This window comes from Bradyrhizobium iriomotense (genome assembly GCF_030160715.1).
GTDB classification, from domain to species: Bacteria; Pseudomonadota; Alphaproteobacteria; order Rhizobiales; family Xanthobacteraceae; genus Bradyrhizobium; species Bradyrhizobium iriomotense.
On sequence record NZ_BSOW01000006.1, the window covers coordinates 229,799 to 286,650 of the forward strand.

At 64.5% G+C, this 56,852-nt stretch carries 51 protein-coding genes (1 of these 51 cut by a window edge); 35 read left to right on the forward strand and 16 right to left on the reverse strand.

The window, feature by feature from the left end:
- Positions 1-15: 15 nt before the first annotated feature.
- From metK to QQL28_RS11205, 3 genes are all read left to right on the forward strand, one after another.
- A complete protein-coding gene (gene metK, locus QQL28_RS11195; RefSeq protein WP_284264789.1) occupies positions 16-1,212 on the forward strand; it encodes a methionine adenosyltransferase in 1,197 nt (398 codons plus the stop codon).
- A gap of 123 nt (positions 1,213-1,335) precedes the next feature.
- Positions 1,336-2,757, forward strand: a complete 1,422-nt coding sequence (gene ahcY / locus QQL28_RS11200) for an adenosylhomocysteinase (protein WP_284264791.1) — start codon at positions 1,336-1,338, stop codon at positions 2,755-2,757.
- A gap of 161 nt (positions 2,758-2,918) precedes the next feature.
- Positions 2,919-4,379 carry a flavin-containing monooxygenase gene (locus tag QQL28_RS11205; RefSeq protein WP_284264792.1) on the forward strand — a complete coding sequence of 487 codons (1,461 nt, stop codon included), beginning with the start codon at positions 2,919-2,921 and terminating at the stop codon, positions 4,377-4,379.
- Positions 4,380-4,397: 18 nt separating this feature from the next.
- Here the strand turns inward: QQL28_RS11205 and QQL28_RS11210 are convergent, their stop codons facing one another.
- The 3 genes from QQL28_RS11210 to QQL28_RS11220 are packed head-to-tail and all read right to left on the reverse strand — an operon-like array spanning position 4,398 to position 6,638.
- A complete protein-coding gene (locus tag QQL28_RS11210; RefSeq protein ID WP_284264793.1) occupies positions 4,398-5,639 on the reverse strand; it encodes a YbfB/YjiJ family MFS transporter in 1,242 nt (413 codons plus the stop codon).
- A 32-nt stretch (positions 5,640-5,671) separates the two neighbouring features.
- Positions 5,672-5,908 (reverse strand): tautomerase family protein, encoded by a 237-nt coding sequence (locus QQL28_RS11215; RefSeq protein WP_284264794.1) that lies wholly within the window; start codon positions 5,906-5,908, stop codon positions 5,672-5,674.
- 19 nt (positions 5,909-5,927) lie between these two features.
- Complete coding sequence (locus QQL28_RS11220) at positions 5,928-6,638, reverse strand: SDR family NAD(P)-dependent oxidoreductase (RefSeq protein ID WP_284264796.1); 711 nt, start codon at positions 6,636-6,638, stop codon at positions 5,928-5,930.
- A gap of 209 nt (positions 6,639-6,847) precedes the next feature.
- Between QQL28_RS11220 and QQL28_RS11225 the strand changes: the two genes are divergently transcribed.
- The 6 genes from QQL28_RS11225 to QQL28_RS11250 all read left to right on the forward strand — a co-directional run bounded on the left by QQL28_RS11225 (position 6,848) and on the right by QQL28_RS11250 (position 12,841).
- Positions 6,848-7,771: a LysR family transcriptional regulator gene (locus tag QQL28_RS11225; protein WP_284264798.1), complete on the forward strand. Its 924-nt coding sequence runs from the start codon at positions 6,848-6,850 to the stop codon at positions 7,769-7,771.
- Positions 7,772-7,908: 137 nt separating this feature from the next.
- Positions 7,909-8,958, forward strand: coding sequence for an alpha/beta fold hydrolase (locus tag QQL28_RS11230; RefSeq protein WP_284264805.1), 1,050 nt, complete (start codon positions 7,909-7,911; stop codon positions 8,956-8,958).
- 159 nt (positions 8,959-9,117) lie between these two features.
- Positions 9,118-9,273, forward strand: coding sequence for a hypothetical protein (locus tag QQL28_RS11235; protein ID WP_284264807.1), 156 nt, complete (start codon positions 9,118-9,120; stop codon positions 9,271-9,273).
- A 123-nt stretch (positions 9,274-9,396) separates the two neighbouring features.
- Positions 9,397-10,326: an aspartyl/asparaginyl beta-hydroxylase domain-containing protein gene (locus QQL28_RS11240; RefSeq protein WP_284264809.1), complete on the forward strand. Its 930-nt coding sequence runs from the start codon at positions 9,397-9,399 to the stop codon at positions 10,324-10,326.
- 32 nt (positions 10,327-10,358) lie between these two features.
- Entirely contained in the window at positions 10,359-10,817 is a 459-nt protein-coding gene (locus tag QQL28_RS11245; protein WP_284264811.1) for a YybH family protein, read from the forward strand.
- 317 nt (positions 10,818-11,134) lie between these two features.
- Positions 11,135-12,841, forward strand: coding sequence for a methyl-accepting chemotaxis protein (locus QQL28_RS11250; protein ID WP_284264813.1), 1,707 nt, complete (start codon positions 11,135-11,137; stop codon positions 12,839-12,841).
- Positions 12,842-12,904: 63 nt separating this feature from the next.
- Here QQL28_RS11250 and QQL28_RS11255 read toward each other — a convergent pair whose 3' ends face one another.
- The 5 genes from QQL28_RS11255 to galE all read right to left on the reverse strand — a co-directional run bounded on the left by QQL28_RS11255 (position 12,905) and on the right by galE (position 18,369).
- Positions 12,905-13,732 (reverse strand): amino acid kinase family protein, encoded by an 828-nt coding sequence (locus QQL28_RS11255; RefSeq protein WP_284264815.1) that lies wholly within the window; start codon positions 13,730-13,732, stop codon positions 12,905-12,907.
- A 13-nt stretch (positions 13,733-13,745) separates the two neighbouring features.
- Positions 13,746-14,558: an amino acid kinase family protein gene (locus QQL28_RS11260; RefSeq protein WP_284264817.1), complete on the reverse strand. Its 813-nt coding sequence runs from the start codon at positions 14,556-14,558 to the stop codon at positions 13,746-13,748.
- Positions 14,559-14,693: 135 nt separating this feature from the next.
- Entirely contained in the window at positions 14,694-15,395 is a 702-nt protein-coding gene (locus tag QQL28_RS11265; protein ID WP_284264818.1) for a fumarylacetoacetate hydrolase family protein, read from the reverse strand.
- 32 nt (positions 15,396-15,427) lie between these two features.
- Entirely contained in the window at positions 15,428-17,236 is a 1,809-nt protein-coding gene (locus QQL28_RS11270) for an ABC transporter ATP-binding protein (RefSeq protein ID WP_284264820.1), read from the reverse strand.
- A gap of 119 nt (positions 17,237-17,355) precedes the next feature.
- Positions 17,356-18,369 (reverse strand): UDP-glucose 4-epimerase GalE, encoded by a 1,014-nt coding sequence (galE, locus tag QQL28_RS11275; RefSeq protein ID WP_284264823.1) that lies wholly within the window; start codon positions 18,367-18,369, stop codon positions 17,356-17,358.
- Positions 18,370-18,495: 126 nt separating this feature from the next.
- Here galE and QQL28_RS11280 point away from each other — a divergent pair, with 126 nt between their 5' ends.
- The gene (locus QQL28_RS11280; RefSeq protein WP_284264825.1) at positions 18,496-19,533 is read left to right on the forward strand and encodes a glycosyltransferase family 4 protein; all 1,038 of its coding nucleotides are present in this window, start codon (positions 18,496-18,498) and stop codon (positions 19,531-19,533) included.
- Between the two features lie 454 nt (positions 19,534-19,987).
- Here QQL28_RS11280 and waaF read toward each other — a convergent pair whose 3' ends face one another.
- Positions 19,988-21,058, reverse strand: coding sequence for a lipopolysaccharide heptosyltransferase II (gene waaF, locus QQL28_RS11285; RefSeq protein WP_284264827.1), 1,071 nt, complete (start codon positions 21,056-21,058; stop codon positions 19,988-19,990).
- Positions 21,059-21,284: 226 nt separating this feature from the next.
- Between waaF and rfaD the strand changes: the two genes are divergently transcribed.
- The 6 genes from rfaD (at position 21,285) to QQL28_RS11315 (ending at position 29,207) form a co-directional block, all read left to right on the forward strand.
- The gene (gene rfaD / locus QQL28_RS11290; protein ID WP_284264829.1) at positions 21,285-22,265 is read left to right on the forward strand and encodes an ADP-glyceromanno-heptose 6-epimerase; all 981 of its coding nucleotides are present in this window, start codon (positions 21,285-21,287) and stop codon (positions 22,263-22,265) included.
- Positions 22,266-22,278: 13 nt separating this feature from the next.
- Positions 22,279-23,763 carry a D-glycero-beta-D-manno-heptose-7-phosphate kinase gene (gene rfaE1, locus QQL28_RS11295; RefSeq protein WP_284264831.1) on the forward strand — a complete coding sequence of 495 codons (1,485 nt, stop codon included), beginning with the start codon at positions 22,279-22,281 and terminating at the stop codon, positions 23,761-23,763.
- Positions 23,760-25,046, forward strand: a complete 1,287-nt coding sequence (locus QQL28_RS11300) for an O-antigen ligase family protein (protein ID WP_284264833.1) — start codon at positions 23,760-23,762, stop codon at positions 25,044-25,046. The genes rfaE1 and QQL28_RS11300 overlap by 4 nt, the downstream gene beginning before the upstream one ends.
- Before the next feature lie 83 nt (positions 25,047-25,129).
- On the forward strand, positions 25,130-27,040 hold the full coding sequence (locus QQL28_RS11305) for an SDR family NAD(P)-dependent oxidoreductase (RefSeq protein ID WP_284264835.1): 1,911 nt from the start codon (positions 25,130-25,132) through the stop codon (positions 27,038-27,040).
- 2 nt (positions 27,041-27,042) lie between these two features.
- Positions 27,043-28,263, forward strand: a complete 1,221-nt coding sequence (locus QQL28_RS11310) for a glycosyltransferase family 4 protein (RefSeq protein WP_284264837.1) — start codon at positions 27,043-27,045, stop codon at positions 28,261-28,263.
- Positions 28,260-29,207 (forward strand): NAD-dependent epimerase/dehydratase family protein, encoded by a 948-nt coding sequence (locus QQL28_RS11315; protein WP_284264838.1) that lies wholly within the window; start codon positions 28,260-28,262, stop codon positions 29,205-29,207. The genes QQL28_RS11310 and QQL28_RS11315 overlap by 4 nt, the downstream gene beginning before the upstream one ends.
- 18 nt (positions 29,208-29,225) lie before the next feature.
- On the opposite strand, the gene QQL28_RS11320 is transcribed toward QQL28_RS11315, so the two are convergent.
- The gene (locus QQL28_RS11320; protein ID WP_284264839.1) at positions 29,226-30,221 is read right to left on the reverse strand and encodes an MraY family glycosyltransferase; all 996 of its coding nucleotides are present in this window, start codon (positions 30,219-30,221) and stop codon (positions 29,226-29,228) included.
- A 35-nt stretch (positions 30,222-30,256) separates the two neighbouring features.
- Entirely contained in the window at positions 30,257-31,216 is a 960-nt protein-coding gene (locus QQL28_RS11325) for a lysylphosphatidylglycerol synthase transmembrane domain-containing protein (RefSeq protein ID WP_284264841.1), read from the reverse strand.
- Positions 31,217-31,435: 219 nt separating this feature from the next.
- On the opposite strand from QQL28_RS11325, the gene QQL28_RS11330 reads away from it, so the two are divergent.
- The 6 genes from QQL28_RS11330 (at position 31,436) to QQL28_RS11355 (ending at position 38,564) form a co-directional block, all read left to right on the forward strand.
- On the forward strand, positions 31,436-32,425 hold the full coding sequence (locus tag QQL28_RS11330; protein WP_284264985.1) for an NAD-dependent epimerase: 990 nt from the start codon (positions 31,436-31,438) through the stop codon (positions 32,423-32,425).
- A 7-nt stretch (positions 32,426-32,432) separates the two neighbouring features.
- Positions 32,433-33,845: a mannose-1-phosphate guanylyltransferase/mannose-6-phosphate isomerase gene (locus tag QQL28_RS11335; protein ID WP_284264843.1), complete on the forward strand. Its 1,413-nt coding sequence runs from the start codon at positions 32,433-32,435 to the stop codon at positions 33,843-33,845.
- Positions 33,846-34,015: 170 nt separating this feature from the next.
- Positions 34,016-35,020: a Gfo/Idh/MocA family protein gene (locus QQL28_RS11340; protein WP_284264844.1), complete on the forward strand. Its 1,005-nt coding sequence runs from the start codon at positions 34,016-34,018 to the stop codon at positions 35,018-35,020.
- 63 nt (positions 35,021-35,083) lie between these two features.
- Positions 35,084-36,235, forward strand: coding sequence for a DegT/DnrJ/EryC1/StrS family aminotransferase (locus QQL28_RS11345; RefSeq protein WP_284264987.1), 1,152 nt, complete (start codon positions 35,084-35,086; stop codon positions 36,233-36,235).
- Positions 36,236-36,432: 197 nt separating this feature from the next.
- A complete protein-coding gene (murJ, locus tag QQL28_RS11350; RefSeq protein WP_284264845.1) occupies positions 36,433-37,959 on the forward strand; it encodes a murein biosynthesis integral membrane protein MurJ in 1,527 nt (508 codons plus the stop codon).
- Between the two features lie 308 nt (positions 37,960-38,267).
- Entirely contained in the window at positions 38,268-38,564 is a 297-nt protein-coding gene (locus QQL28_RS11355; RefSeq protein WP_284264847.1) for a DUF1127 domain-containing protein, read from the forward strand.
- Here QQL28_RS11355 and QQL28_RS11360 read toward each other — a convergent pair whose 3' ends face one another.
- Positions 38,565-39,002, reverse strand: coding sequence for a hypothetical protein (locus QQL28_RS11360; protein WP_284264849.1), 438 nt, complete (start codon positions 39,000-39,002; stop codon positions 38,565-38,567).
- On the opposite strand from QQL28_RS11360, the gene QQL28_RS46110 reads away from it, so the two are divergent.
- The 6 genes from QQL28_RS46110 (at position 38,904) to QQL28_RS11385 (ending at position 48,117) form a co-directional block, all read left to right on the forward strand.
- On the forward strand, positions 38,904-39,182 hold the full coding sequence (locus tag QQL28_RS46110; protein ID WP_488798568.1) for a GNAT family N-acetyltransferase: 279 nt from the start codon (positions 38,904-38,906) through the stop codon (positions 39,180-39,182). The genes QQL28_RS11360 and QQL28_RS46110 overlap by 99 nt on opposite strands.
- Positions 39,183-39,434: 252 nt before the next feature.
- Entirely contained in the window at positions 39,435-41,744 is a 2,310-nt protein-coding gene (locus tag QQL28_RS11365) for a xanthine dehydrogenase family protein molybdopterin-binding subunit (protein ID WP_284264851.1), read from the forward strand.
- 243 nt (positions 41,745-41,987) lie between these two features.
- A complete protein-coding gene (locus QQL28_RS11370; RefSeq protein WP_284264853.1) occupies positions 41,988-42,437 on the forward strand; it encodes a c-type cytochrome in 450 nt (149 codons plus the stop codon).
- A gap of 327 nt (positions 42,438-42,764) precedes the next feature.
- Positions 42,765-44,048, forward strand: a complete 1,284-nt coding sequence (locus tag QQL28_RS11375) for a cystathionine gamma-synthase family protein (protein ID WP_284264856.1) — start codon at positions 42,765-42,767, stop codon at positions 44,046-44,048.
- A 212-nt stretch (positions 44,049-44,260) separates the two neighbouring features.
- On the forward strand, positions 44,261-46,111 hold the full coding sequence (locus tag QQL28_RS11380; RefSeq protein ID WP_348522488.1) for a caspase family protein: 1,851 nt from the start codon (positions 44,261-44,263) through the stop codon (positions 46,109-46,111).
- 98 nt (positions 46,112-46,209) lie between these two features.
- Entirely contained in the window at positions 46,210-48,117 is a 1,908-nt protein-coding gene (locus QQL28_RS11385; RefSeq protein WP_284264860.1) for a caspase family protein, read from the forward strand.
- A 130-nt stretch (positions 48,118-48,247) separates the two neighbouring features.
- Here QQL28_RS11385 and QQL28_RS11390 read toward each other — a convergent pair whose 3' ends face one another.
- The gene (locus tag QQL28_RS11390; RefSeq protein ID WP_284264862.1) at positions 48,248-48,583 is read right to left on the reverse strand and encodes a VF_A0006 family four-cysteine protein; all 336 of its coding nucleotides are present in this window, start codon (positions 48,581-48,583) and stop codon (positions 48,248-48,250) included.
- A 212-nt stretch (positions 48,584-48,795) separates the two neighbouring features.
- Here QQL28_RS11390 and QQL28_RS11395 point away from each other — a divergent pair, with 212 nt between their 5' ends.
- On the forward strand, positions 48,796-49,269 hold the full coding sequence (locus QQL28_RS11395) for a VOC family protein (protein ID WP_284264864.1): 474 nt from the start codon (positions 48,796-48,798) through the stop codon (positions 49,267-49,269).
- A gap of 119 nt (positions 49,270-49,388) precedes the next feature.
- Complete coding sequence (locus QQL28_RS11400; protein ID WP_284264866.1) at positions 49,389-49,856, forward strand: hypothetical protein; 468 nt, start codon at positions 49,389-49,391, stop codon at positions 49,854-49,856.
- A gap of 67 nt (positions 49,857-49,923) precedes the next feature.
- Here QQL28_RS11400 and QQL28_RS11405 read toward each other — a convergent pair whose 3' ends face one another.
- A complete protein-coding gene (locus QQL28_RS11405) occupies positions 49,924-50,343 on the reverse strand; it encodes a CHRD domain-containing protein (RefSeq protein ID WP_284264867.1) in 420 nt (139 codons plus the stop codon).
- Between the two features lie 154 nt (positions 50,344-50,497).
- Between QQL28_RS11405 and QQL28_RS11410 the strand changes: the two genes are divergently transcribed.
- Positions 50,498-51,424, forward strand: coding sequence for a c-type cytochrome (locus QQL28_RS11410; RefSeq protein WP_284264869.1), 927 nt, complete (start codon positions 50,498-50,500; stop codon positions 51,422-51,424).
- Here the strand turns inward: QQL28_RS11410 and QQL28_RS11415 are convergent.
- Positions 51,421-51,666, reverse strand: a complete 246-nt coding sequence (locus tag QQL28_RS11415; RefSeq protein WP_027528612.1) for an Lrp/AsnC ligand binding domain-containing protein — start codon at positions 51,664-51,666, stop codon at positions 51,421-51,423. The two genes, QQL28_RS11410 and QQL28_RS11415, sit on opposite strands and share 4 nt — an antisense overlap.
- Positions 51,667-51,821: 155 nt before the next feature.
- On the opposite strand from QQL28_RS11415, the gene thiD reads away from it, so the two are divergent.
- The 4 genes from thiD (at position 51,822) to QQL28_RS11435 (ending at position 55,718) form a co-directional block, all read left to right on the forward strand.
- Entirely contained in the window at positions 51,822-52,622 is an 801-nt protein-coding gene (gene thiD / locus QQL28_RS11420; protein ID WP_284264872.1) for a bifunctional hydroxymethylpyrimidine kinase/phosphomethylpyrimidine kinase, read from the forward strand.
- Between the two features lie 192 nt (positions 52,623-52,814).
- Positions 52,815-53,627 carry a UDP-2,3-diacylglucosamine diphosphatase gene (locus tag QQL28_RS11425; protein WP_284264874.1) on the forward strand — a complete coding sequence of 271 codons (813 nt, stop codon included), beginning with the start codon at positions 52,815-52,817 and terminating at the stop codon, positions 53,625-53,627.
- Complete coding sequence (locus tag QQL28_RS11430; protein ID WP_284264876.1) at positions 53,627-54,670, forward strand: glycosyltransferase family 4 protein; 1,044 nt, start codon at positions 53,627-53,629, stop codon at positions 54,668-54,670. The genes QQL28_RS11425 and QQL28_RS11430 overlap by 1 nt, the downstream gene beginning before the upstream one ends.
- 64 nt (positions 54,671-54,734) lie before the next feature.
- Complete coding sequence (locus tag QQL28_RS11435; protein ID WP_284264878.1) at positions 54,735-55,718, forward strand: threonine/serine dehydratase family protein; 984 nt, start codon at positions 54,735-54,737, stop codon at positions 55,716-55,718.
- Positions 55,719-56,139: 421 nt separating this feature from the next.
- On the opposite strand, the gene QQL28_RS11440 is transcribed toward QQL28_RS11435, so the two are convergent.
- On the reverse strand, positions 56,140-56,852 hold the end of the coding sequence (locus QQL28_RS11440; RefSeq protein ID WP_284264880.1) for a caspase family protein. Its footprint extends 1,297 nt past the window's final position; only the last 713 of its 2,010 coding nucleotides appear in the window; the start codon falls outside the window, past its right edge — the gene reads right to left on this strand; its stop codon occupies positions 56,140-56,142.

The window sequence follows — 56,852 nt, forward strand, 5'->3', positions numbered from 1 at the left end:
GACAAGGGGTTACTGATGCGAGCGTCCTATCTCTTCACCAGCGAGTCCGTGTCTGAGGGCCATCCCGACAAGGTCTGCGACCGGATCTCCGATGAGATCGTCGATCTGTTCTACCGCGAAGGGCCGAAAGCCGGCATTGACCCCTGGCAGATCCGCGCGGCCTGCGAAACGCTTGCGACCACCAACAAGGTCGTGATCGCGGGCGAGACCCGTGGTCCCGCGTCGGTCACCAACGAGCAGATCGAGAGCGTCGTGCGCGGCGCGATCAAGGACATCGGCTACGAGCAGGAGGGTTTTCACTGGAAGACCGCGGATATCGAGATCCTCCTGCATCCGCAGTCGGCCGACATCGCGCAGGGCGTCGATGCGCTGCAGCCGGGCGAGGTCAAGGAAGAGGGCGCAGGCGACCAGGGCATCATGTTCGGCTACGCCACCAACGAGACGCCAGATCTCATGCCGGCGCCGATCTTCTACGCCCACAAGATCCTGCGGCTGATCTCCGAAGCGCGCCATTCCGGCCGCGAGAAGGTCCTGGGTCCGGACTCCAAGAGCCAGGTCACCGTGCAGTACGAGAACGGCAAGCCGGTCGGCGTGCGCGAGATCGTGGTCTCGCACCAGCATCTGGTCGAGGACATCTCGTCCAAGCAGATTCGCGACATCGTCGAACCCTATGTGCGCGAGGCGCTGCCGAAGGACTGGATCAACGGCAAGACCATCTGGCACATCAACCCGACCGGCAAGTTCTACATCGGCGGTCCCGACGGCGACACTGGCCTCACCGGCCGCAAGATCATCGTCGATACCTACGGTGGCGCAGCCCCGCATGGCGGCGGCGCGTTCTCCGGCAAGGATCCGACCAAGGTCGACCGTTCGGCCGCTTACGCCGCTCGCTATCTCGCCAAGAACATCGTGGCCGCGGGCCTTGCCGACCGTTGCACGCTGCAGCTCGCCTACGCCATCGGCGTGGCGCGGCCGCTGTCGATCTACATCGACACGCACGGCACCGGTAAGGTCTCCGAGGACAAGCTCGAGAAGGCGGCGTCCGAAGTGATGGATCTGACGCCGCGCGGCATCCGCAGCCATCTCGACCTCAACCGTCCGATCTACGCGCGCACCTCGTCCTACGGCCATTTCGGCCGTACGCCCGACAATGAAGGCGGCTTCTCCTGGGAGAAGACCGACCTCGTCGAGCCGTTCAAGCGCGCGGTCTGATCAATTCCGTAATTCCGGGGCGCCGCGCCAGCGGCGAACCCGGAATCTCGAACCTCTCGATTCCGGGTTCGCTCGTTTCACGAGCGCCCCGGAATGACTTTTTCAAACAACAGGAAGCTCGACATGAACGCGAAGCCCGGCTTCACCGATTACATCGTCAAGGACATTTCGCTGGCCGATTTCGGCCGCAAGGAACTCTCGCTGGCCGAGACCGAGATGCCCGGCCTGATGGCCACCCGCGAGGAGTTCGGCCCTAAGCAGCCGCTGAAGGGCGCGCGTATTGCCGGCTCGCTGCACATGACGATCCAGACCGGCGTGCTGATCGAGACGCTGGCAGCACTCGGCGCCGACATTCGCTGGGTCTCCTGCAACATCTATTCGACGCAGGATCACGCCGCCGCCGCGATCGCGTCCGCCGGCATTCCGGTCTTCGCAGTCAAGGGCGAAACGCTGAAAGATTACTGGGACTACACCGCCAAGCTGTTCGACTGGCACGGCGGCGGTCACCCGAACATGATCCTCGATGACGGCGGCGACGCCACCATGTACGTCCATCTCGGTCTGCGCGCCGAGAAGGGCGACACCGCCTTCCTCGACAAGCCCGGCTCCGAGGAAGAGGAAGTCTTCTTCGCGCTTCTGAAGAAGCAGCTCAAGGAAAAGCCGAAGGGCTACTTCGCCGAGATCGCCAAGAGCATCAAGGGCGTTTCCGAAGAGACGACCACGGGCGTGCATCGTCTCTACGACATGCAGAAGGCAGGCACGCTGCTTTGGCCGGCCATCAACGTCAACGACAGCGTCACCAAGTCGAAGTTCGACAACCTCTATGGCTGCCGTGAATCGCTGGTCGACGGCATCCGCCGCGGCACCGACGTGATGATGTCGGGCAAGATCGCGATGGTCGCTGGCTTCGGCGACGTCGGCAAGGGCTCGGCGGCCTCGCTGCGCCAGGCCGGCTGCCGTGTCATGGTCTCCGAGGTCGACCCGATCTGCGCGCTGCAGGCGTCGATGGAGGGCTATGAGGTCGTAACGATGGAAGACGCCGCGCCGCGCGCCGACATCTTCGTCACGGCGACCGGCAACAAGGACATCATCACCATCGAGCACATGCGTGCGATGAAGGATCGCGCCATCGTCTGCAACATCGGCCACTTCGACAACGAGATCCAGATCGCGGCGCTCCGCAACCTGAAGTGGACCAACATCAAGCCGCAGGTCGACGAGATCGAATTCCCCGACAAGCATCGCATCATCATGCTGTCGGAAGGCCGCCTCGTGAACCTCGGCAATGCGATGGGCCATCCGTCCTTCGTGATGTCGGCGTCCTTCACCAACCAGACACTAGCGCAGATCGAGCTCTGGGCGAACAACAAGGACGGCAAGTACGAGAAGAAGGTCTACGTGCTGCCGAAGACGCTCGACGAGAAGGTCGCCCGCCTGCACCTCGCCAAGCTCGGCGTCAAGCTGACCGAGTTGCGCAAGGACCAGGCCGACTACATCGGCGTCAAGCAGGAAGGTCCCTACAAGTCGGACCACTATCGCTACTGAGCTCCCATCGCCTCAGAACATGCAGAAGCCCCGGAGCAATCCGGGGCTTCTTTGCTTTGCGGCCGGAAACAACGGGATTCTCTTTCCGGTTGCACTGGGAGCCGAATAGCGATTGACGCGCGGCGGTGATGGTCGGACAATCCTCGGCGGCGGAGGAAACCATGCAACAAGAACATGTCGACGTGCTCATCGTCGGCGCCGGCCTGTCCGGCATCGGCGCGGGCTATCATTTGCAGACCAAATGCCCCGGCAAGAGCTACGTCATCCTCGAAGGGCGCGACTGCATCGGCGGCACCTGGGATCTGTTCCGCTATCCCGGCATCCGCTCCGACAGCGACATGTTCACGCTCGGCTATTCCTTCAAGCCGTGGACCGATCCCAAGGCGATCGCCGACGGGCCGCAAATTCTCGACTATGTGCGCGAGACGGCATCCGAGAACGGCATCGAGAAGAACATCCGCTTCCGCCATCGCGTCAAGTGCGCGTCGTGGTCGACGCCTGATGCACGGTGGACCGTCGAAGCCGAGCGCACGAGCGGCGAGGGCGCGACCGAGATCGTGCGCTTCACCTGCAATTTCCTGTTCATGTGCTCCGGCTATTACAAATATGAGGAAGGCTACACGCCGGAGTTCAAGGGCACCGCGGATTTTGGAGGCCGCATCGTGCATCCGCAGAAGTGGACCGAGGACATCGACTACGCGGACAAGCGCGTCGTGGTGATCGGATCGGGTGCCACGGCCGTGACGCTGGTTCCCGAGCTTGCGAAGAAGGCCTCGCAGGTCGTCATGCTGCAGCGCTCGCCGACCTACGTTGTCTCGCGTCCGGCGCAGGATCCGCTCGCCAACAAGCTGCGCCGCAACCTGCCGGCAATGCTCGCCTATCATTTGATCCGCTGGCGCAACGTGATGTGGGGGATGTTCTTCTTCCAGCTCAGCCGGCGCCGCCCCGCCAAGGTGAAGGACCTGATCCTGAAGGGCGTGCAGATGGCACTGGGGCCGGACTACGACGTCGCGACCCATTTCACGCCGCGCTACAATCCCTGGGACCAGCGGCTGTGCCTGGTGCCCGACGGCGACCTCTTCGCGGCGATCCGCGAGAAGCGCGCCTCCGTCGTCACCAGCGAGATCGACACCTTCACGAAGGACGGAATCCGCCTCAAGAACGGCAGCGAGCTCGCCGCCGACATCATCGTCACCGCGACCGGGCTCGTGCTTCAGGTCGTCGGCGGGCTCGAGATCAGTGTCGACGGCCGCATGGTCGATTTCGCCAAGACGCTGACCTACAAGGGCATGATGTATGCCGACGTGCCGAACATGGCTTCAGCCTTAGGCTACACCAACGCGTCGTGGACGCTGAAATGCGATCTCACCTGCGAATATGTCTGCCGGCTCATCAACTACATGGACCGGCACAATTTCCGCCAGTGCGTGCCGCACAATGACGATGCGATGGTCACCGCCCAGCCTTCGCTCGATTTCACGTCGGGCTATGTGCAGCGCTCGATTGCAAAGTTGCCGAAGCAGGGCTCGAAGCGGCCGTGGCGGCTGCATCAGAACTACGCGCTCGACATCGTCTCGCTGCGGTTCGGCAGGATCGACGACGGCGTGATGCAGTATTCCTGATCGCCGCCGTCATCGCGCTCATGGCTTGCGCGTGGTTAGCGCCATGCCGAGATCGATGGCCAGCGCCAGCATCACGGCGCCTCCGCCGAGACCGAACAGGACCAGATAGTCACCGCCGGTCTGCGCATAGAGCCAGGAGAAGCCATAGGCCGCGGCCGCCTGGAACAGTGCAAAGCTGGTAGTGGCATGGCTCCATGTGGCGCGCTGCCGCTCGGCACTGTGCGGGATGAGCTCATGGATGCGTCCGAGCACAAGCGGTACGATGCCCGGCGTGAAGGCGCCGACGACCACGCTCGACACGATCAGGGAGACCGGTGCGGTGCTGACGGTCGGAAGCAGGACCGCGGCGGCCTCGATCAGGAAAGCTGCGCGCAAAGCAGGTCCAAATCCGGACCGGTCGCCGAGATGACCGGTGACGAGCGGACCCACGATCGCGCCGAGACCATAGAGCACCCAGTAGCGCGATCCCGCTGCGATGCCCTGGCCAAGGCCGCGCGCGACGAAATCGACGATGAAGACCATGTGCGGCACCAGCGCCACGGCGTTGAGGCCGTACTGGACCAGCAGGGCGCGGGCCGCGGGCAAGCTATGACCGTGTTTTGCATGGTGAGATGAAGACGCAGTTTGGGCCGGCACGTCCGCGGGCCAGTTCCACCAGCTGAGAAGCGTCAACAGACCGGAGAGAACGCCGAGCCCGTACCAGCTTTGCTGCAAACCCTGTTGCAGCAGGAGCGGCACCAGCGTGCCCGAGGCGGCGACGCCGAGGCCGACACCTGCGAAAATCACGCCGCCGACGATGCCGCGCTTGGCGGGAGAGGTGTGCGGCAGCACGACCGAGGCAGCCAGCACCATGATAATGCCGCCGGTGAGGCCCGCCAGGAAACGCCAGGTAAAGAACCAAGTGAAGGATATCGGCACCGCGCAGGCAAAGCAGGACAGCGTGGCGAGCAGCATCATGATGCGCAGCGCGCGGACCGTGCCAAGGCGAGCGGCCGCGGGCCGCGCGATCAACGCGCCGGCGAGATAGCCGGCGAGGTTCGCAGCACCGAGATAGACGACGTCGGATGCGCTGAACCATTTGGCCGCGATCAGGGCCGGAATCAGCGGCGTGTAGGCAAAGCGGGCGAGGCCCAGTCCAACCAGCGAAGCACACAAGCCCGCCATTGCAAACCGCCAGGTCGATCGCGACGCCGCGCCCGGCCGCTCATGCGGCCGGGCGTGGAGGTGGCGCTTGCGGGCATCCGCATTCAGTTCGGTCATGTCATCCTCCTGCGCGCTCCATCGCGCGCGGATCAGCCTGGTTGCGTCGCGCGTCGGCGCCGGAATTCGAGGACAGGCAGGCCGCCCCAGCCCCAATTGTCGGTGTCGACCTCCTCGATCACGACGAAGGTGGAATCCAGCGGCTTGCCGAGGACATCGCGCAGCAGCTCGCTCGAACCCTTGATCAGCGCCGCCTTCTCCTCCGCGGTGAGCGACGCCGCGCCCGGCGTCGTTCCCTCGCGGGTCACCTGAATGGTGACGATGGGCATGGTGAACCCTCCTGTCGGCTCAGTGGCCGGCGCTCTGGCCGCCGTCGACATGCAGGATCTCGCCGGTCACGAAGCCGGCCTGCTCGAGATAGAGCACGGCGTCGACGATGTCGGACATCTCGCCCATGTGGCCAACGGGGTGCATCGCGCCGAGCTGGGCGTGGGTCTCGACCGGGTGCATCGGCGACTTGATGATGCCAGGCGCAACGGCGTTCACGCGGATGCCGCGCCTGGCATATTCGATGGCCAGCGACTTCGTCGCGGCGTTGAGCCCGCCCTTGGTCAGCGAGGCCAGAACGGAGGGCACGTTGGAGTTGGCATGGTCGACCAGGCTTGTCGTGATCTGGACGACGTGGCCCGAGCCCTGCTTCTCCATCTCGGCGATGGCAAGCTGCGTGATGCGGAAGAAGCCCGCGAGGTTGGTGCCCAGCATGGCGGCGTAGTCCTCCGCCGTGTACTGGGTGAAAGGCTTGGCGACGAAGATGCCAGCATTGTTGACCAGCGTATCGACGCGGCCGAAGCGGGCGACGGCCTGCGACACCACAAGCTCGGCGGTGCGCGGGTCGGCGATGTCGCCGGGCACGGCGAGGATGTCATCGTCGGCGGAAGGCTTGATGGAGCGCGCCGTTGCGACGACGCGATAGTTGCGATTGCGATAGCCCTGGACCAGGGCGGCACCGATGCCCTGCGATGCACCGGTGATGATGGCGACTTTCTGCTCGATACCCATGATGGGCTCCTGTGGTTCGGTTGAAAACCTGCGCCAGCAACGGCCGGCTTGCGTGCTGAGGTACGCCGCGGCGGCCCGGCTGCGAATACGCGCTGTCCGGCAGACACTCTTTCGCGGCGCGATCGAATGCCGGGTTGCCGTCCGGCGGCGGTTGTCGCGGTGGGGACAAACGCCTAGCTTGCCCGCGGAATTTCTGGGGACGGGAAGGCATGGATCGTCTGGATGCGATGAATGTGTTCGTCCTGGCGGTGGACGAGGGCAGCCTCGCGGCCGCTGGGCGCAAGCTCGGCCGCTCGCCGGCGGCAGTCAGCCGCGCCATCGCCTTCCTGGAGGAGCGGGTCGGCGCTGAGCTGCTGCACCGGACCACGCGGTCGATCAGGCTCAGCGAGGAGGGCGAGCGTTACGTGGCGATCTGCCGGCGCGTGCTGACCGAGCTGGAAGAGGCCGACGATATCGCGGCGGGGCCGCGTGCTGCGCCGCGCGGCACGCTTGCGATCACTGCGCCCGTCGTCTCCGGCGAGATGGTGCTGCGGCCGATCCTCGATGCGTTCCTGGATACCTACCCGACGGTGTCGGCAAAACTGTTGCTGTTCGACCGGGCGGTCAATCTGATCGAGGAGGGCATCGATGTGGCGCTCCGCATCGGGCCTCTTTCGGACTCCGCGATGGTCGCGATGAAGCTCGGCGACGTACGCCGTGTCGTGGTGGCTGCGCCGCGATATCTCAACCAGCATCCACGCATCACCGAGCCCGGCGATCTCGCCAAGCATCAGATCGTCGCCATGGCTCACCTGCCGAATTCCTGGTCCTTTGCGCCGCAGCCCGGCTCCGTGGTGCCGCGAACCGTTCAGTTCACGCCGCGGCTCGTGATCAACAGCACCTATGCCGCGGTCGCCTCCGCCGTCGCAGGGCGCGGCGTCGCGCGAATGTATTCCTACCAGGTCGCCGAGCAGGTACAGCGCGGCGAGCTCGACATCGTGCTTGCCGACGACGAGGATCCCGAAATGCCCGTGCACCTGATTTCGCCGCAGGGCCGCCTCTCGGTCCCGAAGGTGCGGGTCTTCGCGGATTTTGCCGTGCCGCGGTTGAAGAAGCAGTTCGCGGTCCTCAAGAAGGCGATCGACACTCGCTGAATTGTGACTCGCTCGCCGGGCGGAAGAGTGTTTATCGGGGACCGGCCATTCGCCGGCGTCTCGATTGCGCCCACATGTGACGTGATGCAACGACACGTTGGCCGCGTTGCGCGGCTTCGAAAATGCACGAGATGACTATGTCAGAAAAACCAAACGCCGATCGCCGTCGCTTCCTCGCCACCGCCGCGATCGGCGTTGCCGCACCATTCGTTCTCGGCAGCGCCGCCGCCGCGCAGTCCGACAAGGCGAGCCCCTCGACCGTACCCGCAATCGCGCCGGGCACGAACGCGTCGTTTGCCGCGATCAAGCAGATCGATGCCGGCGTCCTCAATGTCGGATACGCCGAGGCTGGTCCGGCCGATGGTTCCGTGGTGATCCTGCTGCACGGCTGGCCGTACGACATCCACAGTTACGTCGATGTCGCGCCTGCGCTCGCGAAGGCGGGTTATCGTGTCATCGTTCCGCATCTGCGCGGTTATGGCACGACGCGCTTCCAGTCGGGCGAGACGATGCGCAACGGCGAGCCTGCGGCACTCGCCGCCGACATCGTCGCGCTGATGGATGCGCTGGGCATCAAGCAGGCGACGCTCGCCGGCTATGATTGGGGCGCACGGACCGCCAACATCATCGCGGCGCTCTGGCCGGAGCGCGTCAAGGCGATGGTATCGGTGAGCGGCTACCTGATCTCCAGCCAGGCGGCGGGCAAGATGCCGCTGCCGCCGGTCGCCGAGCTGCAATGGTGGTACCAGTTCTATTTCGCCACCGAGCGCGGCCGCGAAGGCTATGCGAAGAACACGCACGACTTCGCCAAGCTGATCTGGAAGCTCGCCTCGCCCAAATGGCATTTCGACGATGCCACCTACGACCGCAGCGCGGCCTCGCTCCAGAATCCCGATCACGTCGACGTCGCGATCCACAATTATCGCTGGCGGCTCGGGCTCGTCGAGGGCGAAGCCAAATATGCCGAGCTCGAGCAGAAGCTGGCGGCCCTGCCGGTGATATCAGTTCCCACCATCACCATGGAGGGCGACGCCAACGGCGCTCCGCATCCGGAGCCGGCTGCCTACGCCAAGATGTTTTCGGGCAAGTACGAGCACCGGACGATCACCGGTGGCATCGGTCACAACCTGCCGCAGGAAGCCCCGCAGGCCTTTGCGCAGGCCGTCCTCGATATAGCCGCGGGCTGAAGGCGTGGGCGCCGGCACGCGCCGGCGCTCCTATGCGTTATTTTGCGTATTCGAGGCCGGAGATGAATCGGCCATGCTGCCCAAACGGTTAACGCCGGATTAACCGGCGGGTTCTAGGCTTTCTCGGCCGGGGTGCTCGCTAATTTTGAGGGTAGCCCAATGGAAGCCCAGAAGATCGCGGTCGACGCCGTCGTCGCGCTGACCGATTGTGACCGCGACGCCGTCGCCAGCTTTATCCGCCGGCTCTATCTCGAAGGCGTCAGGGATCCCAAGCGCCTGACCTTCAGGGGGCTCCAGGCGCTCGCGCGGGCGTGATCGGCATCCCCCGGCTGACTCAACTGTTGCTGTCGATAACGACGGAACCCGTCTGCGGCGCCTTGCCGCTGGCGCCGGACCGGGCTACCACACACCCCAGCTGGGTCACTTGGGATCGGGGATATGCTGAAACAGCTCTTTGCGCCGCAACTGGTCATTCTCTATGTCCTTGCGGCCTCGACGATTTATGTTCACTTCCGCGGCAAGCAGCGGCTGCGTTTCGCACGCCAGCTCGGCGATCATTCGACCTATCTCGCACCCTACAACGTGCTGATGTATGCCGGCTCGGCCGTGCCCAACAAGCCGGTGATCTCGGTCGAGCAGTTTCCCGAGCTGAAGCCGCTCAGCGAGAATTGGGAGACGATCCGCGACGAGGCGGTGCGCCTGTTCGATGAAGGCTTCATCCGCGCCGCGGCCAAGAACAACGACTGGGGTTTCTATTCGTTCTTCAAGAGCGGCTGGAAGCGCTTTTACCTGAAATGGTACGACGACTTCCTGCCCTCGGCGCGCACGCTGTGCCCGAAGACGGTGGAGCTTCTGAACTCGATTCCGTCGGTGCATGGCGCGATGTTCGCGATGCTGCCGCCGGGCGGCAAGCTGGGCGCGCACCGCGATCCCTTCGCCGGCTCGCTGCGCTATCACCTCGGGCTCGTCACGCCGAACTCGAACAAGTGCCGGATTCTCGTCGATGGCGTCGAATGCGTGTGGCGTGACGGCGAGGCCTTCATGTTCGACGAGACCTTCATCCACAGCGCCGAGAACGCGACCGACGTCAACCGCATCATCCTGTTCTGCGACGTCGAGCGCCCGATGAAGTTTGGCTTCATGACCGCGATGAACCGCTGGGTGAGCCATCACATCGTCAAGGCGTCGGCGACCCAGAACGTCGACGGCGAGAACGTCGGCGTGCTCAACAAGGTGTTCGGCAAGCTCTACGAGATCCACCTTGCGAGCCGCAAGGTCAAGGAATGGAATCGCAACGTCTACTACACGCTGAAATACTCGCTGACGGCGCTGATCCTCGGCCTCATCGTGATGTCCGCGCTGCGGTGATCGCCGCGGCTGCGCCGAATCTGGAGTAGGCCATGGCTCCGTTGCCGGCCGCCGACGCCGAGACCGAGCAATTCTTCCGCAAGTGGCTGGAGACCTTCGCGGGCTACGTCCGCGAGGTCGACTACGCCTCGGCGAGACCGCTCTTCCATCCGGATGTGCTTGCCTTCGGCAGGCATAACGATGTCATTCCGGGTCTCGATCAATGGGTCGCGACGCAATGGAATAACGTCTGGCCCAAGACGACCGACTTTCGCTTTGTCCTCGAGCAGACCTCGATCCTGGCGTCGACGGACGGCACAATGGTGAACGTGATCGCGCCGTGGACGAGCACGGGCTATCACCCAGATGGCAGTCCGTTCCCGCGCCCCGGCCGGGCGACGATGATCTTTTCCAGGAATGCCGACGGCTGGCTATGTGTGCATTCCCACATGTCGCTCAACCGCGGTGTCCCGCAGGTGAGCCACGCCAACCGACCGGTCAAGGCCTGGTAGATCGCATCCTCAGGCCGGGCCAGCGCCGGTCTCAATGATCGTCCCGACGTGCTGGCCGCGCAGTCGGCGCCTGTGTGCGCCTTTCAGCAGTGTCCCCAAAGTTAACCTTTGTTCTTTCCCCGCATTAACATTTGCGAGGCGCAATTCGAACGATGTTGCTTATTATCCAAAGCCTTAGTGCGGTCCCGTAATTGTACGGAAAGCTTCGTTAATGATTAATTGGGAACCCGGGACCTATCTCTGGGCGGTGTAGTGCCCCACTTTCGCTCGGCCTCCACTCATTGCAGTGGACGAAAGCGAAATGATCTAGAGGTCCCATGTCTTTCCTTTCCCGCTTTCGTGTCCTGACCAAGATTCTTGCCGTCATTGCATTAATGGCCATCGTCGCCGGCAGCATCAGCTGGCTCGGTATTCGTGCGTTGAGCACGCTCAACGAGGGCGCTGACAATATGAACAGGGCAGCCAAGCGTGCATTGGTTGCCGCCCGCGCTGCTCAGAATGTGCTCACCCTCAGCCGTTCGGAATTCCGCGTCGCCCTGGACCCGCGCGCAGAGAACCGCGCCGAGGTACGCAAGATCGTCGATCAGCAGATCAATACGTTTCAGGAACGGATCGATGACCTCAGCAAGACCCGTGATGAGCAGGCCAGGGCTCTGATTCCCGCGGTCAGGGAGTCCTGGGGAACTTACCGCAAGAGCCTGGAAGATACGCTTCGTCTGGCCGATGCGTCGAAGGACTTACATTTGAGTGAACACACGGATCGGATGCGCGATGCGGCGATGCGTGGCCGGACCGACGCGGAAAGATTGCAGGCCGACATCCGCGCGGTCGCCGATCGATTGTCCGATCGTGTGGAAGCGTTCGCCAAGGCCGCCTCCGATGAGTATGAAACGACCTCGCGTGTGTTGATGGTCGTTGCCGGAATCGGCATCGTACTTGGCCTGTCCATCGGCTTTCTGATCGGCCAGTTCGGCATCGCCGGGCCGACGCGCGCCCTCGTCGGCATGTTGCAGCAGCTTGCGAAGGGCGAGGATATCGAGATCACCGGCACCGAGCGGAAGGATGAAATCGGCGAGACTGCTCAGGCGGTCAACGGAATCAAGGTGATGCTCGCGCAGAAAGCGCGTGACGAAGCGGAGGCCAAGGTCAGGCAGGATGAGGTCGTCGCGCTGCAGCGCAAGGCCGACATGACCAAGCTGGCCGATAGCTTCGAAAGTGCCGTCGGCGAGATCGTCGAAACCGTGTCGTCTGCCTCGACCGAGCTCGAGGCGTCCGCCAGCACGTTGACGTCGGCGGCAAGCAGGGCTCAGGATCTCACCACTGCAGTCGCGGCGGCATCCGAGGAAGCCTCCACCAACGTGCAGTCGGTCGCCTCCGCGACCGAAGAGCTGAGTTCGTCGGTCAACGAGATCAGTCGTCAGGTGCAGGAGTCGGCGCGGATGGCCAATGACGCGGTCGATCAGGCGCGCAAGACCAACGAGCGCGTCGGCGAACTGTCCAAAGCTGCGGCCCGCATCGGCGACGTCGTAGAACTCATCAACACCATTGCTGGACAGACTAACCTCTTGGCTCTCAACGCGACCATCGAGGCGGCGCGCGCCGGCGAAGCCGGTCGCGGCTTCGCAGTCGTCGCCTCCGAAGTGAAGGCGCTGGCCGAGCAGACGGCGAAAGCGACGGGTGAGATCGGCCAGCAGATCACCGGAATCCAGGCGGCGACCGACGAGTCGGTCGACGCGATCAAGGGCATCAGCGACACGATCGGGAAATTGTCGGAGATCGCGGCGACCATTGCCTCGGCGGTGGAAGAGCAGGGCGCGGCGACTCAGGAAATCTCCCGCAACGTGCAACAGGCGGCGCACGGAACCCAGGAGGTCTCCTCCAACATCGTCGACATTCAGCGCGGCGCCGGTGAAACCGGCTCGGCGTCAACTCAGGTGCTGTCGGCGGCGCAATCGCTGTCGAGCGATAGCAACCGCCTCAAGCTCGAAGTCGCCAGGTTTCTCACCACGGTGCGGGCCGCCTGACGCCGGGCGGAAGTCCCGAGCGGTCTGAGCGCGCGCCGAAGACGCGCGGGAGGATCGGTCGGATCAGGCCGGGCGAGCGCCGGTCTGAATGATCGTCCCGACGTGCTGGCCGCGCAGCGCCGCCGTGAGACGGCCGGGAACGAGGCCGTTCACGACCTGCACGCGGCTGATGTGCCGCGCGTTGGCCATGACCTCGAGCAGCGCCGGATCGAACGGCAGCGTGCCCTTGAGCTTTGCAAGCTCGGCAAAGCTCGTCGCTTTCAGCAGCTCCGCCTTCTTCCCATCGGCACCATTGGGATCGGTGGTGTAGACGCCGTCGACTTCCTCGACGATCGTGAGACCGGCGGCGCCCAGCGCGTCCGCGAGCAGGAAGGCGCCGGTGTCGGCCCGATGCAGCGGGATGCGCGAGGTCGGAAATTCATGATGGTGATACGGCGGAAACGCGCTGCCTACGACCGCGCGGGCCGCGCTGAGGTGGATCGCGAGTTGGCTCGCGATGGTGGGGTGCTCGATGTAGGAGACACCTTCCGGCGCGAGGAGGCTCGCAAGGATATGGCCGTTCTGGCCGGCCTCGCTTGCGGCGAGCGGCGCCAGCGATCCGACGGGGAGCCCGAGATCGAGGCCGACGCTGTAGAGATGGCGGGCGCGCACGCCGGCGCCGGTCAGGATCAGCAGGCGATGCTCGGATAGCAGCGAGCGCAGCTCGTCGACGAGCGGGAGGATCGCCTCGTGACCGCGATCCATCAGGCGGCCGCCGATCTTGATGACCTGCACCCAGGGCAACAGCTTGATCGGGCGGCTGCCCGCGACGGGGCGGGTGAGATCGCCGTCGAGGAGGGTCTGACGCGCGAGCGGCGAGGCGACGTGCTTGATCTGGTTGGTGACAGTCATGGCGCTAATCTCTTCAGCTCGCGGTGATGATGGTGCCGACATGCTCACCCGCGAGTGCGCGGGTCAGATTGCCGGGAACGAGGCCATTGACGATCTGCACCTCGCGGACGTGGCGCGCGGAGGTAAGGAGATCGAGCACCGGGAATTCGAGGATCGAGTCCTGCAATCCCTTGGCCTTCATCTCGGCCACCGAGATCTTCGGGATGAAGGTGGCATTCTTCGCGGTCTTTGGGTTCGCGGTGTAGAGGCCGTTCTCGTCCTTCACATAGACCATCGCCTTGCAGCCGAACTGCTCGGCCACGAGGAAGCATCCGGCATCGGTGCGGTACGGCGGAATCACGCCCTCGGCCGCCGGACGCATCCACAGGCTATAGGGCGGCATGCCGCTAAAGATGACGGCATTCACCTCGGCGAGAAACAGCGGCACGGACGAGAGCCCGGCGCTGCTGACGGCGGAGATACCGTGCTTGGCAAGGAGCTGCCCGAGCATTGCGGCGTTCTGATCGGCCACGGAAGCGCCGAGCTGCGAGAGCACGCCGGCCGGCAGGCGAAGCCCCGCCGCGATCGAGTAGAGATGCCGCGCGCGGGTGCCTGCACCGGTCCCGATCAGGAGCTTATGGGCGTTGCGCGCGGCGACGATCTCCTCGATCAGCGGATAGACCGCGGCGCGGCCGCGATCGATGACGCTCTGTCCGCCGATCTTGATGACAGTTGCATCCGGCAGGATCCGGAAGTCGGGAGCTGCCTCCGATGCAGCGACAAGCGCGGGATCGGTGAGCGAGCGCTGCATGAGGAGCGCTTCAAGCTCGGCCGTCGTGTTTGCCATGAGAGACGTCCTTTTCGTTTGTCGAATGGGCTCAAGCACCGCCAAGCGGTCTATCTAGCAAAATCGCGGCTGGCCGCAAAACAAAAGCCCCGGAGCGAGCTCCGGGGCTTTGCATTTCGGGTGCGGGGCACAGCCTTATTCGGGTTGGCCGATCGAGACCTTCAGCGTGCCGACGCCGTCGACGCCGCATTCGAGTTTGTCGCCTGGCTGGAGCTGCGACACGCCGGCGGGCGTGCCGGTCAGGATGATGTCGCCGGCAGCGAGCTTCACCTGCTGGGAGAGCTGCCAGATGATCTCCGGCACATTCCAGATCAGCTCGGTGAGGTCGCCCTTCTGGGCTTCCTTGCCGTTGACCGTGAGCCAGATCTTGCCCTTCGAGGGATGGCCGATCTTCGAGGCCGGCTGCACCGCGGAGCAGGGCGCCGAATAGTCGAACGACTTGCCGATCTCCCAGGGGCGCTCCTTCTTGCGCGAGGCGATCTGGAGGTCGCGGCGGGTCAGGTCGATGCCGACGGCATAGCCGTAGACATGATCGAGCGCCTTGTCGGCCGGAATGTTGAGGCCGCCGCTCTTCATCGCGACGATCAGCTCGACCTCGTGATGCAAATCCTTGGTCAGCGGCGGATAGGGGATGGTGGCGCCATCGGGCACCAGCATGTCGGCGTGCTTGGCGAAGAAGAACGGCGGAGCGCGCTCGTCATTGCCCATCTCGCGGATGTGCTCGAGATAGTTGCGGCCGACGCACCAGATGCGGCGCACCGGATAACGGCCGCTCTCCCCGACGACGGGAAGCGAAGCCTGAGGCGGAAGCGGGATGACGTAGGAGGCGGCGTTCATGAAGCGGTCTCGCTGCTCTTGGGTGAATGATCCTAAGCGGTTGCGCTGACCGGCGCCAGCGGCAGGGAGCCGGCGTCGTGGTGCTGAAGGCGGAAGAACGAGGCGTAGCGACCGGAGCGGCGCAGCAGCTCGTCATGCCGTCCGCGCTCGACGATCTCGCCGCCCTCGACCACCAGGATCGCGTCCGCGTGCATGATGGTGTGCAGGCGGTGCGCGATCACGATGGTGGTGCGGTTGCGGCAGAGATGCTCGATCGCCTCCTGTACCTGCTTCTCGGATTCGGAATCGAGCGCGGCGGTGGCCTCGTCCAGGAGGATGATCGGCGCGTTCTTGATCAGCGCGCGCGCCACCGCGATGCGCTGGCGCTGGCCGCCGGACAGCTGCGTGCCGTGCTCGCCGACCGGGGTGTCGTAGCCGAGCGGGAAGCTCATGATGAAATCGTGGGCGCAGGCCGCCTTGGCGGCATCGGTGATCTCGTTCTCGGTCGCGCCAAACCTGCCGAAGGCGATGTTGTTGCGAATGGTGTCGCGGAACAGATAGACGTCCTGGCCGACATAGGCGGTCTGCGCGCGCAGCGATTTGCGCGACACCGACGTGATCGACTGGCCGTCGATCAGGATGTCGCCCTGCGTCACCTCGTAGAAGCGCAAGAGCAGCGCCAGCACGGTCGACTTGCCGCCGCCGGAGGGGCCGACCAGCGCGGTGACCTTGCCGGGCTCGGCAGTGAGGCTCATGCGGTTGAGCACGGTCTCACCGGCGCGATAGGCGAAGCTGACGTCGTTGAGCTCGATCCGCGCATCCGTCAGCCTCAAGGCCGGCTTGTCGTCATCGGATTGCTCGCTCGCCGGGCTGTCGACGACTTCGAGCAGCATGCGCGCGCCGACGAGCTGGCTGTTGAGGTCGATGTTGAGCCGCGCCAGCCGCTTGGCCGGCTCGGTCGCCATCAGGAACGCGGTCATGAAGGAGAAGAACTGGCCCGGGGTGGCGCCGAGCGCGACCACGCTGTAGCCGCCATAGAGCAGGCAGCCGGCGACCGCGAAGCCGCCCAGCATCTCCATCAGCGGGTTGGAGCGGTTGGCGACGCGCGCCATCTTGTTGGCGTTGCGCTCGACGACGGCGATGTTCTCGTCGATGCGGCTTTGCATCGCATCTTCCAGCGTGAACGCCTTGACCGTGCGGATGCCCTGCAGCGATTCCTGCATGGTCTCCAGAATGTCTGCGGTGCCGGTGAACTGGTTGTAGGCGAGGCCCTTGATGCGCTTGACCAGCTTGCGCAGCACCAGCATCGCCGGCGGCACAGCGACGAGGCCGATGAACGACATCAGCGGATCCTGCCAGACCATCACGCCGATCATCGCGAGCAGCATCAACAGGTCGCGCCCGACGGCATTGACCAGCATGTTGAGGACGTCGGTGATGGATTTGGCGCCGGCGGTCAGGCGCGCCAAAAATTCCGAGGAGTGCCGCTCGGAGAAGAAGCCGATGCTTTCGCGCATCAGCTTGGCGAAGAGTTGCCGCTGGTTGGTGGCGAGGATGGCGTTGGAGATCTTGGTCAGGATCACCATGTGGCCGTAGGTCGCCACGCCCTTGATGAACAAGAGAACCACCGTCACGCCGGACAGCATCGCGATGCCCGGCACGTTCTTGTCGACATAGGCCTGGTTGATGACCTGGCCGAGAACGTAGGTCGCGGCCGCGGTCGCACCGGCGGCCGTTGCCATCAGCGCGAAGGCGACGAGGTAGCGCCGCCAATAGGTGATCCCCTGTTCCATGACGAGGCGGCGAATCAGGATCGCTGCCGCATAGGGATCGTCGGTGATTTTCTTTGGAAACTGGGCCATCCGTAGTCCATTGACGGCGCTAGGGGCAAACCTGCCCGCGCGTCAGGGATCGAATGGCCTCTGTGCCCGCTCAGGCGGGGTTTTTCAAGCCCAATTAAGGACTTGCAAAGCCGACGATTCTAGGCCGAGACCGCCTGGCGGAGCTCGCCATGGCGCTCGCGAAACAGCTGTTCCTCCCAGGCCAGCGCGTGGGCCGCAATCGTCTCGAGGTTCTCGTATTGCGGCTTCCAGTCCAGCACGCTGCGGATGCGGCTGGTGTCGGCGACCATGGTCATGATGTCGCCGGGCCGGCGCGGCGCGTACTGGACCGCAAAGCTGCGCCCCGACACGCGGCGCACGGCATCGATAGTCTCGAGCACGGAGTAACCGCGGCCATAGCCGCAGTTCAGCGTCGTCGATGCGCCGCCGCGGCGCAGATACGCCAGTGCGGAGCGATGCGCCTGCGACAGGTCGGTGACGTGGATGAAGTCGCGGATGCAGCTTCCGTCCGGCGTCGGATAGTCGGTGCCGAACACGTCGATCTTGGCGCGCTGGCCGGTGGCGGCCTCGACCGCGATCTTGAGCAGATGCGTGGCGCCGACGGTGGCAAGCCCGATGCGCGCCTGCGGATCGGCGCCGGCCACGTTGAAGTAGCGCAAGGTCACATATTGCATGCCGTAGGCCGAGGCGACGTCGTGCAGCATGATCTCGGTCATCAGCTTCGACGAGCCGTAAGGCGACAGCGGCCGCGTCGGCGCCTGCTCGGGCACCGGCACCTGATCGGGATTGCCGTAGACGGCGGCGGTCGACGAGAAGATGAAGCGGTTGATGCCGCGCTTCACTGCGACGTTGAGCAGGTTGCGCGCGGTCATGAAGTTGTTGCGGTAGTAGCCGAGCGGATCGCGCATCGACTCTGGCACGACGACCGAGCCCGCGAAATGAATGATGCTCTCGATGTCGTGCTGGGCGATCACGCCTTCGAGAAGGTTCTCGTCGCCGGCATCGCCGATGAACAGCGGCACTCCTTCCGGCAAGTAGGCGGAAAAGCCGGTGGAGAGATCGTCGATCACGACGACGTCCTCGCCGGCTTCCGCCAGCGCCAGAACCGTGTGACTTCCGATATAGCCGGCACCGCCGGTGACAAGCACAGTCATGATCTCACCCGTCTTCCGATCATCCGATGATGCTAGCGGTTGCGTGGTGAAGAGGGGGTATCGGCGCAGCCGAACTGGTCACTATGCTTAATGTTGCGTATAGGAACCCGCGAAACGGAGCGTGACGTGGCCAATTCACCGGGCGATATCGAGCTGATCGTGCCAAATCTGCACAGGCGCTATTCCGGCGTGACCGCGACCAACCGGATGGTCGCGCCGCGCCTGGCAAAGCTGTTTCGTGCCGCATGGTTCGGCTCGGATGCGCCGGAGGGGATTGCGCGCTTGAGCGTTGCCGGTTTCCTGAAACTATGGCGCCGCGAGACGCCGCTGATCTGGCACGCGCGGCGCAACAACGAGATGATCGCGGGCGTGCTCCTGCGCGCGCTCGGCTGGCCGTTGAAGCTCGTGTTCACATCGGCCGCGCAGCGGCATCATAGCTGGATCACGCGCTGGCTGATCCGGCGCATGGATGCGATCATCGCGACGTCGGACATCTCGGCGTCGTTCCTGAAAGTGAAGGCGACCGTGATCCCGCATGGCGTCGACACCGACGTCTATGCGCCGCCGCAGGATCGCGCCGCGGCGTTCGCGGAAGCCGCGCTGCCGGGCCGCTATGCGATCGGCTGCTTCGGCCGCGTGCGCGCGCAGAAGGGCAGCGATATCTTCGTCGATGCGATGTGCCGCCTGTTGCCGCGCCATCCGGATTTCACCGCCGTCATCGTCGGCGCGATCACGACGGAGCAGATGCCGTTTGCCAATGATCTCAAGAAGCGCATCGAGGCCGCCGGCCTGCAATCGCGCATCGTCATCACCGGCGAGTTGCCGATCGAACAGGTACAACGCTGGTATCAGCGGCTGACGATCTACGCCTTCACCTCGCGCAACGAGGGCTTTGGCCTGACGCTGATCGAGGCGATGGCGGCGGGCAGCGCGCTTGCTGCCTCACGCGCCGGCGCAGCCGAGCTCGTAGTCGAGGACGGCGTCACGGGCGTGCTGATGCCGCCGGGCGATGTGGATGCACTGGTCGCCGCGCTCGAGCCCTTGATGCGCGATCCCGCCGCCGCACTTGCCATGGGCGCGCGGGGGCGGGCGCGGGTGCTCGAACGATTCAGCCTGGACGCTGAAGCGGGGCGGATCGGGGACGTCTATCGCCCGCTGCTCTGAACCGCCGCTTTCGGGGCCCGGACTAAAATCTCGAAAACAACCCCATGCAAAGGCGCCGATGACGGCTGGAGTTCTTGACACATTGTTCATGTTTCGTTCTTATCATGCCATCCCGTGAGTGGAGATGGCCATGGACAATCGCATCAACGAAATCCGAAGACTTATCAGGGCGTTACGCGTTAGCATGCTTGAGGCTGAGGCCATCATGCGTGACCAGATCAACCGGGATGAGAGCTGTGCCTTCGTGGCGCAGGAGATCATGAAGATGCGCTCGGTCATGAGCCTGCTCGTGCAGGAGCGAACGACGCTCGGAGATACCGATCCCATTCTCGTCAACAGCTTTTTCCTTCCCCGTCGGCCGCCGGCAGGGAGGCCGCTGTCCGGCCGGTCAAGCGCCTGCTCGTTGGGACGATCTGAGGAGGACGGAGAGCCGATGAGGCCGCGAGCGCGCTTGTCAGGTCGTGGCCCGCGCGCCGCTTTCGCTGAGCACGCGCTGCGCGATCGCGACGACATCGGAGGCCGCGATGTCGCGCATGCAGCGGTGGTCGTTCATCCGGCAAATCGTGCTCTGGCAGGGCTGGCAGGAGAGGATCGACTTGTCCTGCACGACGGTGGCGGCGAGGCCGTTGAGCGGCGCCCAGAGGTAGGGGCTGGTCGGGCCGAAGATGCCCATGGTCGGCGTGCCCAGCGCCGCCGCGATATGCATCAGCCCGGAGTCGTTGGAGATGGCGACACCGGCTGCCGCCATCGCGAGCACCCCGTTGCGCAAGTCATTGCCGGTCAGGTCGCGCACGCGCGGTCCACCGGCCGCGACGATCTCCTGGGCCATGGCCTTCTCGCCGGGGCCGCCGACCACCCAGACCTCGAGGCCCTTCTCCACGAACTGGCGGGCGGCTTCCGGATAGTAGGTCCAGCGCTTGGAAGCGCCGACCGAGCCGGGGCCCAGCGCGACCGCGGTGACCCCGGTCAGGCCGTTCGCCTGGCGCCAGCGGGCGACCTCCCCGGGCGGGACCCGCAGTTGGGGAACCGGCCACTCCGGGGGTAGCGGCGCGCCGTCAGGCTGGGCGAGGGAGGCGTTCTTGTCGATGAAGCGGGGGAGCCGCTTCTCGCCCCAGCGCCAGCGGTTGATCAGGCCGAACCGAGCCTCGCCGACGAAGCCGACGCGTTCGGGGATGCCGGCCAGTGCCGGCGCGATGGCCGCCTTCCAGGTCCGGGGCAGCACCAGGGCCGTGCCATAATTCCGCTCGCGCAGCAGCTTCGCGAGGCCGAATTGCCGGTTCACGGCGAGCCGGCTGCGTGGCAGGTCCCAAGTGATCCCCTGGCGGACGCCCGGCATATAGTCGACCAGGGGGGCGCAGAGCGGGGTGGTCAGAAGGTCGACCGGCCGATTCGGCCAGCGCTCGTTCAGGACCCGCACCACGGTGTGGCCGCGGACGAAATCACCGATCCACATATAGGGGATGATCAGAATCGGGCGCGTGTCGGCCGGATCCTCCAATCCACTAAATTGCGAATCTATGTTCATTTTTTAAAGGGACCCAAGCGATGTCGACAGGGTCCGTTCGGTAGCCGCTCTGCACAGGCAGGTAAAGGCGGGACAGTTCCGATCCCAAAACCGCTTACACTTTGGCGGATCATGCGCTACGGCAGGACTTGCGACGGATTCTTGCGACGGGTTCTTTGGACGGGTTCTTGAGACGGGTTTTCGGGCGGTCGCGCTGAATTTGGCAAATCGGGCAGGGACGGGTGGAATGTTGCTGGTGACCGGCGGGGCCGGTTTTATCGGATCGAATGTCGTGGCGGCGCTCAATGATGCGGGCCGCAGCGACGTGGCGGTCTGCGACCTCCTCGGCCACGAGGGCAAATGGCGCAATCTCGCCAAGCGACAGCTCGCCGACATCGTGCCGCCGGCCGAGCTGATCGACTGGCTGAACGGGCGCAAGCTCGATGCCGTGATTCACCTCGGTGCCATTTCCTCGACCACCGCGACCGATGGCGATCTCGTCATCGAGACCAATTTCCGCCTCTCGATGCGCCTTCTGGACTGGTGCACGGCGAATGGCGTGCCGTTCATCTACGCATCGTCGGCCGCCACCTATGGCGACGGTGAGGAAGGCTTTGGCGACGACGCCTCGCTCGCCGCGCTGAAGACGTTGCGGCCGATGAACCTCTACGGCTGGAGCAAGCATCTGTTCGATCTTGCGGTTGCCGAGCGCCTCGCGCGCGGCGACAAGCTGCCGCCGCAATGGGCCGGGTTGAAATTCTTCAACGTGTTCGGCCCGAACGAGTACCACAAGGGCACGATGATGAGCGTGCTGGCGCGCCGCTTCGATGACGTCAGGGCCGGCCGCGTCGTGCAATTGTTCAAGTCGCATCGCGAGGGAATCGCCGACGGCGACCAGCGGCGTGATTTCATCTATGTCGACGACGTCGTTCGGGTCATCATGTGGCTCCTGGCAACGCCTGCGGTCTCCGGGCTCTTCAACGTCGGAACCGGCAAGGCGCGCAGCTTCAAGGACCTGATCCTCGCGGCCTACGCCGCGCTCGGCACCAAGCCCAACATCGAATACATCGACATGCCCGAGGCGATCCGCGGCAGCTACCAGTATTTCACCCAGAGCGAGGTCGATCGCCTGTGCCGCGCCGGCTATAACGGCGGCTTCACGGCGCTCGAAGATGCAGTGACGGCCTATGTCAGGGGCTACCTTGACCGGCCCGACCGTTTCCGCTGAGGCGTTGAGGACCATGCAAACGCCCGTCTTCGATTTCGATACGCTCGCCCAGGCCATCGCCGGCCGCACCGTGCTCTGCATCGGCGACCTCATGCTCGACGAATTCGTCTATGGCGAGGTCTCGCGGATTTCGCCGGAGGCGCCGGCGCCGGTGATCGCCGCGCAACGCAGCGAGACGCATATCGGCGGGGCCGGCAACGTGGCGCGCAACATCGCGTCCCTCGGCGCCCGCTGCATCTTCGTCGCCCTCGTCGGCGAGGATGATGCTGGGGCACGGCTCAGGGCCGCGCTGGCAGAGACGGCCGGAATCGAAAGCGTGCTGGTGTGCGATCCATCGCGCCCCACGACGCGCAAGGTGCGCTTCGTCTCCGAGCATTTTTCCACCCACATGCTGCGCGCCGACTGGGAGCAGGCGGCGCCGGCCTCCACCGAGATCGAGCTGAAGCTGATCGAGGCGATCCTGCCGCAGCTTCCCCGTGCCGACATCGTGCTGCTCTCCGACTACGCCAAGGGCGTCCTGACCGCGCGCGTGATCCGCAACGTGATCGACGCCGCGCGCAAGCTCGGCAAGCGCGTGATCGTCGATCCCAAGAGCCTAAACTGGGCGATCTATCGCGGCGCGAGCCTGCTCACGCCCAACCGCAAGGAATTTGCCGAGGCGACCCGCAGCCGCGCCGACACGGTGGAGAGCATCACCGAGGCGGCGCAGGACGTGATGCGGCTTGCCGATTGCGAGGCGATCCTGGTGACGCGAAGCGAGCGCGGCATGACGCTGGTGCCGCGCGAGGGCGAGGCCGTCCACGTGCCGTCTTACCCGGTGAAGGTGCGCGACGTCTCGGGCGCCGGCGACACCGTCGCCGCCGCGCTCGCCGCGACGCTCGCGACGGGCGCCGATTGGGATACGTCGCTGCGCATGGCCAGCGCGGCCGCTGCGGTCGCGGTCGGCAAGCAGGGCACCGCGAGCGTGAGCGCGGCCGAGCTGCGGCGGAAGATCCTGCCGCATGCCTATCTCGCAGCCGAAGAGAAGATCGTGCTCGCGCCTGGCGCGCTTGCCGCGCAGCTTGCGGACTGGCGCAAGCAGGGCTTGCGCGTCGGCTTCACCAATGGCTGCTTCGACATCCTGCATCCCGGCCACGTCAAGGTGCTGACCGCGGCGCGCGCCGCCTGCGACCGCCTCGTCGTCGGCCTGAACAGCGACGCCTCGGTGCGGCGGCTGAAAGGCGAGGACCGGCCGGTGCAGAACGAGCGTGCACGGGCGGAGGTGCTGGCGGCGCTCGAAGCCGTCGACCTCGTCGTCATCTTCGAAGAGGATACGCCGATCAATCTGATCACCGACATCAAGCCGAGCGTGCTGGTGAAGGGCGGCGACTACACCCGCGAGCAGGTGGTCGGCTACGACGTCGTCGAAGCAGCCGGCGGAACCGTGGTGCTGGTCGACATCCTCCGGGGCTTCAGCACGACCGCACTCGTCAACCGCGCGCGGGGAGGGACGACGTGACGGTGCTGGCGCGGGAAACCACCGGTGCAATGATGCTGCGCCGCTTGCGCAGCCCGGCCGCGTGGGCCGAGACCGTGGACCTGTTCGCAATCCTGACCGCGGCCTCGCTGCCGTGGTCCACGTCGCTGGCCGCGATCTTCAATGCCCTCATGCTCGCCTGCATGGTGCCGTTTCTCGACGTCAGGGATTTCCTGCAATCGTTGAAGCGGCCGATCTGCGCGGCGCCGATCGCGCTGTTCCTGCTCGCGCTGGTCGGAACGCTGTGGTCCGATGCGGCGTGGGGCGCGCGGCTCCATGCCGTGAACCCGACCGTCAAGCTGCTCGTGCTTCCGGTCCTGCTCTATCATTTCGAACGCTCCGCGCGCGGACATTGGGTGTTCGTCGCCTTCCTGGTCTCCTGCGCGCTGTTGTCGGTGATGTCCTGGCTGGTCGCCTTCAATCCGGCGCTCTCGATCAAGCCCGGAAACCTCGAACGCGGCATCTTCGTCAAGAACTACATCGACCAGAGCCAGGAATTCACGCTGTGCGCGGTCGCGCTCGCCTATCCGGTCGTGATGCTGCTGCGAGAGAAAAGATATTGGCTCGCTGGGCTGCTCACGGCCCTCGCGCTGAGCTTCTTCGTCAACATGGCTTTCGTCGTGGTGTCGCGCACCGCGCTCGTCACCGTGCCGATCATGCTCGCGGTGTTCGCGTTTCTGCATCTGAGATGGCGAAGCATCCTGCTCATCAGCGGTGGATTGGTGGTTCTTGCGCTGCTGGCCTGGCAGGCCTCGCCGCAGCTGCGCAAGACGGCGGACACCTTCTCAAGCGATTACCAGCTCTACAAGGAGAAGGGCATTCCGACCTCGATGGGACTGCGGCTCGAATTCTGGCGAAAATCCCTCGGCTTCTTCGCGGAGGCGCCGGTCATGGGGCACGGCACGGGCTCGACGCGCGGATTGTTCGAGCAGGTCGCCACGCCGAGTGGGCAGTACCAGGCTTCCGCCGAGGTGATCGGCAACCCGCATAACCAGACGCTGAATGTCGCCGTGCAATGGGGCGTCATCGGCATCGTCGTCCTCTACGCGATCTGGATCCTGCATCTCCTGCTGTTTCGCGGCGACGGACTTGCCAACTGGATCGGCTTGTTGGTCGTGGTGCAGAACATCTTCACGTCGCTGTTCAACTCCCATCTGTTCGACTTCCACGAGGGCTGGATGTACGTCATCGGCGTCGGCGTTGCCGGCGGCATGGTGATCCGCGCGCGACAAGCCGAGCCGAAGGTGGGGGAAGCAGGTTCCTGAGCTGCCGCGCGGCTGGCAAGTCTTGACGAGATGGGCTATCAGCGCGGTCAGGTTGCAAACAACTGGATATCATCGGTCGGCGGATGACGCGTCTTTCGCATCTCAACTTGCGCAATTTCCTGATCGCGCTCCACGACCTGCTGGCGACGACGGCGGCGTTGTTTGTTGCATTTTACCTGCGCTTCGAGGGAGGTGACCTCTTCTTCGCGCGTCTTCCCCTCCTGTTCCAGATTCTGCCTTACTTCCTCGCCTTCAGCGTCATCGTGTTCTACCTCTTCAATCTGACCACGACGAAATGGCGGTTCATCTCGCTGCCGGACGCGCTCAACATCATCCGCGCCGCGACAGTGCTCGCGGTCGCGCTTCTCGTGCTCGACTATATCTTCCTGGCACCCAACGTTCATGGCACCTTCTTCCTCGGTAAGGTGACCATCATCCTCTACTGGTTCCTGGAAATTTCCTTCCTGAGCGCGTTGCGCTTCGCCTACCGCTACTTCCGTTATACGCGGGTGCGGCGTCACGCCCGAACCGAGGATGCCGCGCCGACGCTGCTGATCGGCCGTGCCGCGGATGCCGAGGTGCTTTTGCGCGGCATCGAGAGCGGGGCGATCAAGCGCATCTGGCCGGTCGGCGTGCTGTCGCCGTCGAGCTCCGATCGCGGCCAGCTCATCCGCAACTTGCCGGTGCTGGGCGGCATCGACGACATCGAGGACATCATCGGCGACTTTGCCAAGCGCAACAAGGCGATTGCCCGTATCGTGATGACGCCGTCCGCGTTCGAGCCCGAAGCCCATCCGGAATCGATCCTGATGCGGGCGCGCAAGCTCGGCGTGATCGTCAACCGCATGCCGTCGCTCGAGAGCGGCGACACGCCGCGGCTCACGGCGGTCGCGGTCGAGGACCTCCTGCTGCGGCCGAGCGAGAAGATCGACTATGCGCGCCTGGAAACCCTGATCAGGGACAAGTCCGTGATCGTTACCGGCGGCGGCGGCTCGATCGGTTCCGAAATCTGCGAGCGGGTCGTCGCCTTCGGCGCTGCGCGCCTCCTGGTGCTGGAGAATTCCGAGCCGGCGCTCTATGCTGTCACGGAAACGCTTGCGGCGCAGGGGGCTGCGGCGACGATCGAAGGCCGGATCGCCGACATCCGCGACCGTGAGCGCGTCATGCGCCTGATGGCCGAGTTCAAGCCGGACATCGTGTTCCACGCCGCCGCGCTCAAGCACGTGCCGATCCTGGAGCGCGACTGGAGCGAAGGCGTCAAGACCAACATCTTCGGCTCGATCAACGTGGCGGACGCAGCCCTTGCCGCCGGCGCAGAAGCCATGGTGATGATATCGACCGACAAGGCGATCGAGCCGGTCTCGATGCTCGGCCTGACCAAGCGCTTTGCGGAAATGTACTGCCAGGCGCTCGATCACGATCTGGGCTTGCAGGGGATAGACAAGCCGCCGATGCGGCTGATCTCGGTCCGGTTCGGCAACGTGCTCGCCTCGAACGGCTCGGTGGTGCCGAAATTCAAGGCGCAGATCGATGCCGGCGGTCCGGTCACGGTCACCCATCCCGACATGGTCCGCTACTTCATGACCATCCGCGAGGCCTGCGACCTCGTGATCACGGCTGCGACCCACGCGCTCGGGGCCGAGCGCTCGAGCGTCTCGGTCTACGTGCTCAACATGGGCCAGCCGGTCAAGATCGTCGATCTCGCCGAGCGCATGATCCGCCTGTCCGGCCTCCAGCCCGGCTACGACATCGAGATCGTGTTCAGCGGCATGCGGCCCGGCGAGCGCTTGAACGAGATCCTGTTCGCGTCCGAAGAGCCGACGGTCGAGATCGGGATTGCCGGCATCATGGCGGCGCGGCCCAACGAGCCACCGATGCAGACCTTGCGCAAATGGATCACCGCGCTCGAGCAGGCGATCGCGCGCGACGATCGCGCCACGATCAGGACCATCCTGAAGGACGCGGTTCCGGAATTCGGGTCGACTGCGGCCTGACCATGCAGCCTCGAGGCAAGATCGTCGTCGCGAGCCAGCATTATCCGCCGGATCCCAGCACCACGGCGGCGATCATGGCGGAGATCGCGTGCCGCCTTGCCGTGGGCCATGACGTCGTCGTGCTGTCCGGCACGCCCGGCGCATTGCCGGCCTCGCAGACCGGGCCGGGCAAGCCGCGCGTCATTGCCGTCAAGAACCGGATGACCGGAAAGGCAGCGCTGGTCCGGCGCGCTCTTGCCGAGATCCTGTTTGCGCTGCGCACCTTCCTCGCACTAACCAAAGTGTTGAAGCGCGGCGATGTCGTGCTCACCGTGACTGCGCCGTTCATGCTGCCCTATGCGGTCGCAGCCGCTGCAAGGCTGAAGGGCGCGCGCTCGGCGCTGATCATGCACGATCTGTTTCCTGACGTGCTGGTGATGGCGGGCCTGCTCAAGCCGCGCTCGATCGTGACCCGCGTGATCCGTGCCGCCAACGCGCATCTGTTCCGCGCGCTCAATGCGGTCATCACCATCGGCCGTGATGCCGAGGGGCCGCTGCTGCGCTACCGCGGCATGACCGCGAACAAGATCCGCTTCATCCCGAACTGGGCGACGCTCGTTCCCGCGCTGCGACCGGTCGCAGCGGACAACCCTTTCCGCCGTGCGGTGCCGGCCCGCTTCGTCGTCGGGCTGTCGGGCAATCTCGGTTTCACGCACGATCCGGAGATCGTGTTCGAGGCCGCGCGCCTGTTGCGGCCGGAGACGGACATCCACTTCCTGCTCTCCGGCTGGGGGATCGGCTTCGAGCGGCTGAAGCAATTGCAGGCGGAATCGAACCTGCCGAACGTCTCCTTCGTGCCGCGCGTCGAGGACGCCGAGCTCGAGGCGTTTCTCGCCGCCGCCGACGTCTGGATCATCCCCTATCGGAAGAACGTTGCGGGTGTGTCGGTGCCGAGCCGGTTCTATAACCTCCTGGCCGTCGGTCGTCCGGTGGTGCTGGTTTCTGAGCCCGAGGCGGAGGCTGCGTTGACCGTGGTCGAAAACGGGCTGGGCTGGGTGGTGGCGCCGGGCCGGCCCGAGGAGCTGGCGGATGCGATCCGGGCGGCGGCCGGCACTGATGCCAAGGCCATCGCGGACCGGGCGGTGAAGGCCGCCGCAAAATTCGATCGCGCCGCGGCCATGGATGCCTATGCTGGCGTGATCGACGAATTGTTGGGCAATCCGGAACTGGCGGGGCAACGATGAGCGAGCGAAAGCCGGTTGTGCTGGTGACGGGCGCCAGCGGCTTTGTCGGCCGCCATGTCGCGCCGGCCCTCGTCGAGCAGGGGTGGTCGGTCCGTCGCGCGGTGCGCAGCCCCGAGGGGCTGGATGACGAGATCGTCATCGAATCGATCGGTCCTGACACCAATTGGCAGGCTGCGCTCGACGGGGTCGATGCGGTCGTCCACCTTGCCGCCCGCGTTCACCACAAGCACGAGGAGCACGCGGTCCAGCTCTATCGCAACGTCAACATCGCCGGCACCCTGCATCTGGCGCGCTCGGCGGCTGGGGCCGGCGTGCGAAAGTTCATCTTCATCAGCACCGTGCTCGTGCACGGCCGCAGCAATGAGGGCCGCGCGCCGTTCAGCGAGGACGACATCCTGACCCCGCGCGGGCTCTACGGCATGTCCAAGGCGGCTGCCGAGGCAGGCCTCAAGACGCTGGCGCGCGACAGCGACATGAAGATATCGGTGATCAGGCCGCCGCTGGTCTATGGCGCCGGTGCCAAGGGAAATTTTGCGCTGCTGAGCCGGGCGGTGAATCTCGGATTGCCGCTTCCGTTTGCCGCGATCCGCAATCATCGCGCCTTCCTGGCCGTGCAAAATCTCTCGTCGTTCATCCTGCGCCGGCTCGCCCATCCCGATCCCGCGAGCAATTTCGAGGTCTTCCTGATCGCCGACAAGGAGCAGGTCTCGACGCCCGAATTCATCGAGAGGCTGGCCAGGGCCGCGGGCAAGCGGCCACGGATGTTTGCGGTCCCGCAGGACCTCCTGGGCTCGGTGCTCGGGGTCATCGGTCGCCAGGACACCCATGACAGCCTGATCGGCTCGCTCGAGCTGAATGTATCCAAGGCGATCGCGACCGGCTGGCGGCCGGAGGTGTCCCTTGATGAGGGACTGCGGCTGGCATTGTCGTCTCAGGACGCCTGACGGCGCCTCGATACTGCGTCAGCCCGCCCGTTGCTGGGAAAACCTGCGCAGCACGAAGCCGACTGCGATCGCGCCTGCAAGCAACGCCAGCGTCGTGATCGTCGTCGAAGTGGCCTTGATCGTGACGAGGGCGAGCAGCACAAGCAGGAGATTGAGCGCGAACACCTCACCGACCACGCGGGACACCGTGAAGCCGTTGTCGGTGGCGCGCTGGTAGAAATGCGAGCGATGCGCCGACCAGAACGGCTCGCGCCGCGCAATGCGCCGGAACAGCGTGACGGTGGAATCGGCAAGATAATAGGCCGGCAGCAGCAGAGCTGCGGCGATCTGCTGATGCCAGGCAAGCCCGAGCAGGCACCAGCCGAGCAGGAGCCCGATCGGCAGGCTGCCGACGTCCCCCAAAAACACTTTTGCGACGGGCCGGTTGAACGGCGCAAATCCGACCATGGCGCCGCACAGCGCCGCCGCGACCAGCGCGGCCGGCAACGGCAGGTCGCCGAGCCACCCAAGCAGGGCCAGCGCGGCGGCGATCGGGACCACTTCCGACACAGTCATGAGATCGAGCCCGTCCATGAAATTGACGAGGTTCACGAACCACACGCCCGCGATGAGGATGAGGCCGCGCTCGAACACGAGCGGCAGCGCCGGGATGATCCGGAGCGTATCCGGTGTCGTGAACACGACGGCTCCGACGGAAGCGGCCTGGAGCACGAGCCGAAGCAGGACGGGAAGCGGTTTGATATCGTCGGCAAAGCCGACCAGCGCAATCACCAGCGTAGCCGCGATCAGAACCAGCGGAATGGATGCATTCAGCCAGGCGGCCCAAAGCGAGGCGACGATCAGGGTCGCAGCGACAATTGCGATGCCGGCACCCTGTGGCGTCGGAATCCGATGCGAGGAGCGCGCGTTTGGCCGCGCCAGCGCGTAACGTTGCAGCAGGGGCATGCTGCGCCACGTGATACAGGCCGAGAGCAGCGCGGCCAGGGCAGCCGGCGCGAGGGCGAGCAGAAACATCCCCATCGCCGTCGCAGATCCGGGCCCGAAATTGCTCACTCCGGCACCCCTATCGGGGCCGATCCCTGCTGTGCCTTCTCCGCGCTGAAGATCCAGACCAGTCCGCCGAACGCGCCGACGATGAACGACACGGCACCGAACAGCAGCGAGACGTTGACGCCCTCATTGGCGGCGAGACCCGCAAAGCCGAAGGCGAGGCCCATGGTCGCTTCGCGCACGCCCCAGCCGGCGATCGAAATCGGCATCAAGGTGATCAGCATCACTGGCGGAATGAGCAGGAATGTCTCGCCGAAACTGACGGGCGCTGCGATCGATTGCACGACGCACCAGGCGATCACCACGGTCAGCACGTGAACCAGCAGCGACAGGACCGTGACGATCGGCCCGCGGGTGCGGCTGAAGATCACGCGGTTCGCGATCACCGCGCAGGCGTGGATGTGGTGGGTGGCCCACCAGCGCTTCAGCCACGGCCAGTTCAGGGCGCCGAGCAGCAGGAAGCCGAGGCCGGCCGCGAGCGCCGCAAGGTCCAGCAGCAACAGCGCCGAGCGTCCTTGCGCGTCGTTGATGAGGCGATAGCTCCAGGGCAGGCTGGCGACGATGACGACTGCGAGCGCGATCAGGCCGATCGCGCGATCGACGAAGATCGAATAGGTCGCGGCGCGCCATCCGGCGCCGGCGCGTGCGACCAGCCAGAGCCGGACGGCATCGCCCCCGATCGCGGAGGGCAGGGTCTGGTTGAAGAAGGTTCCGATCACGTTGTAGCGCATGGCGCGCGCGAGCTCGATCGGGGCGCCGCACGCCGCGCTGATCTCGCGCCAGCGCAGCACGCCGATGAAGATCTGGAGGAACGTCACGGCAATCGCGAGGGCGATCCAGTACAGACTGCTCACGGTGAACCGCGAGAACAGATCGGACGGGTTCACCTTGCGCAGCGCCAGATAGAGTAGCGCCGCAGAAACGATGATCTTGGCCGCAGAAAGCAGGATTCGGCGCATCTCGCCCGCGTTTGAACAGGGGTTTCTTCAGAGTTGGCGTAACCCGACGCCCTGCGCCGAATTCGGCCGCTTTGGTATGGTCTTGGCGCCGATCTTGCAATAGCTGTCGTGGAGAAGCTGTCGTGAAGGAGCTGTCGTGAGAGGGCGCGGTGGCTATTGCCACCCCCTCAATACGGCGGCTAAAGAGGCGGCGGCGACGAATGATGCCTTGGGAACATGATGGCAGATCAGGCGATTTTGGTCACGGGCGCTGCCGGCTTCATCGGTTTTCACGTCGCCCGGCAGCTTCTGGCGGAAGGCCGGCCGGTCGTCGGGCTCGATAATCTCAACAACTATTACGATCCGGCCTTGAAGCGGGCGCGGCTGGATGTGTTGCAGCGGGATGGCGGCTTTTCATTTGTGCAGGCCGATCTCGCCGATCGCGACACGATCGCGAAACTGTTTGCGCAGCACCAGTTCGCGACCGTCGTGCACCTCGCCGCCCAGGCCGGCGTGCGCTACTCGATCGACCATCCCCAGACCTACGCCGATTCCAATCTTCAGGGATTCCTCAACGTGCTCGAGGGTTGCCGGCACAATGGCTGTCGTCATCTCGTCTATGCCTCGTCATCCTCCGTTTACGGCGCCAACACAAAACTGCCATTTGCCATCGAGGACAAAACCGACCATCCCGTGAGCTTCTACGCCGCGACCAAGAAGGCCAATGAGGTGATGGCGCAGTCCTACAGCCATCTGTATCGGCTGCCGGTCACGGGCTTGCGCTTCTTCACCATCTACGGCCCCTGGGGCCGGCCCGACATGGCCATGTTTCTGTTTGTGAACGCCATCATGGAGGGCAGGCCGATCCGGCTCTTTAACCATGGCAAGATGCGGCGCGACTTCACCTATGTTGACGACGTCACTCGTGTAGTATCCAAGCTGATTGATCGGGTGCCTGTGGATAATCCGGCCGCCGCAAATGCGCCGTCTCGGCTCTACAATGTCGGTAACCACCATCCGGAAGAGCTGATGCACGTCGTCGGGCTTCTGGAACGTGAGCTGGGCCGGACGGCGGTCAAGGATCTGTTGCCGATGCAGCCGGGAGACGTGCTGGAGACTTTCGCTGATGTCGGGGATCTGATGCGCGACACCGGGTTCGCACCATCAACTCCGATCGAGACTGGTGTCCGCAATTTTGTCGGCTGGTATCGGGACTACTACAAGGTTTGAAATGACGATGGACAGACGCATTATCCCCCTGATCATGTGCGGCGGCGCCGGCACGCGGTTGTGGCCCGCTTCGCGCGAGGTGCGCCCCAAACAATTCTTGCCGCTGTTCGGCGCGCGCTCGACCTTCCAGGACACGCTGTTGCGCGTCTCCGATGGTGCGCTGTTCGATCGTCCGATGGTCATCACCAATCAAGCCTATCGTTTCATGGTGCTGGAGCAACTCGCCGAGATCGGCATCGAGGCCGATGTGCTGTTGGAGCCGATGCGGCGCGACTCAGGCCCCGCGATTGCGGCCGGCGCTGCCTTTGCGCAGAGCCGCGATAACGCGGCGATCGTGCTGGCGCTCGCCGCCGATCACGTCGTGCGCGACAACGCCGCGTTCGTCGCGGCCTGCCGGCAGGGGCTGGTTGCCGCGGGCGAGGGGCGCATTGTCACCTTCGGCGTCAAGCCGGAACGGCCGGCGACCGAATATGGCTACATCAGCCCCGGTGACGCGGTCGCGGGCGAGGTGCGCGCGGTCACGAAATTCGTCGAGAAGCCGGACGCGGTGAAGGCCGCCGACTACGTCAAGTCGGGCTATCTCTGGAACAGCGGCAACTTCATGTTCCCGGCCGCCGTGCTGCTCGACGAATATCGCAAGGTCGATCCGGCAAGCGTGCAGGCGGTCTCCGAGGCCGTTGCCAACGCCGGTCACGATCTCGGCTTCGTCACGCTCGAGCCGAAGGCGTTCGCTTCCGCCAAGGCGATCTCAATCGACTATGCGGTGATGGAAAAGACCGCGCGCGCCGCGGTCGTCCCGGTGTCCTGCGGCTGGTCCGATGTCGGCTCCTGGCTTGCGGTGTGGGAGCTCTCGGAGAAGGACGCGCAAGGCAATGCCGCGCACGGCACCGCCGTGTTCGAGGATTCGCGCAATTGCAACGTCACGACCGACCAGGCGCTGGTCGCGCTCGAAGGCGTCGACGATCTCGTCGTGGTGGCGACCGCCGACGCCGTGCTGGTGTCGCGCCAGAAGGACGCCAACGGGCTGAAGCGCCTCGTGACCAAGCTGAAGACGGTGGCTCCGAAGGTCACCGAGGAGCACCTCAAGGTGCATCGCCCGTGGGGCAGCTATCAGTCGGTCGACAATGGCGCCCGCCACCAGGTCAAGCGCATCGTGGTGAAGCCGGGCGGGCGGCTGTCGCTCCAGAAGCATCACCATCGCGCCGAGCACTGGATCGTGGTCCGCGGCGCGGCCCAGGTGACCGTGAACGAGACCGTGAAGACGGTGCACGAGAACGAGTCGGTCTACATCCCGATGGGCGCGGTGCACCGGCTCGAGAACCCCGGTAAAATCATGCTGGAGCTGATCGAGGTCCAGACCGGCAGCTATCTCGGGGAGGACGATATCATCCGGATTGAAGACGACTATCAAAGGTCGTAACCAGCAACTCCGAATCACGTGATCCGGGCTCAAAAGCCTGCTAAGGCCCGGGGAACGTGTAATTTTTTGAATCAAATCGTGTCCGCACCGCTATCTCGGCATTCGCCACAAATGTGGCGCTCGTGCTAGGAGTGGCGCAGGGGATTTGGGTTGAATCGGGGTTCGATCAGATGAGTTCCAAAGGATCTGCACCGGCAAAGGCCGGCTTGCGCGTCGGCGTCATCGGCGCGGGCGTGATGGGCAGCAACCACGCGCGCGTGCTCGCGGGGCTTCCCGGCGTCAGCCTGGTCGGTGTGGTCGATCCGTCGCCGGCGCACCGCGCGCGTGCGACCGAGCTAGCCAATTGCCAGTGCTTCGAGACGCTCGATCAGCTCGTCGCCGAAGGCGTCGATGCCGTCACGATCGCGGCGCCGACCCATCTGCATCACGAGATCTCGCTCGCCTGCATCGCCAGGAAGGTCCACGTGCTGGTCGAGAAGCCGATCGCGTCTTCAGTGGAAGAAGGGCGCGAGATCGTCGCCGCCGCGCAAGAGGCCGGCGTGACGCTGATGGTCGGCCATGTCGAGCGCTTCAATCCCGCGGTCGCAGCGGTCAAGCAGGCGATCGCGGGCGAGGACATCCTGTCGATCGCGATCACACGCGTCGGTCCGTTCCCGCCGCGCATGTCGAATGTCGGCGTGGTGATCGACCTCGCCGTGCATGACATCGATTTGATCCGCTGGTTCACCGAGTCCGATATCGTCGAGGTGCAGCCGCAATTGTCGAGCGCGGTCGCCGAGCGCGAGGACATCGCGCTGTTGCAGTTCCGCACCGCCTCGGGCGTGCTCGCGCATATCAACACCAACTGGTTGACGCCGTTCAAGGCGCGCAGCGTCACGGTTGCGACCCGCGGCAAATATGTCATGGGCGATCTGTTGACGCGCCAGGTCACCGAATGCTTCGGCTTCAAGCCGGATGGCAGCTATTCGATGCGGCATCTGCCGGTCGGCCATGACGAGCCGCTGCGTGCCGAGCTGATCTCGTTCCTCAGCGCGGTGCGCAATGGCGATACGCCGGCGGTGACCGGCGATGAGGGCGTCGCGAGCCTCGAAATCGCCACGCGCTGCCTGGAGGCGCCGAGCAGGCCTGCTGCGGCATCCTCGGCCCGCAAGGGGCCGCGCCGCGTCGCCGGCTGATCCGTCTCGATGTCGACCACCCAGAATCTGCAAGACAACCTGAAAGACAACCCGCAAGGCGCCATGAACCAGCATCTGCGTTCCGATCCCATTCCCTTCATCGACGTCGGCGCGCAGCGCCGTCGGCTCGGCGCCTCGCTCAATGCAGCGGTCGCGCGCGTTCTCGACCATTGCCAGTTCGTCAATGGCCCGGAGGTTGCCGAGCTCGAGAAGCAGCTCGCGGCCTATTGCGGCGCCAAGCATGTGGTCGGCTGCGCCAGCGGCACCGATGCGCTTCTGATGGTGCTGATGGCGAAGAACGTCGGGCCCGGCGATGCAGTGCTGTGTCCGTCGTTCACCTTCATCGCAACCGCTTCGCCGGCGGCGCGGACCGGCGCTACACCGGTCTACGTCGATGTGGATGAGGCGACCTTCAACATGAGCGCCGAGTCCCTGAAGCGCGGCATTGCGACCGCCCGGAAGGCCGGCCTGAGGCCCGTCGCGGTCATTCCGGTCGATCTGTTCGGACAGCCTGCCGATCACGACGCGATCGCCGCGATCGCGGAAGGCGAGGGCCTGTTCGTGCTCGACGACGCCGCGCAAGGCTTTGGCTCGAGCTACAAGGGCCGCAAGCTCGGCAAGCTGGCGCTCGCGACCACGACCAGCTTCTTCCCGGCAAAGCCGCTCGGCTGCTTCGGCGACGGCGGCGCGATCTTCACCGATGATGACGAGCTCGCAGCTACGCTGCGCAGCATTCGCGTCCACGGCCAGGGCGCGGACAAGTACGACAACGTGCGTCTCGGCCTGACCGGCCGGCTCGACACCATGCAGGCTGCCATCCTGATCGAGAAGCTCAAGATTTTCGACGACGAGATCGCAGCGCGCAACAAGGTGGCTGAGCGCTATGCGCGTGGCCTGTCCAACATCGTCACCGTGCCGCGGCTCGCCCCCGGCAGCACCTCGGTCTGGGCGCAGTACACCATCCGCCTGCCTGAGGGGACCGACCGCGACGGCTTTGCCGCCGCGCTGAAGGCCCAGGGCGTGCCGACCGCGATCTACTATGCGAAGTCGATGCACCAGCAGACCGCCTACAAGCACTATCCCGTCGCCGACGGCGGCCTGCCGGTCTGCGAGAGCCTGTCGGAGGACGTCATCAGCCTGCCGATGCACGCCTATCTGGACGAGGCGTCCCAGGAGCGAATCATCGCCGCCGTGCGCGGCGCGATTGCGGGCTGATTTTCGCCGCGGCTTCTTCACCTCTCCCGCTTGCGGGAGAGGTCGCGCCGAAGGCGCGGGTGAGGGCTCTCTCCTCTGGGGGAGTCTTCGTTTTTGAAACACCCTCTCCCCAGCCCTCCCCCGCAAGCGGGGGAGGGGGCGAACTTCGGTCGCGATTTGCACCTAGACCTGATCTCGCCATGCTCTAAAACAGACGCATGCTCGGACGTATCTTCACGGTCGGCGGCTACACGCTGCTCTCGCGGCTGACGGGGTTTGCCCGCGACATCATGCTCGCGGCGATCCTGGGCGCCGGCCCCGTTGCCGACGCCTTCTTCGTGGCGCTCCGCCTGCCCAATCACTTCCGCGCGATCTTTGCCGAAGGCGCCTTCAACGCCGCCTGGGTGCCGGCCTACGCCCATGTCCATGGCGAGAAGGGCGAGGCGTCGGCAAAACTGTTCGCCGACCGCATCTTCACGCTGCTGTTTGCCTCCCAGCTCGTGCTGCTGGTGGTCGCCTGGCTGTTCATGCCGCAGGCCATGAGCATCCTCGCGCCGGGCTTTACCGAGGATGCCGAGCGGCGCAAGCTCGCGATCGAGCTGACCCGGATCACTTTCCCCTATCTGCTTTTGATCACGCTGGTGACGCTCTATGGCGGCATGCTCAACGTGATGCAGCGCTTTGCAAGTGCCGCGGCCGCGTCCATCTTCCTCAACGTCTCGATGATGATGACGCTGGCGCTGGCCGCCTGGTTTCCCGGCGCGGGCCACGCCGCGGCGTGGGGCGTGCTGATTTCCGGCTTTCTCCAGTATTTCCTGCTCGCGGGTGATCTCGCGCGCCATGGCGGCCTGCCGCGCTTTGCGCCGCTGAGGCTCGACGAAGACGTCCGCAGCTTCTTCAAGGCGCTCGGCCCGGCAACGCTGGGCTCGATGGGCACGCAGGTCGCGCTGTTCGCCGACACCATCATCGCGACCTTCCTGCCCGCGGGCGCGCTGTCGGCGCTCTATTATGCCGATCGCCTCAACCAGCTCCCGATCGGCGTGATCGGCATCGCCATCGGCACGGTGCTGCTGCCGGAGATGTCACGGCGGATCACGGCCAATGACCATGACGGCGCGATGAAGGCGCAGCGCCGCGCGTTTGATTTCACGCTGCTGTTCTCGGTGCCCTTCGTCGCGGCCTTCATCACCGTGCCCGAGGCGATCATGCGTGCGTTGTTCGCCCGCGGCGCCTTCTCGAAGGCCGATGCCGCCGCCGCGGGCGCCACGCTCGCGGCCTATGCCATCGGTCTGATCCCCTTCGTGCTGATCCGCAGCGCGGTCGCGACCTTCTACGCGCGCAAGGATACGGCGACACCGGTTCGCGCCTCGCTGACCGGCATCGCGGTCAACGTCGCGCTGAAGGTCGCGCTGATGGGATCGCTCGCCCAGATCGGCCTCGCGCTGGCAACCGCCGTCGGCGTCTGGACCAATCTGCTGCTGGTGCTGTTCTTCGCCGTGCGGCGAGGCTTTCTCGTGCCGGACCGCGCCTGGCTGCTGTCACTCGCCAAATTCCTCCTGACCGGGGTAATCCTGGCCGTGGCCTTCTGGCTGATCGCGCGCTTCAGCGGTTCTACGCTGGGCTCGATGCACTTCCGGGATGAATTGACGTTGGTCCTGTTGGCCGTCGGGGGCACGATCGTCTACGCGCTCACGATCCTCGCGCTGTTCGGCCGTCGCTGGCTGGTCTCGCTGGTGCGCGGCTAGGCGAACTTCAATAGCTTCGTCGTGTCCGCTTTACGGAGGACGAATTCGCCGGAGCGAGGTGCTCGCCTCCAGGGTGCAACCGACCTCCGCACATCCCTTGATTTTGCGCGATTGTCGTGGTACTGACGCCGCATGAACAAATCAGTGCGCAAAGTCAACTTCAACCACATGACCCGCTTCGGCTGGGCCGTGGAAGGAGTCGCGCGCTAGGAGTTCGACGACGACATCTTTTCACCAGGCCCCGCCGGCATCGGACGGGGCCTTTTGTTTGGCCACGCTCCCTGTCGGCACAACAGCAGGAGCACCCGATGCCACCCCAACAGACGAACATCACATCCGAGACCTTGCGCGATGCCGCAGGGCTCGGCCTCGACCCTTCCATCGAATCGACGCGGAGCGTCCTTGGCCTGCTCAAGCGATATTGGCGTGCGTTTCAGGAGCGGCGCCAGCGCCAGAGCTTACGAGCCACCTTGCAGGACCTGAGTGACAGGGAGCTGATGGATATCGGCTTGACCCGCGCTGAGGTCGACTACATCACACCTCAACGAGCTATCGATAGGCTTAGAGATAGGACGACGTATCTATGGGGCCGTGGTGTGATGTGATTAAGCAACCGTCACATGCGCTTTGTGAACAATCATGGCCGCTTCCAATGAGCCAAGTGTATTGGTTGGCTCCGGTTGGGGTATGATACACAAAGCGCTGTGAACGAGACCGTTGGTATTGTTCCTAAGAGGCCGCTCAAAATGCAGGTTAGGCCAGCTCAAATTGCGGATGCCGACCATGCAATCGACGTCGTGCGACGGTCGATACAAGAATTGTGCGATCTCGATCACAGGGGTGACTTGGCCACTCTTTCGATGTGGCTCAGCAACAAGACGGCGGACAATATGCGACGATGGATCGCTGCTCACACTGTTCTTGTTGCGATCGAAGGTGAACAGATAGCCGGAGTTGCGTCCGTCCGGTCCGATGGTGCTGTATTGTTGAACTACGTGGCACCGGAGGCGAGATTTAAGGGAGCGTGCAAGTTGCTGATGCATGAAATCGAGCTCTGGGCATCACACCGTGGCCTCGAGTGGCTCACACTCGACAGCACGGCCACCGCACTTCGCTTCTACCTATCGAATGGCTGGGCCATTGCGGGGCCGCCGCAGCCTGGTTTCGGGGTGACGATGAGACATCCGATGCGTAAAGCGGTGACGGTCGCTCCGACAACCTAGTCCGCAGCCGTAGTCCGGCGCATGGCCTATGCCGGCGCGTTGGCGGAGACCGTGCGCGTCGAGGAGGTCCGCCGGATCATCGATCTCCACAGGGAAACGAGCGAACCGCGGCCGTTCCGCCCCATTCCGCTATGACCAGGCGAGGGGCGCTTTCCGCGGCCTGCGGCTAATGTGCATGGCTAAAGCCGTTTGCGCTATCCGCCGATCCGCTGCAATATGGCGGCAAAATAACCATGAGGGCATGGAGAGAAAATGGCTGCTCCCATCAAGTTCGGCGTGGGCCAAAGCGTGCTGCGCAAGGAGGATGACGTACTGATCCGCGGCAAGGGCCGCTATACCGACGATTATGCGCCGCACGCGGCCTTGCGCTGCCTGATGCTGCGCTCGCCGCATGCGCATGCCAAATATACGATCGATGTGAGTCGCGCCCGCGCGCTGCCCGGCGTCGCGCTGATTCTGACCGCCGACGACGTCGGGGATCTCGGCAATCTGCCGTGCCTGTTCAACCTCGAGACCGATCCGTTCACCGGCCCGCCTTACCCGATCCTGGCCAAGGACGAGGTGCGCCATGTCGGCGATGCCATCGCCTTCGTGGTCGCCGAGACCATCGACCAGGCGCGCGACGCGATCGAGGCAATCGACGTCAAGTGGACGCCGCTGCCGGCAGTGACCGGCGTCGTCAACGCCGTGAAGCAGGGCGCACCGCTGGTCTGGGCGGACAAGCCGGGTAACGTGCTGTTCGATGTCTCGATCGGCGACAAGGCCGCAACCGAAGCTGCTTTCGCCAAGGCGCATGCGGTCGCCGAGATCTCCATCGTCAATCCGCGTGTGGTCGCGAGCTTCATGGAGACGCGTGCGGCCGTTTGCGAATACGACGCCAAGCGCGACCATCTGACGCTGACGGTCGGCAGCCAGGGCAGCCATCGCCTGCGCGACATCCTCTGCCAGAACGTTCTCAATATCCCCACCGACAAGATGCGGGTGATCTGCCCCGATGTCGGCGGCGGCTTCGGCACAAAGCTGTTTCCCTATCGGGAATACGCCCTGATGGCGGTCGCGGCGCGAAAGCTGAAGAAGGCGGTGAAATGGGCGGCCGACCGCTCCGAGCACTTTATGGGCGATGCGCAGGGCCGCGACAACGTCACCACCGCGAAGATGGCGCTCGCCGAGGACGGCAAGTTCCTGGCGATGGATTGCGACCTGATGGGCGACATGGGCGCGTATCTGTCGACCTTCGGGCCCTACATCCCGCATGGCGGCGCCGGCATGCTGCCGGGCCTCTACGACATCCAGGCCTTCCACTGCCGGGTGCGCACCATCTTCACCAACAGCGTGCCGGTCGACGCCTATCGCGGCGCAGGCCGTCCCGAGGCGGCCTATGTCATCGAACGCCTCGTGGACGCTTGCGCGCGAAAACTCGACATGACGCCCGACGCCATTCGTCGCAAGAACTTCATTCAGCCGAAGGCGCTGCCCTACAAGACGGCCACGGGCAAGATCTATGACTCCGGCGACTTCGCCGCGCATCTGAAGCGCGCGATGGAGATTGCGAACTGGAAGGAGTTTCCCAAGCGCGCCAAGGCGGCCAAGAAGCAGGGGCTGGTCCGCGGCATCGGCCTTGCGAGCTATGTCGAGATCTGCGGCGTGATGGGAGAAGAGACCGCCAATGTGCGGCTCGATCCCAACGGTGACGTCACCGTCCTGATCGGCACGCAATCGAGCGGGCAGGGCCACCAGACGGCTTACGCCCAGATCGTCGCCGAGCAGTTCGGCCTGCCGCCGGAGCGCGTGCATATCCGCCAGGGTGACACCGACGAGATCGCGACGGGCTTGGGCACCGGCGGCTCGGCCTCGATCCCGACAGGCGGCGTCTGCGTGGAACGTGCTACGGGCGAGCTGGGCAAGAAGCTGAAGGAGGTCGCGGCGCAGGCGCTGGAGGCAAGTGCAGGTGACCTCGAGATTTCGGCCGGCGCGATCCGCATCGCCGGCACCGACCGCACGATCTCCTTTGCCGATCTTGCCAAGCGACCCGGCGCCGATCCCTCGAAGATGAACGGCAGCGCGACCTTCGCCAGTGCCGACGGCACTTATCCCAACGGCACGCATCTGGCGGAGGTCGAGATCGATCCGGCCACCGGCACGATCAAGATCGTCAACTACGTGATCGTCGACGATTTCGGCAAGACGCTCAATCCGCTCCTGCTCGCCGGCCAGGTGCATGGCGGCGCCATGCAGGGCATCGGCCAGGCGCTGATGGAGCAGGTGATCTATGGCGCGGGTGACGGCCAGCTCGTCACCGGCACCTATATGGACTACGCGCTGCCGCGCGCTGCCGACGGCCCGGCCTTCGTGTTCGAGACCCACAACGTGCCCTGCAAGACCAACCCGCTGGGCGTGAAGGGCGCGGGCGAGGCCGGCGCAATCGGTTCGTGCCCTGCCATCGTCAACGCCATCGTCGAGGGCCTCTGGCGCGAATACAAGATCGACCACATCGACATGCCGGCAACGCCCGAGCGGGTGTGGATCGCGATCAACGAGCACCACCGCCGTCACAGCCTCTAAAGCATGATCCGGACCCTAAGGGCCGCGTTAGCGCAAAGCGTGACGCGGTTTTCCGGAAAGATCATGCGCAAACAACAACCTAAAGCGCGATGACGATTTATCCAATCTCATCGCGCTTTAGCGTGATCTCCGCACGCGGGAATAAAAGCCCGCGGCGGGGTTCTATTCAGGGATGGGCCATGCCTCCCACGATGCGGAGCATGGCCCTCTCTCGAAATGTCTGCGAGCCCGGAGAAATACCAGATGAAACGGACGATTATTGTCGTGGGCACCTTGTTGCTGGGTGCCGGCGCCGTGGTGGCGCAGCAGGAGGTCGCGGTTCAGCAGGACAATCTGATGCGCTCGCAGGCCAAGAGCATGTACGGCGTCATCCTGAAGATGACCAAGGGCGAGATCCCCTATAACCAGAAGGCCGTCGACGAGGCGCTGACCAGCCTCGAAGCCGACGTCGCCAAGATCGCCAAGACCTTCGAGGTCAATCCCAAGCAGGACGTGGTGAACGCGACCTACGGCGCCTCGCAAAAGGTCTGGCAGAACAAGGCCGATTTCGACTCCAAGATCCCGCCGGTGCAGAAGGCGATCGCGGACGTCAAGGGCAAGATTCATAACGTCGCGACCCTGAAGGCCGCCTACACCAGCATCAACGACCGCTGCACCGACTGCCACGAAACCTATCGCGTCAAGCTGAAGTAGCGGGGCGGCTCCTTTCGCGACGACAGAGCTGGTAGCCCGGATGAACGAAGCGATATCCGGGGCAGGTGTCCCCGCATGTCGCTTCGCTCATGCGGGCTACGACTCCGTGCCAATCCGTGGTGGACCTCGCCAAGACGCAACAGAGAAAATCTGTCAGCCGAGCCTGACCGATCGCTGCCATGGCGCCGTGTATGGGTTATCCTCAATTTGAGCCGCCGCGACGTTGACGTGAATCGTTGGATGCCGGCGCATCCAACTCCTGACTGCTTTCGATTGCAGGATTCCAGCGTACGGCGAGGATCCGAATCCAAAACAGCGAGACAGGCCATGGCAAAACCGTTCCCGTCCAAGACCCATATCGGCAACCATATGCTGCATCCCGAAACCTTGATGCTGACCTATGGCTATGATCCGCAACTGTCGGAAGGCGCCATCAAGCCGCCGGTGTTTTTGACCTCGACCTTCGTGTTCAGGACGGCCGAGGACGGTCAGGACTTCTTCGATTTCGTCTCCGGCCGGCGCGAGCCCCCGGAAGGGATGGGCGCGGGCCTCGTCTATTCGCGGTTCAATCATCCCAACAGCGAGATCGTCGAGGACCGCCTTTCGGTGTATGAGCGCACCGAGAGCTGCGCGCTGTTTTCATCCGGCATGGCCGCGATCTCGACGACGATCCTCGCCTTCATCCGGCCGGGCGACGTCATTCTGCACTCCCAGCCGCTTTATGGCGGGACGGAAACGCTGCTGACGAACACGCTTGCGCGCCTCTCGATCAGCGCCGTCGGCTTTGCCGATGGCATCGACGAGGCCGCGGTCAAGCAGGCCTCCGAGGAGGCCATGCGCAAGGGCCGCGTGGCGATGATCATCATCGAAACCCCGGCCAATCCGACCAATGGCCTCGTCGATATCGCGATGATCCGCCGCGTTGCCGATGCGATCGGCAAGGCCCAGGGACACACGCCGATCATCGCCTGCGACAACACGCTGCTCGGGCCCGTGTTTCAGCGGCCGATCGAGCATGGTGCTGATATTTCCCTGTACTCGCTGACCAAATATGTCGGCGGTCATTCCGACCTGATTGCCGGGGCCGCGCTCGGCTCAAAGGCAATCATGAAGGGCATCAAGGCGCTGCGGGGTGCCATTGGCACGCAACTGGACCCGCATTCGTGCTGGATGATAAGCCGGTCTCTGGAGACGCTGAGCATCCGCATGGAGAAGGCCGACGGCAATGCGCGGCTCGTGGCCGACTTCCTGCGCGACCACCCCAAGGTGGCGAAGGTTCACTACCTAGGTCACCACGAAGAGACGTCGCCGGCCGGACGCGTGTTCGCAAGGCAGTGCCTCGGTGCGGGATCGACATTCTCTTTCGACATCGTCGGCGGCAAGGAAGCGGCCGTGAAATTCCTCAACGCGCTGCAGATCCTCAAGCTGGCGGTGAGCCTGGGTGGAACGGAGTCGCTTGCGAGCCTGCCTGCGACCATGACCCATTCCGGCGTTCCCGCCGACATCCGTCAAAAGATCGGCGTTCTGGAGTCCACGATCCGGCTCTCCATCGGCATCGAAAACCCCTCGGATCTGATCGCGGACCTCGCGCAGGCGTTAAGTGTGGCTTAAGGAAGCTTGGACGTGAGCGCAGCGGTGGGACGCTGATGGGCTCGAACGGGTCTGCACAGTCAGCGCGTGATTAACCCTGACTTGATCATCTGCACCGAGAGTGCCGGGCGGACGCCGGATAAGCGTCGTTTTGTGACTAAGATCACAGAGCGAATATTGCTTTTCGGCACGCTGTATCTAGTCTGCCAGATTGCAATCCTGGGGGGACTGCAGTGAGTCGTTTTGGTCTTTTTGTTTTATCGATATTTGCCGTCTTGCTGGGATGCGGCTCGGCCCATGCCGAGAAGCGCGTTGCGCTGGTGATCGGCAATTCGGCCTACAAGAACGTGCCGCGGCTTGCCAACCCGGTCAACGATGCCGGGCTGGTCGGCGGCATGCTGAAGAAGGTCGGCTTCGACGTCGTCGATGTCAAGCAGGACCTCGGCGGGGCCGAGATGCGCAGGACGCTGCGCGAGTTCGGCAGCAAGAGCCGCGATGCGGACGTTGCGGTCGTCTACTATGCCGGCCACGGCATGGAGGTGGACGGCAACAACTACCTGATCCCTACCGATGCCCTGCTGGAGACCGACACCGACGTCTACGACGAGGCGTTCCCGCTCGATCGGGTGCTGGTCAGCATCGAGTCGGCAAAACAGCTTCGTCTCGTCATCCTGGACGCCTGCCGCGACAATCCTTTCGCCAAGACCATGAAGCGCACGGTTGCCTCGCGCGCGATCGGGCGCGGGCTCGCCAAGGTAGAGCCGACCAGCCCGAACACCATGATTGCTTTCGCCGCCAAGGCCGGATCGACGGCTTCCGACGGCGATTCCAGGAACAGCCCGTTTGCAGTGGCTCTGTCCGATCATCTGCCAAAGCCGGGGCTCGATCTGCGCAAAGCCTTCGGCTTCGTGCGCGACGATGTGCTGAAGACGACCAGCTACAAGCAGGAGCCGTACGTCTATGGTTCTTTGGGCGGCGATGATGTGTCGCTGGTGCCGGTCAAGCCGGTAGCTGCGCCGGGTCCGCAGGCCAATCCCCAGGACAGCGTGCGGCGGGACTATGAGCTGGCGCTCCAGATCGCCACCCGAGAGGTCTGGACGGCATTCCTCGCGCAATATCCGGACGGGTTCTACGCAAGCCTCGCCAAGGGGCAGTTGAGCAGGATTGCCGCCGAGGAAGCGCGTGCTGCCGCCGCGGACAAGGCACGGCAGGCCGAAGAAGAGAAGGCTCGGCTAGCGACCGAACGCGCCCAGAAGGCCGAGCAGGAGAAGGCCGCTGCCGCGGCCAAGGCGGCCGAGGACGCCCGGCTTGCTGCTGAAAAGGCCAAGCAGATCGAGGAAGCCAAGGCAGCGGCCGCTGAGCAGCGCCGGAAGGAAGCCGAAGCCTCGGCTGCGAAGGCGCTCGCGGAGAAGCAGGCCGCCGAAAAGGCCAAGGCGGACCTTCAGGCCAAGCTGGCGGCGGAATCGGCCGCAAAGCAGGCCGCTGCCGAGAGGGCTGTCCAGCAGCCGGCCTCTGAGACGCAGTCTGCTGCTGAGACCCAGAAGGTCGCGGCGCTTGCTGCTCCGCCGACCTCAAGCCTGTCCCCGGCCGAACTGGCAAAGTCCGTGCAGTCGGAACTGCGGCGCGTCGGCTGTTTGACGTCATCCACCGATGGCGAGTGGAACGCGACCTCGCAGCGCTCGCTGACGCAATTCAACAAATATGCCGGCACCAAGTTTGATGTGAAGCTCGCGAGCATTGATGCACTGGACGCGCTGAAAGCAAAGCAGGGACGCGTCTGCCCGCTGATCTGCGAGCGCGGCTTCAAGGCGGATGGCGACAATTGCGCGAAGATCACCTGCCGCGCCGGCTACCGGGTGAATGACGACAACGAGTGCGAGAAGGTTCAGGACAAGAAGCCCATCGCGACCCGCGATGACTCCAAGCCGCGAGACGACGAGAGGAAGAAGGTCGAGTCCGCGCCGGCGAAGCCGCAGGCGACGGGCCAGATCTATTGCGACAGTAGGGGCTGCCGTCCAGTTCAGAAGGGCTGTCGAGTTGAAGTCGCGATTGGGCAGGTAGGGCACCGCGAAGTCTGTAACTGAAGACGAGCGTCGGGCGAGGAAACTTCGAGCGGTACATGCATCTTCGCGACTGGCGGAACACTCCGTATGCTCTCATCGCGTTGTGATTTGAGGCTGAAATGGGTGCGCTTCGGCTAATTGCCTTATTGATATTTGCGGTCTGGCTGGGCAGCAGCTCGGCCCACGCCGAGAAGCGCGTTGCCTTGGTCATCGGCAACTCCGCTTACAAGACCGTGCCGAAACTCTCCAATCCCGTGAACGACGCCGCACTGGTCGGCGGCATGTTCAGGAAGGCGGGTTTCGAGACCGTAGATGTCAAACTGGATCTTAGCGTCGTCGACATGCGCAAGGCGCTGCGCGAGTTCGGCAGCAAGGCGCGCGATGCCGATGTCGCCGTCATCTACTACGCGGGCCATGGCATCGAGCTGGACGGCAACAATTACCTGATCCCGACCGATGCCGCCCTGGAGACCGACACCGACGTCTTCGACGAGGCTTTTCCGCTCGATCGCGTGCTGTTTGCCATCGAGCCGGCCAAGCAACTGCGCCTTGTCATTCTCGACGCCTGCCGCGACAATCCATTCGCCAAAACGATGAAGCGCACGGTGGCCTCGCGCGCGATCGGGCGCGGGCTGGCCAAGGTCGAGCCGACCAGCCCGAACACTATGATTGCATTCGCGGCCAAGGCGGGATCGACCGCGTCGGACGGTGACGCGAAGAACAGTCCGTTCGCAACGGCGCTCGTCGATCGTCTTCCCACGCCGGGGCTCGACCTGCGCAAGGCGTTCGGCTTCGTGCGCGACGATGTCTTGAAGAACACCGGCTACAAGCAGGAGCCGTACGTCTATGGCTCTTTGGGTGGCGATGACGTGTCGCTGGTTCCGGCCAAGCCGGCAGTAGCGCCGGGCCCGCAGGCCAATCCCCAGGACAGCGTGCGCCGGGACTATGAGCTCGCGCTCCAGGCGGGAAATCGAGACGCATGGGAAGCATTCCTACAGGCTTACCCGGACGGCTTCTATGCCGGCCTCGCCCGCGCGCAACTGAAGAACGTCGCAGCCGAAGAGGCGCGCGCAGCCGCGGCTGCGAAGGCACGCCAGGCTGAAGACGAAAAGGCGAGGCTCGCAGCCGAGCGTGCGAACAAGGCCGAGCAGGAGAGGGCGGCGGCCGCCGCCAAGGCCGCCGAGGACGCCCGGCTTGCTGCTGAAAAGGCCAAGCAGATCGAGGAGGCGAAAGCTGCGGCGGCCGAACAGCGCCGGAAGGAAGCCGAGGCCGCAACGGCAAAGGCACTGGCGGATAAGCAGGCTGCCGAAAAGGCCAGGGCGGACCTTCTGGCCAAGCAAGCGGCCGACAAGCTGGCGGCGGAGGCGTCCGCAAAGCAGGCCGGCGAAAAGGCTGCTGCCGAGAGGGCTGTCCAGCAGCCGGCCTCTGAGACGCAGTCTGCCGCCGAGACCCAGAAGGTGGCGGCGCTTGCCGCTCCGCCGGCGTCAACCCTGTCCGCGGCCGAGCTGGCGAAGTCGGTGCAGTCGGAGTTGCGGCGCGTCGGCTGTCTGACATCATCCGGCGATGGCGACTGGAATGCAGCCTCGCAGCGCTCGCTGATGCAGTTCAACAAATATGCCGGGACGAAGTTCGACGCGAAGCTCGCGAGCATCGATGCGCTGGACGCGCTGAAGGCGAAGCAGGGGCGAGTCTGTCCGCTGGTCTGCGAGCGCGGCTTCAAGGCGGACGGCGATAATTGCGTGAAGATCACCTGCCGCGCCGGCTACCGGGTGAATGACGACAACGAGTGCGAGAAGGTTCAGGACAAGAAGCCCATCGCGACCCGCGATGACTCCAAGCCGCGAGACGACGAGAGGAAGAAGGTCGAGTCCGCGCCGGCGAAGCCGCAGGCGACGGGCCAGATCTATTGCAATAATTCCGGCTGCCGTCCCGTCCGGCACGGCTGTCGCCTTGAAAGCGTGGGCGGGCAGGCGGGGTATTCGCGGAGCGGAGGCGGCTCCGGCGGTACTGTCGAAGTCTGCAACTGAAGACGAGCGCCGGGTGAGGAAGGAAACCTTTCGGTACATGCATCTTCGTTATTGAGCCTGGCGAATGATGCGGAAGAAACGGAACACGGATTTTATTCCGGTTGGCACAACTTGCTGCGCTTTTGGCTCGCTAAAGCGGGTTTGACGTCCGGCATGCCGAGATGACTGCTGCAGCGGCTTCATTGGCCTGGACGCCCGAGAGCTGCTGCACGAGGCAGACATAGTAGCCCTTGTTCCTTTCGTTCAACAGAGAGTCTCCGTTGAGAGCGAGCCAGTTGCAGGCGGAGCGAATGTATTGGATGGCCATGGGAGAGCGCGTATCGCGGATGAAGGACAGCTCGCATTGAGCCTGCTTTTCCATGTCGGACTGTGCGACGGCGAGTCCAGAGGATGAAGCCAGCGCTGCGGCAGCGGCGACTGCTGATACAAGCGCGAACAGCGGACGAGCCCGTCCTTGGTCGCGCACGCGTTCTCCAGCTGGCAATCTAAAAAGCCTCATAGGTCAACGGCACCTGTTCGACAAAGCCCATGAACCGCGGCGCGACGGGCACCGCACGCGAGCCTGTTCCGAAATCTGATAGCTGACGGGGGACGAGTCAAGAAATTGCCATTGGCAGCGACCATATCAGGGCGAGGCGGGGATGAACCTGATTGGAGTGGAACTGAAAGGACTCGCGAATGGCAAAGAACACGATTTGCCTCTGGTATGACAAGGACGCCGAAGCTGCCGCCCGCTTCTATGCCGAGACGTTCCCCGATAGCGCCGTAAGCGCCGTCCGCCGTGCGCCCAGTGACTTTCCGTCGGGCAAGGCGGGCGATGTGCTGACGGTCGAATTCACCGTGGCCGGCATCCCCTGTCTCGGCCTCAACGGCGGTCCGATGTTTAGACACAGCGAAGCCTTCTCGTTCCAGATCGCGACTGACGATCAGGAGGAGACGGATCGTTATTGGAATGCCATCGTCGGCAATGGCGGGCAGGAAAGCGCGTGCGGCTGGTGCAAGGACAAATGGGGCGTGTCCTGGCAGATCACGCCGCGCGTGCTGATGGAGGCGCTCGCGGCCGGCGGCGACGAAGCAAAGCGTGCGTTCCAAGCGATGATGGGCATGACGAAGATCGACGTCGCCGCGATCAAGGCGGCCCGACGCGGCTGATCTGCGCTTGCAGCTCGCAGGCCGAGCAGGGCGCTGGTTATCAATTTCGATCAAGCAGGCGATGCGGCCCCGTGGCAAACTACGCAGTGGAGTAGGTCAGATCGGCAGTCGAGACTCACATGTTCCGCGTGACGGCAGACACATTGCAGGCCTATCTCGATTTCGATCCGGAGCGAAAGCATGATCTGGCCGGCCTTCACAAGCTGATCGTCCAAGCCGCACCCGCCCTCAAGCGCTTCTTCCATAGAGGGACCCCCGCGGGAGAGGCGGGCATGCGCATGAAGATGATCGGCTATGGAAAATTTCGCTATGCGATCAAATCCGGGAAGACCACCGAATGGCCGGTGATCGGCGTTGCCCTTCAGAAGAACTACATCAGCGTGTACGTGGCGGTGACCAGGCAAGGAGCGCCGATCGTACCAAGATATGCGGGAAAACTCGGCGAATTGCGCATGGGCGGAAACAACTTCAGTTTCGAGAGGTTCGATGAGCTGAAGCCGAATGCGATGTCGCTGCTGTTCGCGGAAGTTGCCGACATCTTCACGTCGGATCCGGAGAACCCTGTTCGATACATGCAGGGCTCGTGATGATCGCCTTGAAAAAGCCGGGCGCTCCCTCCTGCGCCCGGCCTTTTCCGACGAAGGTCGCCGAAGCTTACTTCGTCACCTGGCCGCGGATCTCGCCGCCCGGGTTCGCCGCGGTGTGGATGTTGACGTAGTACTTGCCGCCGAGCAGATCAGCGGCCTGCGCGTCGGTGAGCGTCGCTTCGCCCTTGACGGGGCTCGTCGCCGCATTCGGGATCGCGACCGCGACGCCCGCATTCTTGCCGGCCTCGGCCGGGCCGTGGAAGTGAGCGGCGGTCGCGGGGCCCGAGAGCCCGGAATAGGTGACGGTCCAGGAGAGCTTCTTGCTGGCGGCGTCATAGTCCAGATCGGCCGTGCCGGTGCCGGCACTGGTGTTCGCGGGCACCTCGGACTTGGCGTCCAGCGTTGCCTTCAATTTCTCCGCGCAGGCGGGTCCGGCAAATGCAAAGGCGGCCGTCAGCGCGAGCGTGGCAAAAAGGGGCTTGTTCATGGTTCTCTCCCTGTTGACCTCGAAAGGTGGCAAACGTCCAAACAGTGCGGCTTGGAATTTATTCCCGCCCGCCGTTCAAACCATCTAAATTATTCGTGGCTGGAGCGGCCGCGGCCACGCCTTTAAGTTCGTCGGACATCGATGGATTCTGTGAATGTTGCGACGAACAATCATTGCTGCGCTGCTCGTCGCCGGTCTCGGCCTTGCGCTCTATTGGTGGCTCACGGCGCCGGTCGCCATGGCGCTGCCGGCGGCCTCGCGCGCGCCCGATCTTGCCAACGGGCAGGAGCTGTTCAACGCGGGCGGTTGCGCATCCTGCCATGCCGTGCCTAACCAGCCCGACCGCCTGCGGCTCGGCGGGGGGCTTCCGATCGGCTCACCGTTCGGCACCTTCTACGCGCCGAACATCTCGCAGGATCCGGCCGACGGCATCGGACGCTGGAGCGAGACCGATTTCGTCAATGCGGTGATGAGGGGCGTCTCGCCCGAGGGCGCGCATTACTTTCCGGCCTTTCCCTACACGTCCTACACGCATGCGAGGGTGGACGATGTCCGCGATCTCTTCGCCTATCTGAAGACGCTGCCTGCCGTGCCGGGCAAGGTACGCGATCACGATTTGCCGTTTCCGTTCAACATCCGTCGCAATGTCGGCGTCTGGAAACGGCTGTTCATGGACGGCACGCCGTTGGTGGCAGATGCCGCGCGCTCGCCGCAATGGAATCGCGGCGCCTATCTCGTGAACAGTTTGGGCCACTGTGCCGAGTGCCACAGCCCGCGCAATCTGCTCGGCGGGCTCATCACGTCACAGCGCTTTGCCGGCGGCCCAAGTCCGGAAGGCGAGGGCTGGGTGCCGAACATCACGCAAAAGGGCATCGGCGACTGGAGCGAGAAGGACATCGCCGACTTCCTCGAGACCGGCGACATGCCCGAGGGCGACAGCGCCTCCGGCGCGATGCGCCCCGTGATCAAGAATCTCGCACAGCTCACGGGAGAAGACCGCGCCGCCATGGCCGAATATCTGAAATCGCTGCCGCCGGTCGAGGGGCCGAAGCCGCCGCCGAAGCGGAAGGAGGGCGGTTAGCGGCCTCCAAACGCCTTGAAGGTGATGATGGTGAGGGTGTCCTGGATGCCCGGCAGGATCTGCACCTTCTCGTTGATGAAGTGGCCGATGTCGGTGTCCTTGTCGACATAGAACTTCACCAGCAGGTCGTAGTGGCCCGCCGTGGAATAGATCTCGGAGGCGATCTCGGCTTCGGCGAGCGCGTTGGCGACCGTGTAGGACTGGCCGAGCTTGCATTTGATCTGGACGAAGAAAGGAACCATCGCGGTTGCTCCGAAGGCTTGATTTGGCGGCTAATAGGCCAAAATCGGCCGGCTTTAGCAAGCGAACTTGCTGGCCTCGGGCGCAAGCAAGCTTGCTGCCCCCTGGTATGCGGGTTAGGACAGATCATGGCCCCGATCCAGCAAGAAGCCGCGCCATGACGACGCCCGTAGCGCTGACCATCGCCGGCTCCGATTCGAGCGGCGGCGCCGGCATCCAGGCCGACCTGAAGACCTTCGCCGCGCTCGGCGTCTATGGCGCCTCGGCGATCACGGCGCTGACCGCGCAAAACACCAAAGGCGTGACCGGCATTCATGCGGTGCCCGCCGACTTCGTCACCGCGCAGATCGATGCGGTGTTCTCCGATCTCGACGTCGGCGCGGTCAAGATCGGCATGGTGGCGCAGGCGGCCAGCATCGATGCGATCGGCGCCAGCCTGGCGCGATGGTCGCTGCGACATGTCGTGCTCGATCCCGTGATGGTCGCGACCTCCGGCGACCGGCTGCTGGCAGCAGAAGCCGTCGAGGCGCTGCGCAAAAAACTCATCCCGCTCGCATCGGTGATCACGCCGAACCTGCCCGAGGCTGCCGCGCTGCTCGACGAGCCGGTGGCGGTGAGCGAGGCCGGGATCGAGAGCCAGGGGCGCCGCCTGCTCGCGCTCGGCTGTCGCGCAGTGCTGATCAAGGGCGGGCACGGGCAGGGCGCCGAGAGTATCGACTATCTCGTCAGCGCGGACGGCGCGATTGCGCTCGCCGCGCCGCGGGTCGCAACACAAAACACCCACGGCACCGGCTGCTCGCTGTCATCGGCGGTCGCGGCGGGACTCGCCAAGGGCGAAGGTCTCACAACCGCCGTGCGCAATGCCAAGACCTGGATCAGCGCGGCGATTGCGGCTGCGGACCGCTTCAGCGTCGGACACGGCCACGGGCCGATCCATCATTTCCACCGGATCTACTGAGCGCCGAAATTAACCATTGCGCGGCCGTCCATCGGACTCTTGCGGGCCGCATCGCTTCGTAATGTCGCCAGATTGTCGCACGCCGCTGCTATCCGCTCAGTGGGCGAGGGGAAATATGATTCGTATCTGCATACGCCTCGCACGTTCAAAGTCGTCATCCCCCTGTCACGGGACATTGTTACAGGCTGATCGATGGGAAGTTACGATATGAGTGACGAGAGTCCCGAACGGCGCTTCCGGACCTTGTTCATCTCCGACGTTCATCTCGGGGCCCGCGGTTCGCAAGCCGATCTCCTCCTGGACTTCCTGCGCTACCATGATGCCGACACGATCTATCTCGTCGGCGACATCGTCGATGGTTGGGCGCTGAAATCGGGCTGGTACTGGCCGCAATCGCACAACGACCTCGTCCAGAAGCTGTTGCGCAAGGCACGCAAGGGCGCCAAGGTCATCTACATTCCCGGCAATCACGACGAGTTCCTGCGTAACTACTACGGCACGCATTTCGGCGGCATCGACGTCGTCGAGAACACCGTCCACACCGGCGCCGACGGCAAGCGTTATCTCGTGATCCACGGCGACATCTTCGACCTCGTGGTGCAGAACGCGCGCTGGCTCGCTCATCTCGGCGACAAGGCCTACGATTTCGCGATCCAGGTCAACCGCCTCGTCAACTTCTTCCGTCGCGCTTTCGGCGTTCCCTATTGGTCGCTGTCGCAATGGGCCAAGCTGAAGGTCAAGAACGCCGTCAACTATATCGGCGCGTTCGAGCAGGCGCTGGCGGCCGAAGCCCGGCGCCATGATGCCGACGGCGTGATCTGCGGCCACATCCACTATGCCGTCATCCGCGACGAGAACGGCATCCGCTACATGAATTGCGGCGACTGGGTGGAGAGCTGCACCGCGCTCGTCGAGCATGACGACGGCCATTTCGAGATCATAACCTGGGCCGATCAACTGCAGAAGGCCGCGCCGGTCGTGCCGGTGGCCGCAAGAGCCGCGTAATGCGCATCCTGGTCGCGACCGACGCCTGGCACCCGCAAGTCAATGGTGTGGTTCGGACGCTGACCAAGCTCGCTGACGCTGCCAAGGCGCTGGACGTCGAGTTCAGCTTCCTCACCCCGCAATCGTTCCGCACTTTCGCGATGCCGAGCTATCGCGACGTGCGGCTCGCGATGCCGCGGCCGGCGAGGATCGCAAAGCTGATCGAGGAGGCGCGCCCCGACAGCATCCATATCGCGACCGAAGGGCCGATCGGCCTCATGGTCCGTCGCTACTGCCGGCAGCGCAAGCTGCCGTTCACGACGAGCTTCCACACCCGCTTCCCCGAATATGTCCGCGCCAGGGTGCCGGTTCCGGGATCGCTGATCTGGCGGGCGCTGCGGCGTTTTCATGCGCCCAGCCGCGCCGTGATGGCCGCGACCCCGGCGCTGTCGCGTGAGCTCAGCGAGCGCGGTTTTGACAATGTCGTGCTGTGGCCGCGCGGCGTCGACAACAAGCTGTTCTATCCCCGCGCCATCGATCTCTGCTTCCCCGCGCCGGTGTTTTTGTGCGTGGGCCGGGTCGCGGTGGAGAAGAATCTGGAAGCGTTCCTCGACCTCGATCTGCCCGGCACCAAGGTGATCGTCGGCGACGGCCCGGCGCGCGCCAGCCTGGAGCAGGCCTATCCCCAGGCGATCTTCCTGGGCGAAAGGCACGGCGAGGCGCTGGCCGAGATCTATGCGGCGGCCGACGTGTTCGTGTTCCCGAGCCGGACCGACACCTTTGGCCTCGTGCTCCTCGAAGCGCTGGCGAGCGGGCTGCCCGTCGCTGCCTTCCCGGTGAAGGGGCCGCGGGACGTGATCGGCGATGCGCCGGTCGGGGTGCTGGATGAGGATCTGCGCAGCGCCTGCCTCGCCGCGCTCGACATTTCGCGGCAGGCCTGCGTCGAATTCGCCGCCAACCACACCTGGGAGGCGTCGGCGCGCGCCTTCGTCGACAGCATTTTAGCTGTCGGTGCGGTCCTGCCGCACGTCAATGGGCCGGAGCGGCCGCGATTCGTCGCCTGAAGTTCCAGCACTCTCACGCGGGGGTGTCTTGCCGGCTTATCCTCGGCCGCGATACAAATTGCTGATGACGGAACAGCCCCTCCCGGTCGGACCTGCCGACATCGATGCCGCAGCGCGCGTGATCGCGCCCTTCGCCATCCGTACCCCACTTTTGTCCTTCCCCGTGCTCAACGAGCGCGTCGGCGCGAAAGTGTTCCTCAAGCCGGAGATGTTGCAGCGGACCGGCTCCTTCAAGTTCCGCGGCGCCTTCAACAAGGTGTCCTCGATTCCGCAGGACAAGCGCAGCGGCGGCGTTGTCGCGTTCTCCTCGGGCAATCACGCCCAGGGCGTGGCGGCCGCGGCAAAGATCCTCGACATGCAGGCGACCATCGTGATGCCGTCGGATGCGCCGCTGTCCAAGCGCGAACGCACCAAATCCTACGGCGCCGAGGTCGTGCTCTACGATCGCGATAAGGATGATCGCGAGGCGATCGCGCGCGGCATTGCCGAGAAGCGCGGTGCGACCCTGGTCAGGCCCTATGACGATCCCTTCGTCATCGCAGGGCAGGGCACGGCGGGCCGCGAGATCGCCGAGGACATGGCCGCGCTCGGCGTCGCGCCCGACATCGTGGTGGCGCCAGCCTCAGGCGGCGGCCTGATTGCGGGCGTCGCGACTGCGGTGAAGGCACGTTATCCACAGGCCCAGCTCGTTGTGGCCGAGCCCGAGGCGTTCGACGATCACAAGCTCTCGCTCGCGAGCGGCCACCGCGAGGCGCACGCGCCCGCCGGCCGGACGATCTGCGATGCGCTGATGGCGCTGATCCCGGGCGAGATGACCTTCGCCATCAACGGCAGGCTGCTGTCGCGCGGCGTCACCGCATCGGATGCGGAGGTCGGCGCGGCCGTCGCGTTTGCCTATCGCGAGCTGAAGCTGGTGGTCGAGCCCGGCGGTGCCGTCGGCCTCGCCGCGCTGCTCGCCGGTCGCCTCGATGCCGCCGGCAAGAACGTCGTCATCGTGCTCTCGGGCGGCAATGTCGATGCCGACCTGTTCGCCGAGCTCGTGGCCTGAGGCGCTGACCTAAAGCGCGATGAATTTTGGTTGAATCGTCATCGCGCTTTAGCTCCTTGTTTGAGCACGATCTTTTCGGAAAACCGCTGCACACTTTTCCGGATCGTGCTCTAGGGCGGAATAGCTGTAGCTTGGATCGACCGGGCCGCGGGCTCGCTCAACCTCTCCCGCTTGCGGGGGAGGTCGACGCGCTCGGCAGCGCACTTGCGCGCCTGAGCGCGGCGGGTGGGGGCTTTCTCCACGTTGGGAGTCGCGATTGCGGAAACACCCTCTTCCCAGCCCTCTCCCGCAAGCGGGAGAGGGAGCGGACCGCCTTTGTGGCTACAATCAATCCAATCTCATCGCGCTTTAGATCTGCAACAGGGAAGGGCGGAGCATCGCTGCTCCACCCTTCGGCGTTGTTGCAGTCAGCGATGATCGATCAGTGCATGAAGCCGATGCGGCGATTCATGCCGGCGTTCATCGGTGCCTGGTTCATCGTCTGGGCATAGTGCGGCTTGAAGTTGTTGTTCATCGCACCGCCGACGCTCCGGCTGGGCAGTGTGTTGAACTGCGGACGGTTGGTCTGCACCTGGATGTTGTCCGGCTTGACGATGCCGGTATTGCCGTTGATGGCCCGGGTCGGCTGGTTCTGGGTCTGGACGTTGTTGGTCTTCACGTCGATGTTTTTGATGTCGACGTTCGAACCGCCCTTGCCGACGTTCGTCACCGGCAGGGTCACGATCTTGCCCGTGTTGCCGCCGGTGTTGCCGGGGGTGTTGGTCGCCGGCAGCGTCACGATCTTGCCGACGGTGCCGTTGTTGGGCGTGGCGTTGGTCGGCGCAGGCAGCGTGACGATCTTGCCCGGAATCTGCGACGGCGTGGTGTTGGGCTGGTTGCCGGACGGCGGCGTGCCGATCTGGCCGCTGTTGCCGGTATTGGTGGGGTTGTTGGTCGCCGGCAACGTCACGATCTTGCCGACGGTGCCGTTGTTGGTCGTGCCGTTGTTAGGCGTAGCGTTGGTCGGCGCCGGCAGGGTGACGATCTTGCCCGGGAGCTGCGACGGCGGGGTGTTCGGCTGGTTGCCCGACGGCAGCGTGCCGTTCTGGCCGCCATTGCCGAACTTGCCGATGACGTTGCCGTCGATCGGGATCG

Bases quoted from the DNA above. Each gene is read 5' to 3' on its own strand.
- QQL28_RS11210 (WP_284264793.1), bottom strand. From the start codon at position 5,639: ATGACCGAACTGAATGCGGATGCCCGCAAGCGCCACCTCCACGCCCGG.
- QQL28_RS11265 (WP_284264818.1), bottom strand. From the start codon at position 15,395: ATGAACGCCGCCTCCTACGTCATCCCGCTTCCGCCTCAGGCTTCGCTT.
- QQL28_RS11260 (WP_284264817.1), bottom strand. From the start codon at position 14,558: ATGGCAAACACGACGGCCGAGCTTGAAGCGCTCCTCATGCAGCGCTCG.
- QQL28_RS11250 (WP_284264813.1), top strand. From the start codon at position 11,135: ATGTCTTTCCTTTCCCGCTTTCGTGTCCTGACCAAGATTCTTGCCGTC.
- QQL28_RS11325 (WP_284264841.1), bottom strand. From the start codon at position 31,216: ATGCGCCGAATCCTGCTTTCTGCGGCCAAGATCATCGTTTCTGCGGCG.
- QQL28_RS11430 (WP_284264876.1), top strand. From the start codon at position 53,627: ATGCGCATCCTGGTCGCGACCGACGCCTGGCACCCGCAAGTCAATGGT.
- QQL28_RS11240 (WP_284264809.1), top strand. From the start codon at position 9,397: ATGCTGAAACAGCTCTTTGCGCCGCAACTGGTCATTCTCTATGTCCTT.
- galE (WP_284264823.1), bottom strand. From the start codon at position 18,369: ATGACTGTGCTTGTCACCGGCGGTGCCGGCTATATCGGAAGTCACACG.
- QQL28_RS11360 (WP_284264849.1), bottom strand. From the start codon at position 39,002: ATGCATCAGCAACTTGCACGCTCCCTTAAATCTCGCCTCCGGTGCCAC.
- QQL28_RS11410 (WP_284264869.1), top strand. From the start codon at position 50,498: ATGTTGCGACGAACAATCATTGCTGCGCTGCTCGTCGCCGGTCTCGGC.
- ahcY (WP_284264791.1), top strand. From the start codon at position 1,336: ATGAACGCGAAGCCCGGCTTCACCGATTACATCGTCAAGGACATTTCG.
- murJ (WP_284264845.1), top strand. From the start codon at position 36,433: ATGCTCGGACGTATCTTCACGGTCGGCGGCTACACGCTGCTCTCGCGG.
- QQL28_RS11305 (WP_284264835.1), top strand. From the start codon at position 25,130: ATGACGCGTCTTTCGCATCTCAACTTGCGCAATTTCCTGATCGCGCTC.
- QQL28_RS11385 (WP_284264860.1), top strand. From the start codon at position 46,210: ATGGGTGCGCTTCGGCTAATTGCCTTATTGATATTTGCGGTCTGGCTG.
- QQL28_RS11270 (WP_284264820.1), bottom strand. From the start codon at position 17,236: ATGGCCCAGTTTCCAAAGAAAATCACCGACGATCCCTATGCGGCAGCG.
- QQL28_RS11355 (WP_284264847.1), top strand. From the start codon at position 38,268: ATGCCACCCCAACAGACGAACATCACATCCGAGACCTTGCGCGATGCC.
- QQL28_RS11370 (WP_284264853.1), top strand. From the start codon at position 41,988: ATGAAACGGACGATTATTGTCGTGGGCACCTTGTTGCTGGGTGCCGGC.
- QQL28_RS11205 (WP_284264792.1), top strand. From the start codon at position 2,919: ATGCAACAAGAACATGTCGACGTGCTCATCGTCGGCGCCGGCCTGTCC.
- QQL28_RS11340 (WP_284264844.1), top strand. From the start codon at position 34,016: ATGAGTTCCAAAGGATCTGCACCGGCAAAGGCCGGCTTGCGCGTCGGC.
- QQL28_RS11315 (WP_284264838.1), top strand. From the start codon at position 28,260: ATGAGCGAGCGAAAGCCGGTTGTGCTGGTGACGGGCGCCAGCGGCTTT.
- QQL28_RS11345 (WP_284264987.1), top strand. From the start codon at position 35,084: ATGAACCAGCATCTGCGTTCCGATCCCATTCCCTTCATCGACGTCGGC.
- QQL28_RS11245 (WP_284264811.1), top strand. From the start codon at position 10,359: ATGGCTCCGTTGCCGGCCGCCGACGCCGAGACCGAGCAATTCTTCCGC.
- QQL28_RS11235 (WP_284264807.1), top strand. From the start codon at position 9,118: ATGGAAGCCCAGAAGATCGCGGTCGACGCCGTCGTCGCGCTGACCGAT.
- QQL28_RS11365 (WP_284264851.1), top strand. From the start codon at position 39,435: ATGGCTGCTCCCATCAAGTTCGGCGTGGGCCAAAGCGTGCTGCGCAAG.
- QQL28_RS11320 (WP_284264839.1), bottom strand. From the start codon at position 30,221: ATGTTTCTGCTCGCCCTCGCGCCGGCTGCCCTGGCCGCGCTGCTCTCG.
- QQL28_RS11215 (WP_284264794.1), bottom strand. From the start codon at position 5,908: ATGCCCATCGTCACCATTCAGGTGACCCGCGAGGGAACGACGCCGGGC.
- metK (WP_284264789.1), top strand. From the start codon at position 16: ATGCGAGCGTCCTATCTCTTCACCAGCGAGTCCGTGTCTGAGGGCCAT.
- QQL28_RS11330 (WP_284264985.1), top strand. From the start codon at position 31,436: ATGGCAGATCAGGCGATTTTGGTCACGGGCGCTGCCGGCTTCATCGGT.
- QQL28_RS11415 (WP_027528612.1), bottom strand. From the start codon at position 51,666: ATGGTTCCTTTCTTCGTCCAGATCAAATGCAAGCTCGGCCAGTCCTAC.
- QQL28_RS11425 (WP_284264874.1), top strand. From the start codon at position 52,815: ATGGGAAGTTACGATATGAGTGACGAGAGTCCCGAACGGCGCTTCCGG.
- QQL28_RS11220 (WP_284264796.1), bottom strand. From the start codon at position 6,638: ATGGGTATCGAGCAGAAAGTCGCCATCATCACCGGTGCATCGCAGGGC.
- rfaE1 (WP_284264831.1), top strand. From the start codon at position 22,279: ATGCAAACGCCCGTCTTCGATTTCGATACGCTCGCCCAGGCCATCGCC.
- QQL28_RS11310 (WP_284264837.1), top strand. From the start codon at position 27,043: ATGCAGCCTCGAGGCAAGATCGTCGTCGCGAGCCAGCATTATCCGCCG.
- waaF (WP_284264827.1), bottom strand. From the start codon at position 21,058: ATGAACATAGATTCGCAATTTAGTGGATTGGAGGATCCGGCCGACACG.
- QQL28_RS11435 (WP_284264878.1), top strand. From the start codon at position 54,735: ATGACGGAACAGCCCCTCCCGGTCGGACCTGCCGACATCGATGCCGCA.
- QQL28_RS11335 (WP_284264843.1), top strand. From the start codon at position 32,433: ATGGACAGACGCATTATCCCCCTGATCATGTGCGGCGGCGCCGGCACG.
- QQL28_RS11225 (WP_284264798.1), top strand. From the start codon at position 6,848: ATGGATCGTCTGGATGCGATGAATGTGTTCGTCCTGGCGGTGGACGAG.
- QQL28_RS11400 (WP_284264866.1), top strand. From the start codon at position 49,389: ATGTTCCGCGTGACGGCAGACACATTGCAGGCCTATCTCGATTTCGAT.
- thiD (WP_284264872.1), top strand. From the start codon at position 51,822: ATGACGACGCCCGTAGCGCTGACCATCGCCGGCTCCGATTCGAGCGGC.
- QQL28_RS11255 (WP_284264815.1), bottom strand. From the start codon at position 13,732: ATGACTGTCACCAACCAGATCAAGCACGTCGCCTCGCCGCTCGCGCGT.
- QQL28_RS11230 (WP_284264805.1), top strand. From the start codon at position 7,909: ATGTCAGAAAAACCAAACGCCGATCGCCGTCGCTTCCTCGCCACCGCC.
- QQL28_RS11405 (WP_284264867.1), bottom strand. From the start codon at position 50,343: ATGAACAAGCCCCTTTTTGCCACGCTCGCGCTGACGGCCGCCTTTGCA.
- QQL28_RS11395 (WP_284264864.1), top strand. From the start codon at position 48,796: ATGGCAAAGAACACGATTTGCCTCTGGTATGACAAGGACGCCGAAGCT.
- rfaD (WP_284264829.1), top strand. From the start codon at position 21,285: ATGTTGCTGGTGACCGGCGGGGCCGGTTTTATCGGATCGAATGTCGTG.
- QQL28_RS11375 (WP_284264856.1), top strand. From the start codon at position 42,765: ATGGCAAAACCGTTCCCGTCCAAGACCCATATCGGCAACCATATGCTG.